Here is a 41,464-nt window from a genome sequence, read left to right as displayed (position 1 = left end):
CGCATCCACACCGTCTGTCGCGTCGGTCCCATCGGCTCCGTCCGCGGCGTCGATCCCATCGGCCGCATCCACACCGTCTGTCGCGTCGGTCCCATCGGCTCCGTCCGTGGCATCCGTGGCATCCGTGGCATCCGCGCCGTCGACCGCATCCGTGCTGTCGGTCGCGTCGGTCCCATCCGCGGCATCGATCCCATCGGCCGCATCCACACCGTCTGTCGCGTCGGTCCCATCGGCTCCGTCCGTGGCATCCGTGGCATCCGCGCCGTCGACCGCATCCGTGCTGTCGGTCGCGTCGGTCCCATCCGCGGCATCGGTCGCGTCAGTCGAATCGGCGGCATCGGTGGCGTCCGTGTTCGTGGGCTCGGCGGCGCACGGCAGACGGCCCTCGAATGCGTGGTGATGGACCTCGCCGCCACCAGCGGTCGTGACGTCGCCACCTGCGAACCACTGGCCGTTGGCCGTGACACCGGACGAGAAGCTGAGGTCTGCACTTGGCGCCCAGATCGCGCCGAGCGCCAACCCGTCGATCGTGACGGAACCGCTCACCTCTGACAAATCGAGCAGGATATGGCTCGACAGCGACTGCTGAGCACCCGCCTGAGGCGACCAGCCGTCGAAACGAAGCTGCCCCAGGTCTGTGGTGCCTGGCGCTACCCTGACGACCAGGGGGGCGTCGGCCGTCGGCTCGTAGCCGTCAGCACGGTCGAGCTTGATCGTCTTACCCGCGATGACCTCGTAGTCGATGACGTTGGGCATGTCGACTGCGAAATCCTCGACATAGACGAGACCGCCCTCATCCGTCACGGTCACGGGGTTGCTCAGGCCCTCCGCCGGTTCGTACATCTCCGCAAGGCACGTGTTGGCGTGAGCGACCTGCGCATCGACGTCGCCGAAGTATGCGCTGACGGTCGACTGCTCGGTGGCGTAGTCCGTGACATCCGATCCCTCGTAGGGCACGGTCTTCAGATCGATGATCCCGCCATCGGCGTTCATCACTCGCAGGAAATCCTCGCCCGCGGCGTTGCCGACTCCGCCTCCGCGCTGCGAACCGGTCAGTCCTGCAACGTCGACCAGCTTGACCACGGCGTTGGCTTCGGGCGAGTCGGCCGCAATCGTGCCGGTATCGTCGCGGTTGGAGACGTCGAATCCGCCCGACCCGCTGAACCGCTCGGCGAGGAGCCTCACCGGAGTTCCGTCGATCATCGGGACCGTGTAGTGCGCCTCCCCCGCCGCGGCGTGCAGCAGCGGGAAGCCGTTCTGCTTGCCGGACGAGACAGACCCGAACGCGGCGGCCGATCCTTCCAACTCCCCGTTGGCCAGGTGCACATCACCCTGCGACACGATCGTGAATCCGTCGTTGACGTCGAATGGGTTGAACGTCTCCGTGGCAGCAGTCGCTGATGATGACGCGCCCGCGATGATCACACCCGCGACGAGTGCGGTGGCACCCGCGCCGAAAAGCGCACGTCTGTGCTTCGCCCATCCGAAAGATGGGCGCGCTGAATCCTGCATGTTTCCCCTTCGCTCTTGTGAGCTATCCCCCGATAGCGGCGCAGACAGGTGACCATGAGGTCACCGAAGAATCGCCGGGCGCAACCTTATGGGAGCGCTCCCATCAATGTCAAATCCGAACCGGTGCGGCGCAATCCAGCGACGACGCACCAACGCCCTCACGCCGAGCGACTCCGCCCGGCCCCGTGCGACTCGATCACCGCACGGAACGCTCGCGCGAGTGCCGAACTCACGCGAGCGGCGTCCGAGAGATACCCGTTGACCATCGCGCCGTCGCGCAGCATCATCAGCTCGTCTGCGGCGAGATCCGGAGCATCCGCTCCCGCATGCCTCGCCATGTCCGCCAACTCATCCCCGAACCACGCGCGATGGCGATCCACCACGACGCGCACCGGATGAGCCGGATCCGGATACTCGGCGGCCGCGTTGATGAACGAACAGCCGCGGAACCCCGGCCGACAGGTCTCCGCACCGATGCCGTGTGCCAGCAGTTCGAACGCTTTGTCCCAGTCGGAGCCGACGGATTCGCGAACGGTCGTGATCGCCTCGGCCTCCCTGGTCGCCTGCCTTTCGAGGTACGCGACGATGACGTCGACCTTCGTACGGAAATGACGATAGAACGTCACTTTCGTCACATCGGCGCGTTCGATGATCCGATCGGCGCTCGTGGCGTGGATGCCGTGCGAGTAGAACAGCTCGCTCGCCGCGCCCAGAATGCGCTCGCGAGTCACCGCCCCGCGCGGGCCGGGTCGACGCTCACCGCCGCGACCAGGGTGTTCCGGTGCGGCGCCGAAGGAGCGATCCGGCTCTCTCATCATGACTCCATTCTGCACCGCTCTCGGTGTGAGCTTGCGGTTTGACGTAGGGGCACTAGTTCGTCTACATTAACAAGCACGCGGATCGATTGGTCCCTGCCTCACCTCGCTCGCCGGTCACACACCCACCGAGCGGGCGGCCTTCACCGATCCGCTCCTCCGACAGAAAGAGCACCCCATGCCAGAGAACCTCTACACCGCGATCGCCACCGCAACCGGGAACGGCCGAGCAGATGGCCGTGCGACGACCGATGATGCACTTCTCGACGTCGAGCTGTCCATCCCCCGCGAGATGGGCGGCCCTGGCGGTGCCACCAACCCCGAGCAGCTCTTCGCCGCCGGGTGGGCCGCGTGCTTCCACTCCGCACTCAAGTCAGTCGCCGCCGCACAGAAGGTTCGCTTCACGGACTCCGCCGTCGTGGCCGAGGTCGGGATCGGATCGATCGGCGACGGCCGCTTCGGGCTGTCCGCTGCACTGCACGCAGAGTTCGGCGGCATCGACCAGGCCACGGCCGACCAGCTCGTCGAGGCGGCCCACGCCGTCTGCCCCTACTCGAACGCCACCCGCGGCAACATCGAGGTCACGATCGACGCCACCGTGGCGTAAGCGGCGGGCCAGAGACCGGAGACGAAGAAGAGGCCCGGCCTGAGCGGAGCCTCTTCTTCACTGTCTCAACACAGTGTGGACATCCTGGGAAGCAATTTCTTCCCCAGACGATCAGCTGACCAGGTGTTTCATCTCATCGATCTGGCGAGCAAGGCCCAGAACGGAAGCGGGAGCACAACCCTGAAGCGGGAACCGAATCGAACCCGAGTACGGCGACCGAAGCTCAGCGACGAGCAGATCCGACTGCCCGTCGAGTGCTACCAGGTCGGTGATTCGATGCATCCATTCGCTCGGCGCTTAGGTGTCCACCGTGAGACGGTCGACAGGAAGCTGCGACAGGCGGGCGTCACGATCCGCACGGCATAGGTGGCTCATCGCATCTGAGGTCGAGTTCTCGGATGCGTCGGTGCTGAGTGTGATTCCAAGACACAGATCTCGGCATGTCCGCGGTCATACGTGCCGATCCAGTCCTGGATCGTCGGCCTGACCTGGCGGAGAAGTGATCGGTTCGCTGCCGGTGAGATAGTGCTGAATGGTCGGCCCGAGCCACGCAACGATCTGAGCTCGAGACATGCCCGCGACGGGAGGGAAGGCGAGCACAAAGCGACACAGCGCCATCCCCAGGATCTGCGTGGCCGCCAGCGCGGCCCGGGTCATCCCCTGGGTGGGGTCAGGACTCGCCATAGCAGCGACCGGCGCGAGCTGAGCGGCGAAGATCGACCTCATGCGTTCTGCCGCCGCGTCATCGGTGACTCCTGATCGCAAGAGGATCAGGAGGGAATCGTCGCGTTCCCAACGTTCGAGGAAGTGGGTGACGATCGCCGCGCCGATCTGGTCTGAGGAGACCTCGGCCAGATCCGGCAGTTCCAGATCGAACTCGGCGGCCGCGGCGAACAGGCCTGCCTTGTTGCCGAAATAGCGCATCACCATCGCGGGGTCAATGCTGGCATCCGCGGCGATCGCGCGGATGGTGGCCCGATCGTATCCGTCGGCAGCGAACCTCAACTTTGCTGCATCCAGGATCGCGGCTTTGGTTTCCGTCGACGACCTACGCATGACCCCAAGTGTAAGCCAACGCTTGTTGACATCATCGCCGGCCAGTCATAGTGTTGATGCCAACAAGTGTTGACATACAAGGAGCGGCAATGGAGACAGAAGTCACGTTCGTCAATGATCACCGGGCAGCCCCAGCGCGACTTCAACCCCCCACGGACAACGGATTCGCTCTCATCGCCATCGAGATCGGCCGCTGGGCAGGACCGTTCCCACTCCCGACGCGGGCACGGAGTGAGGCGCTCGACCAGGTCGAACCGTTGCTGCAGAGCCTCAACAACCGAGACGACGTCATAGAGGCAACAGCATTCCGTGCGGCGTTGCGGCCACCAGGAGAAGGCGGACGACTGCTGCGGGCCGCCGGAGTCGCGCCGGCGCGCTACGACGTTGTCGTGCTCGTCCGCACGCGTACCGTGTCAGATCTGGACGCGGTCCGCGCAGATCAGGCTTGGCAGAAGCTGGTGACATCGCTCGATACGCGTGCCCGGCGCATGCATCAGCTCACCGCAAGCAGCCCAGCGCGAATCGCCGACGTCGATCATGACCCTGGAAATGTGTTCCTGTTCAACTACTTTCACAGCGCAGATCCCAAGACAGTCCGCGCTGTGTGGGAATACACTGCAGGCTGGTTCCAGCGCACGACGGCACTCGCAGACTCCGTCCCCATGCAACCGTTGCCCGAAGCATCCCACGATTACACCCTTATCAACCACTGCAGCTGGCCGAACTTCAGATCGTTCCTGCCGCACCTGCTGCTGCGGCCGAGCTTCCGCAGGTTCGTCCTGGCGAACTTTGCCGCCAACACCATTGCCGCCCAGCCCATCATGTACAGGCGACACATGTGAACTGCCGACTCCCGCAGAACGCACGACGATCGTGTCTTCAGTCACGGACACAGCAGGAATAGGAGATCGGGCTGCGCGCGGGAGAGGACGTTCAAGACTGCGGACATCGCAAGTTCGAGCATCTGGTGCCCTCCTTCAACCGGTCACCGGGCGTCGATGAAGCCCTCGATCGCCTCGGCAAGTGCCGCAGTCGCCTCCAGCGGGAGGAGGTGTCCCACGCTCGGAAAGACCACCATCTCGGCGTTGGACAGGTACGGCATGAGGTTGTTGCGGAGCACTGCCACCGGCTCGACCTGATCGTGTTCGCCGGCGATCACGAGCGCGGGGACGCCGACCATCTGCGTCCTGTCGCTGATGTCCTCCGCGATGCCCCGGAGCGGCCACTCGGCGCGGGCATCGCTCGCGCTGGCACGGGAGTCCTCAAGGACCTGCATCTTGTGGTGCTCGGAAAGCGAGGTGGCCGTGAGGATGTGGTCTCGGGCACCGACAACCGTCGCTTCCGTGTCGTAGGCATGTGAAAGACCTTCCCGATACTCGGGGGTGATCTCGGCGGCAGGCTTAGCCGGCCCTGACCCCACCAGCACGATGCCGCGCAGACCAACAGGCTCTGTCGCAGCAATCAACTGGGCTACCTTCCCGCCCATCGAGTGGCCGACCAAGACGAATTCCTGCGCCTGCGCGTTCGCGAGGATGGCGACTGTGTCGTCGGCGAGTTGCTGCAGCGTGTACGGGCCGGGCAGGTCCTTCGACCTGTTCCAACCCCGGAAGTCGATGCACAGGGTGTCCCGCCCAGGAAGCAGGTCGACGACCGGCTGCCAGGTGCGCGCAGAGCCTCCCCAGTAGTGCAGGAATACCAGGGTTGGAGCCGTGCCGTCACGGTGGTCGTAGGCGGGCAGTGCCTGCTGCGATTCGATGGTCATGATGAGTCTCCTTTTCTTCACGACGTCCGTCGCCGATACTCGATTCCACCGCAGGAGCATCGCTGAGCGCATTCGCACGATCCGTCTGCATCTGGTGGAAAATGGACTCATGAACGATGTTCGACAACTGACGTACCAGCCCACCGGCACTGGTTCTCCCGCGGTTGAAGTGTTGACATTCGAGCGACTCCGGCAGCTCAACGACGGCCGGACGCAGCGGAGCGACTTCCATGTGCTGGCGATTCTCGACGCCGGGCGTGGTCGTGTCACCGTGGATTTCCACACACGTCCGCTTGCGGCACGCAGTGCGGTGTGGATTGCCGCCGGCGCCGTCCACCGCTGGGGGGATATCGCAGAACTGGCGGGGACCCTGGTGCTGTTCGTCCCCACTGCACCCGTCACGCATGCCACCCGGGAGGTCGCCGCCACCTCGCACATCACCCCCACCTGGACCGTCCCAGACGACGCGTGGCCGAGCATCGACGCCGCCCGTCAGCACCTGCTCCTTGAAGCCGGAAACCCGATAGCGGACGCATCGTCGGAGCTGCCACAGATCCTGCTGTCAGCGCTCATCGCCCTCCTGGACCCGCCCCGCACGGTGCAGCCGACGGAGAGCGGCACGTTCGAACTGTTCCGGGCCAGTGTCGAGGCGGATTTCCGCGTACACCACGACGTGGGCTACTACGCTCGGACACTCGGATACGCACCACGCACGCTCACCCGCGCCGTGCAACGCGCAACAGGCGGCACAGCCAAGGCGTACCTCGTGGAACGACTCATCCTCGAAGCGAAACGACTCCTCGTCCACGACCGACTTCCCGCCGCCCGCGTCGCCGCGGAACTTGGTTTCCCCGACGCTTCCAACTTCTCACTCTTCTTCCGCACCGCCACCGGCACGCCGCCCGCAACCTGGTCGCGAGCATCCCGGTGAGCGTCGCGGTGAGGATCGTGCGGTCGACACCGTCGCCCCCGCCTGAAGCCCGAAGAGCCGCCAAGAGTTCTTCCTGGAGTCGGTGACGGCTACACCATGACGATGATCTTCCCGTGGACGTGACCAGCCGACTGCAATGTGACAGCCTCCCGGATCTCGCTGAGGGGGAAGCGAGCGGCGATCGGAACGGTCACCTCACCTCGGCGGATTGCCTCTGTCATGCGCCCGAGAGAAGCAGGGTCGGCCGCGAAAGCACCGGTGGCATGCACACCGGGCAGGCGGCGCTCGGAAGCGACGGTGGCGATGCGCGATGCCGGAACGCCAAGAGCGAGGGCAGCCTCGGCGGTATCCGAACCGTGAAGGTCGATTGCGGCGGTGATGCCGCCAGTGTCGGTCTCACGGAGCCGCCTTGGCAAGGTGGGGCCGTATGTGATGGGAACCGCACCGATCTGTCGCAGGAAGTCAAAGGTGCCCAGCGCACCCGTACCGATCACCTTGGCTCCGGCGAGCCGAGCGAGCTGGACGGCGAGGACGCCCACGCCTCCGGCAGCCCCGCCGATCAGAGCGACGTCAGCAGGGCCCAGTCGGATCGCCTCGATGGCTGCCAGGGCAGTCAAGCCCGGGGTCGGCAAGGCTGCGGCGGTGGCATCGTCAATGCCGTCCGGGATGGACACAAGCAGGTTCGGTGGCGCCAGCGGCACGCGCAGCACCACATGATCGGCAGCGGCACCGACGAGCACGCCGCCATAGACGCGGTCGCCTTCCGCGAACCCGGCGACACCGTGCCCGACCTCGTCCACAACGCCAGCGAGGTCACAGCCGAAACCGGACGGGCCGGTGATGCCGAACATCGCCGCATGGCGAACGGAGGCCGCAATCTGCCAGTCCATCGGATTCAACCCGATCGCGCCAACCGCGATACGGATCTCCCCCGGGCCGGCGTGTGGGTCAGGGATCTCGCGCACGTCAAGCACCTCCGGACCGCCGAAGGTAGACCGGTAGACGACGCGGCTCACGCGGCACCGCCGGCGTCATCGGTGAGCGCCTGCTTGATGATCCGTCCGTACATCCGCACCGAGGTCGACCGCGGTAGGAGGTACTTCGCGGCCATGTCAGCAAGGTTGTTGCTGAAGCCAGGGATGACGTGGGCGCGCTTGCCGAGGCTGTCGAGGGCGGTGCGCGCAACCTGTGCTGGGTCCATTTTGGCTCCGCCCATCGTGCTGAAGTCGATTCCGACTGCGTTGTCCAGTCCCTCGGTCTGGGTCGGGCCCGGGGAGACGACCAGCACGTCTACGCCGTCCTTCTTCCATTCGTAGTTCAGTGCCTGACCAAGGGAAAGGACATACGCTTTGGCCGCTGCGTAATTCGCCTCGTACGGCACCGGGCTGGCCGCGATACTGGATGACACGAGGATGAGGGCGCCGCGCTGGCGCCGGACGAACTCGCGCCCAAAGCGGTGCGCGAGTTGGAGTGGCACGGCCGCGTCGAGGGCGAGGACGTCCAGCTCGTCCGCCAGGTCGTTGTCCACGAGGGGCCCGGCGTAGTAGATGCCAGCGTTCGCGACGACGATCCCGACATCAAGTCCCGCGACCTCCTGCGAGAGTTGATCGATCGCCCCGTTGGCGAGCAGATCCAACGCGACGGTCCTGCATTCGATGCCGTGCTCGTCCGAGATCTCGGTGGCGAGTTCTTCGAGACGGTCCTTGTGGCGTGCGACCAGGACGACGTTCACCCTCGCGGCAGCCAGCTGCCTGGCGAACTGTCGACCGATACCGGAAGATGCTCCGGTGACGATCGCGTAAGCACCGTAGGCGCGGAGGTCTTTCATGTTGTCGGTCCTATCTGCTTGGCGGCATCAGGCGGGGGGAGAGAGCAGCCCAATGACCGGTCGGATGACTCTGCTCCGCCGCTCATGCAGACTTACATGCGCACGTTCCAGAAGTCGATAGGAACGCTACTACTTCTTGAATGATGAGTCAAGAAGTAGTAGCGTCATTGCATGGCAAGAACTGGACGGCCCAGAGGGTTTGACCCGGCCGACGCACTCAAGAGCGCACGCGACGTCTTCTGGGCCTCCGGCTACGGCAGCACGTCGATCCAGGCGCTCGTCGACGGGGTAGGCCTGGAACGCGGGAGCCTCTACGCGGCGTTCGGTGACAAGCGCCAGCTCTACTTCGAGGCCGTGAAGCTGTACTGGTCCGAGTACGAAGCGTCGTTGCGATTGGCGCTCGCACGCATCCCACTGCTTCCCGCGCTACGCGAAGTGCTGATCATGCCCGCCCAGCTCGGAGCCGTTGCATCCGATCCCCACGCCCCACACGGCTGCATGATGGGCAATACCGTCGCTGAGCTCGTGCCGCAGGACTTCGACGCGACCGCTCTGGTCGCGGAGTCATTTTCCCAGTTCACCCGCTTGACGGCCGAGGCGCTTCGTCAGGCTCAGGATCGCGGCGAGGTCACCGCGGCATCGTCTCCCCAGGCGCAAGCACAACTACTCCTCGTCCTGGCCGAGGGTACGGCGCTCCTTGCAAGATCAGGCACCGACCCCAAGCTTGCGTCGGCGGCAGTCGATGCCGCTATCGCTGGACTTCGCCCGGCAAAATGAGCCCCGACGACGGTGGTGGTGACCCGGCGCGGAGTTCCCAGAGGATTCACTCTGGCCCTGAGCGTCGAGCCCGACGACGTGCGACGATCCACAGGCGGTGGTGATCGCAACCCGAGTGTCGTGGCTGCCGATGGCCCGTTCACGACGACCGACCCGATTCGCACCGGAGCGCGGTTTGCTCCAGGTGGCCAGCCGGAGGCAAGTCTCGTAGAGATTCTCTCGATCCCTTTCGTGGTATCCGAAGAACAGCGGCGAGTAGTGGAGCTCCGTGAGGCCACCATCTGGCCGGTTTTCAGCGTTTCTCAACAAGCAACTCGACAACCAGCCCATCGCGCTCGACAGCCAAGAAGACAACCTGCTCGCCGACGATGAGGTGGGTAGACGCCTCAATCGGGCCTTGTTCGGCGTCATCTGCATCGTCGACGAAGAGGTGGTCGGATAAGATCCTCAAACCACCACGACAAGCTGTACGCTGCCGAGTCCGCCTACGACACCGCCCGGACGGGCCCGAACCAAGGACGAGACCCTCGCCGCGTTCACTCGAGCGTTCATCGAGGCACACGGCACCCAGAAACACCAGAAGGCCACCCCGGAGGGTGGCCTTCTCGCTGACATCCACGTGCGTGAAGCGGCCATGTGGGGATCACTGTTCACCAGCAGCCTCGCGGCTGTGGGTTCTAGTAACCCTCCTATGGTGGAGCATAGGGGATTCGAACCCCTGACCTTCTCATTGCGAACGAGACGCGCTACCAACTGCGCCAATGCCCCTTGAACAACCTCATACACGTTACCAGATCACGGATGGAGTCCTCGCCGTAGGTGGCACGCGGATGGCTCGCAACGGGTCGCAGCCGGATGTCGCTGCAGGCTTCAGCCTGCCGCTCGGCGCGCGATCAGCGTGCGGACGTGCTGCTCGATCTCGGCGTCGTCGACGTACCCCATCGCTGCATACCGACTCGGCTCCGCTGCAGACAGGGCGGGCGTCGCCGCGGGCTCCACCGCCGCAGCCGGATCGGATGCCGCACGCTCCACGCGATGCGGGGAGCGGATCGGCAGCGGCTCGGGACGAATGCGTTCGGCTTTCTCCCGCAGCGCCTCTTCATCGGCCGCGCGCAGCAGCTCGACCCTGGCGGCCTGCGCAGCTGCCACCGAGGCCGCCTGCGAGCCGGCTGTCGTCGACATGGGCGCGGGAATCCTCCGCGGTGTCCAGCCACGATCGGCCGCGTTCAGCAGACCCGCCTCCGAACCCAGCCCGGCGCGCCGCACCTCGCCCGACACGACCTCGTTCATCCCAGAAGCCGACGAGCGCTGCTCGCGGACCGAGGCTCGCTGGGCGACATGCGCCATCCGGCGCAGCGTCAGTGCGGCGACTGCGAACAGGGCGATTCCGCCCGCTGCGAAGCCCGCCCATGCGCTGAACGCAACGCCTGCCAGGGCAAGCCACGCACCCCATCCAGCGAGCGCGATCCCCGACAGAGCGATCAGCATCGCCGCGAAGCGAACCCGTCGACGGACCGCGGCGCGATCATCGCGCGGCGGTCTCTCGCCCGCCGCAGTGTCCGGTTCCTCTGGCTGTGCGGGTACCGTCATCCGCACACGCTCGACCCTGCGCGCCTCCCGTGCCGCGGCGACGCTACGAGCCTGCAGGCGCTTCTGCGCGTCGGCTTCCCTCGCGTCGGCACGTCGCTGGGCGTCGAGATCGCGCTCAGCCTCACGCCGCTGGAGCTCCGCCTGCACTGCCTCGAGCCGCTGACGGCGTTCTTCGATCTCGGCGAGCTCCCGTTCGCGTTCGAGGCGCACCTGCTCCGCCTCGATCTCTTCGCGCTCGCGCTGCAGCCGCTCGACCTCGGCCTGCGCCCTGCGTGCAGCCTTCTGCTGAGACCGCGCCTGGCGTGCGGTCAGCTCGACTCGCACCTCATCCGGAGTCTCACTGGTCTCGGCGAGCACGCGCAGGGCGCGGTTCAGTCGCAGCGCATTGCGCTCCGCCGCGTCGTAGCGCGATCGACGCATGATGCTCGGCAAGAGATACAGCAGCCAGAGCAGCACAGCGACGAGTACGACGACGCCTCCGCCCAGCACCTGTCCTCCCATGCCGCAACGCTAAGCGAGAGGTCTCGTATACCGCGCTCGACGCGCGGACGCCCGGTGAGACACGCCGGGCTACCCCTGCGGGATGGCCCCAGCGTCGGGCGGCACGCGACCCTCCGTCCAGCGCTTCAGCACGCCGTCAGGGACATCCTCGCGCACGAGCGCGAACGCGTGATGGTCGCGCCAATCACCGTCGATGTGGATGTACCTGCGCCGGAAGCCCTCGTAGCGGAAGCCCAGCTTCTGCACCACGCGCAGGCTCGCCGCGTTCTCGGGCCTGATGCAGATCTCCATCCGGTGCAGGCCCATCTCGAAGAAGCACATGTCGGTCGCCAGCGCCACCGACACCGGCGTGACGCCGCGCCCCGCAAACCGTTCGCTCACCCAGTAGCCGATCGTCGCCGACTCCAACGAACCGCGCGTGATGCCCCACACGTTCAGCTGACCGGCGACCTCGCCGTTGTACTCCATCACGAACGGCACGCCGCCGCCGTCGCGGTACTGCTGAAGCAACCGTCTGATCGACAGCCGCATATCGAAGGAGACGCCGCCGCGCGGGCTCGTCGCCTCCCACGGCCTCAGCCATGTGCGGTTGGTCTGCAGCTCGTTCTGCAGCGTGCGCGCGTCGCGGGGGCGGACGAGCCGGATGGACACGAGCCCATGGCTGTGCGCCGACGTCGATTCCATCCGACTTCCTGCGCCGCGGGCTACAGACCCGCCGCGAACTCCTTTATCCACGGACGCAGCTCCGGACCGAGGTCCTCGCGGTCGGCGGCGAGCCTCATGATCGCCTTGATGTAGTCGAGCTTGTCGCCCGTGTCGTAGCGGCGACCGCGGAAGATCACGCCGTACACGTCGGTCTGCTCAGGATCGCCTGCGACTTCCTTGAGCGCGTCCGTGAGCTGGATCTCGCCGCCCTTGCCCGGCTCGGTGTGCTCGAGCACCTCGAAGATCTCGGGGGTGAGCAGGTAGCGGCCGATGATCGCGAGGTTGCTCGGGGCGTCCTCCTTGGCCGGCTTCTCGACCAGGTCGGTCACCTTCACGACGTCCGGGTCGTCGGTCTTCTCCACCGAGGCGCAGCCGTACATCGAGATCGTCTCGGGGTCGACCTCCATCAGCGCCACGACCATGACGCCGCGCTTCTCGTTGACCTCGATCATCTTCGTCAGCAGCGGGTCGCGCTCGTCGATCAGATCGTCGCCGAGCATGACGGCGAACGGTGCGTCGCCCACGTGCTGCTTTGCACGGTGCACGGCGTGGCCGAGGCCCTTCGGCTCCCCCTGGCGCAGCAGGTGCACGTCGGCGAGGTCGCTGGAACGCGTGACGTGGCCGAGCTTCGAGTCGTCGCCCTTCTCGGTGAGCCTGCCCTCGAGCTCCGGCACCGAATCGAAGTGGTTCGCGATCGCGTTCTTGTTGCGGCCGATGATCATCAGCACGTCGCGGATGCCGGCGGCCACTGCCTCTTCTACGACGTACTGGATGGCCGGCTTGTCGACGACCGGCAGCATCTCCTTCGGCGTCGCCTTCGTCGCGGGCAGGAATCGCGTGCCGAGGCCCGCGACCGGCATCACGGCCTTGATCTTTGCTCGTTCCATGGCCCCACCCTAAGCGATGCCGCGGACAATCCCCCGGAATGACCTCCCGAGCCCGATGCGCCATGCCCCGCCTACACTCGAGTCATGGCGGACGAGGCGCGGCACGCGAAGCGGGCGCTGCGCGCGCAGGTGCGCGAGCGCAGACGGGCACTCGCACCGACCCGGCGCCAGCAGGCGGACGCCGGCTTCACCGAACAGCTCGAGGCTCTCGTCGCAGCGCACAGCGCAGCGAGCGTCTCGTGCTACCTCTCCTCCCCCACCGAACCAGGCACACGCGGCTTCCTCGCCGCGAGCATGGGACGAGGTCTGCGCATTCTGCTGCCGATCTCGCGCGGCGACGGCGTGCTCGACTGGACCGTCGCCGATCCGGACGGCGACGAGGTCGAGACGGCTCTCGGCGTGCCGGAGGCGGTCGGCGAAGCGCTCGGCCCGCTCGCCGTGCATGACGTCGATCTGATGTTCGTCCCCGCCGCCGCCGTCGACCGCGAAGGGTGGCGGATGGGATGGGGCCGCGGCTACTACGACACGACGCTCGCGTCATTGGCGAACAGGCCTCCCATATACGCGGTGATCTATGATTCAGAGTTGGTGGACGCGGTGCCCCGCGAGATGCACGATCAGCCAGTGACGGGCGTCGTCACGCCCACCCGCACGATCACCTTCGCGCGATGAGTCCCGACGAGTGAGGTCCCGTTGCCCACATACGCCTACGCCTGCAAGAGCTGCGGCCACGCCTTCGACGCCGTTCAGGCGTTCTCCGACCCTTCGCTGACGAACTGCCCCGCATGTGGGGGCTCCCTGCGCAAGGTCTACGGTTCGATCGGCGTCACCTTCAACGGCTCGGGGTTCTACCGCACGGACTCCCGCGGCTCGTCTGGAGCATCTGCGACCGGTTCCGGCGCGGCATCCGGAGATTCCACCGCATCTGCGCCATCATCTGATTCCGGAGCGAAAGCTCCCGCTCCGGCGTCTTCCTGACCCGGCGCGAGTACTCGCGCATCTTCGCTGAGTGCCGTTCGGCCGATCAGTCGGCGAGGGAAAGGAATCCGGATGCTCCAGGGCTTCAAAGAGTTCATCATGCGCGGCAGCGTGGTCGAGTTGGCCGTCGCCGTCGTCATCGGCGGTGCATTCACCGCGATCGTCAACGCATTCGTCGAGGCCATCATCAATCCGCTGATCGGTGCGTTCGTTCCCGCAGGAGACCTCGCCGCGTGGACGGTCACGATTCCCGGCATCGTGACCGACGCTGAGCTGGGCGTCGGCGCGATCATCTCCGCTGCGATCAACTTCCTCGCCATCGCCTTGGTCGTGTACTTCGCGCTGGTCATGCCGATGAACAGGCTCGCCGAGCGCCGCGCCGCGAAGCGCCCCGTCGAGGAGGAGCCGGCAGGTGCGACGCAGGAGGAGCTGCTCACCGAGATCCGCGACCTGCTCGCCAAGGATCGCGCCTGATCCGACTCGATTCGCACGCAGCGGGCGCCGCATCCGGACGAGCCGGGCGGCGCCCGCTTCCTCCTCGGTGCGTTTGTCGGTGACGACGCGTCAGTAGTGGGGCGGGACGTCGGCGCGGAGTCGCTGATCGTTCGCGCCGCGCTCCCCCTTCGCCATCACACCAGGCTCGTGCCCGCGCACGGTCGCCTCAGCGTCCGCGTCGCCCAACGTTCCTGCAACCCTGGTCAGCCGCGCGCGCCGCGCCCCGGAAACACGCTCGACGCGCTGTCGCTGCGGGGGATCATCCGAGGCTGTCACGCCTCCAGAATACGCCCCTGGTTCAGGCGCCAGATGCGTGCCATCGGTCAGCGCAGCCGGGTCAGAGGTCCATCGGCTGGGTGTCGCCCTCGGCCTTGTGCGTGTCGCCGGGCACGCCGAGGACTGCGGCGATCCGCCCTGCGACAGCGACCGGATCGCTGTACAGGTCGAACGCGTGCACGCGCACGTAGTGCCAGCCGAGGCGACGCAGCACGTGGGGGCGCAGTCTGAGGGACTCGCGCAGCGATTCGCCGCGCGATTCCGGGTCGGACTCCACGACGACGGCTCTGCCGCCGTGCTGGGCGACGAGCGGGAGCAGTCCGCGGTAGTCGACATCGACGGCGACGCCGATTCGGCGCAGCTCCCGCGCCAGAGCGAGAGTGAGAGGGTCGGCGAGATCCTCGAGCCTGGCCTCGCGATCGTGCGAGGACAACCCGGACAGGATGCTCATCAGCGTCGCTGCACCGTACTCGAGGCGCCCCTCGTCGAACGCCGAGGGCCTGATGCACGACACGATCACCATGGAGCGGCGCGCTCGGGTCATGCCGACGGTGAGAAGCCTCTCCCCGTCGGGCGTCGACAGCTCGCCGAAGTCACTGAGCACGCGCCCGTGCTTGGTGAGTCCGTAGCCGAGCGTGAAGATCACGCGGTCACGGCTCTCCGCCACCGCCTCTTCGAGTGTGAGCACGGCGAGCGGCTCGCTGGTGTCGCGGGAGACGAAGTCGGCGACATCGCTGCGGCCGGAGAACGCGATGTTGATCGCATGGCGCACCCGGTCGGCGTGACGCTGGTTCGCGCTGACGACCATCAGCGACTCCCTCGGCCTGTTGATGGCATGCTCGACGACGAGCGAGACGACGCGCGCCACCTCGGCGTCGGGGCTGGAGACCGTGCCGGTCTCCGGATCCGGCGCACCGAGGCCGCCTTCGACGTAGTCGACCGTGAGGCTGCCGCGCCCGAGGTATGAGCCCGCCCACGGCAGGGAGACGATCTCACCGCCGTAGAACGCGTCGTTCACGAGGGCGGAGAGGTCCTCGCCTCCCGCGCGATAGCTCCGCGTGAGCGTCTCGACCGGGAGTATCTCGGCCAACGACTCGAACAGGCTGGCCCCGTCGAACGGCGCCTCTTCATCCGGTCTCACACCCGGCTGCACCAGGAACGGCGTCGGCTTCTGCGTCACCGGGTCACCGATCGCGACGACATGACGGGCGCGCCTGATCGCCGGTGCCGACTCTGCGACGCTGATCGCGGCGGCATCGGCGACGATGACGGCGTCGAAGCTCTCCTCCTGCGGCAGCTGCGGCGCTTCATAGGGCGAGGCGATCCATACCGGGGCGAGCGTGCGCATCAGCGCAGGAGCGCGCGCGGTGAGTGCCGCGGCATCGGCATCGCCCCTGGTGAGCACCCGCTTGAGCGCCTCCGCCTCATCCGGCTCGTCGATGATGCCGATCTTCCACTGCGCGGCGAGCTGCCAGGCCAGCAGCGAGCCTGACGCGGATGCGTGGGCTTCGTCGACCAGGCGGAAGTCGCGCTCGAGCTTGTCGACCACCGAGGTGTTCGCACCGAGCAGAGCACGATCGGACTGCAGCAGGTGCTCCAGCGCCGACTGCCACCACGCGAACTCGAGTTCCTCCGCCACGCGTCCCTCGTCGACGTGGCGAACGGCGAGCTCGTTCAGCAGCGGCTCGAGGCCGAGCGCGCCGAGCTTGGCGCGCAGCTCCGCGCGCTCGACGATGTTGTCGAACACCTTGCTCTTGGCGGCGAGACCGCCGAGGGTGCGCACCAGGCGCGTGACCGGCATAGCCGCGAGGCGGGTGCCCCTCGACAGCGCACCGTCGAGGCGCTCCAGGTCTGCGGTGACGCGCTCCCACTGCGACTGCACATCGGCGAGACCGATCGGGATCTCCGGTACGGTGCCGACGTCGACGAGATGCTGCCACTGCGTGCGCTGATGCTGAATGCGCACCAGTGCCCTGTGCATGTCACCGACGTGCACGCCGGGGCGCACGTACTCCTTGGCGAGCCTCTTGAGTCGGCGACGAGCCGCTCCGGAGAGCGTGGCGGATTCCCGCCGAGGCATGTGCGCCTTGATCAGATCGGCGAGGGGGCGCTCGAAGACCGTGGGGCTGAAGCGGTCGAGCGAATCCCGGATGCCGCTGAGCAGTCGCAGATACTCGCCGAGTTCGTCGAAGGTCGAGAACGGCCGCATCTGCGTCTGCGAGATGAGCTCGTAGCCGCGCTCCAGCACCTCAGGCACGTCATCGGCTTGCAGTCGGCCCGCCAGCTCGTGGGCGGAGCGGGCCTCCTCGGTCGTTGTGAAGGACACGCCGTACCACGGCGACTCGTCAGGCCCGACTCTGAACTCGCCGAGTCTGGCGGCGAGTGTGAGGGTTCGGGCGGCGTCCGTCCGGTCGCCTGCGAGCCTCTCCAGGGCGTCCAGGCCGAGCCGCGCACTGGTCGAGGGCGGGTTCGCGAGGGAGGCGAGCCTGGTCAGTCGCCGTGCCGCGTCGAGCGGCGAGACCCGGATGGTGCGGTGCTCGCGCACGAGCGCCCTCCGATAGTCGCGCAGCACGGTGCGCAGGCGCACGAGGGCGTCATCGATGTCAGAGACATCGGGCTGGACCGCCTTCTCGTTGCGGCCGATCGCCCTGATCAGGTCGCGGCGCAGCGACGTCGGCGAAACCGCCAGCGCGTCGAGGCCCACGGCGGCGAGCCGGTGCCTGATGCCGTCCAGCGTCGAACGGCGCGGGCTCACCACGAGCACGCGCTTGCCTGCTCGCACGAGTGAGCCGACGGCGTTGATGATCGTCTGCGTGCCGCCGGTGCCGGGCAGCGTGTGCACGACGATGGACTGCCCATCCGTGATGCGCGAGAGCACGCGCTCCTGCTCCGCGTCGGCATCGAGCAGGAGGGTGTCGGATGCCGGCGAGCGCTCGTCGGGGTGCGGGGTCTCCGGCACATCGCGGTCTCCGCGCAGCGACTGCAGTGCGCCGTCGTGCCCAGAGAGGGCGTCGATGACGGGATGGTCGAGCTCCGACAGGTCGCTGGCCATCGCACGGCCCACGTCGGCGAAGGTCGATACGATCAGCCGAGGACGCACGCTGAACGTGGCGATGTCTCGCGTCACCATCCTGAGGTGGTCGATGACGGGCTGCGGCTTGAAGACTCCATCGGAGTGCGCGAGCGCGGCGAGCTGCGCCCCATCGACCTCGATCCCGTACTGCTCGCGCAGCGCTCGGACGAGCTCGGGGTTGACGGAGAACCCTCCGTGCAGCTTCAGTTCGAATGTGGTGTGGTGCCTGCGGATGCCGAGTGGGCGCAGCAGCACCGGCGCGGTGAAGCGCTCCCCTGCAGTCGTCCAGGTGGCGACGCCGACCGCCAGTCGCACCGCGTCGATGGCCCTGACGTTGCGCAGTTCGACATGCTTCGCCGTGATCTTCTCCGCGGCGATCCTGGCCGTGCGCATCGCGACCTCGTCGCGGAACAGGTTCGACAGAAGCGTCGAACGCCCCGTGATGAACTGCGGCAGGCTGGCCGGGTGCGCCGTCGTGACGTCGATCGCTGCATCGGCTTCGTCCGCGAAGTGCAGCAGCGGTGACGGCCCCCCGAGGGCTGCGGCCGCGGCACGCAGCCGGTCGCGTTCGGAGTCGGCGGCGTGCACGACCTCGACACCCGGTTCCGCGACACCCAGGTCGGTAGGGTTCGCGGTCGCCGCGGAGTCGGTATCCGCAGCGTCGTCATCTGCACGCCACACGCTGTCAGAGTATGCACCCGCCGCCACCGCAGGGCGTGCATCCTCGGAGTTTCGCGGGATTGCCGCTGAGTTCGCACCGATCAGTGTCGGAAGCAGCAGTCATGATGGATCCATGCCTCCCCTGTCGTCCTACCGCTCGTGCGTCGTCGAGACGCCGATCGGCTCCGCTGTGCTCGCGTTCTCCGATGTCGGCCTCGTCGCGCTCGCCATCGGGGCGCCCGAAACGGCCGTCGAACGTCTCGCTCACGATCATGGAGTCATCTGCGAGGTCGACCCGTCGTGCACCGATGAGGCGTCCAGGCAGTTCGACGAGTACTTCGCCGGACAGCGGCGTGTGTTCGACTTCGACCTCGACTGGCGGCTGACGCATGGTTTCGCCCGCGACGCTCTGCGCGCCGTGTGCGACATCCCCTACGGCGAAACCGCGTCCTACGGGGAGATCGCTGCCCTTGCCGGGCGCCCTCGTGCTGCACGCGCCGTCGGAACGGCGTGCCGCACGACGCCGTTCTCCCTCGTCGTGCCGGTGCACCGGGTCGTCCGCGCGGACGGTTCGCTCGGAGAGTACGGCGGCAATGAGGATGCGAAGCGCTATCTGGTCGAGCTGGAACTCGAGAACGCGCCGTGAATGCCGCGCTGAACGCCCGAGAAGGAAGGAACGGCGAATGACCGATCTCGTCACAGGAGAAGACGGGCTGGCCCGCCCGCTCTGGGCATCGAAAGATGAGCTGCTCCGCGAATACTACGACACGGAATGGGGAGTTCCCGTGCGAGATGAGCGCGGAGTGTTCGAGCGCCTCAGCCTCGAGGCATTCCAATCCGGCTTGTCATGGGCGACCATTCTGCGCAAGCGACCGGCATTTCGAACGGCGTTCTCGGGATTCGATCCGGACGCCGTGTCCGAGTTCGATGAATCTGATGTCGCACGGCTCCTCGCAGACAGCGGGATCATTCGGAACAGGGCGAAGATCCTGGCCACGATCGACAATGCCTCGGCGACCGTCGCGCTGCGCGCGGACGGCGGCCTGGCCGAGCTGGTGTGGAGCCATCAGCCCGACCAGACGCCCACCCCGGCAACAGCCGCAGAAGTGCCGTCGTCATCGCCGGAGTCGATTGCTCTCGCAAGAGATCTGCGCGGGCGCGGGTTCCGCTTTGTGGGGCCGACGACGATGTTCGCGCTGATGGAGGCGATCGGAATCGTCGACACCCATTTGATGGGAAGCCATCGTCGCGGATCGAGTGGCGTATGGGAGAGCCCGGAGTAAACCGCCGGCGTCGACGCCTTGCGAGACGCGTTTATCAAAGTACTGAGAACGCGGATATTGAATGGCACAGTGCATGCGGAAATGCTATTGTTCCCGCATGGCTCGAAAAATTGTGCATCAGCTTGTTGACGACCTCGACGGCACCGTTCTCGAACCCGGAGAGGGCGAAAGCGTGATCTTCGCCGTCGACGGAAGAAGCTACGAGATCGATCTGACCGAGAAGCACGCGAACGACCTTCGCGACGCACTCGCACCGTACATTTCGGCCGGCCGTCGCGCGACCGGTGCCGCGCCGAAGGGGCCTCGCCGACGCGGCGCCAACTCACGCGACCTGGGCGCCGTTCGCGCCTGGGCGAAGGAGAACGGCTACACCGTCTCCGACCGCGGCCGCGTTCCGGCGACGATCCTCGAGGCGTACGACGCCGCGAACTGACCGACGCAGAAGCGCGGGCCCGGCCAGAACTCACGTTCTGGCCGGGCCCGCGCTTCTTTGCGTCCACATCCGGAAGACGTGCATCAGACGCTGCAGTTTGAGCTGACAGCCAAGTAAGGGTAGCCTCACCATAGGCAGAGGGGCACGCTGAGAGTCACATCAGGTGCGGAACCGCCATGCCGTCGAATCGCCACGCGAGATCGAATCGCTGAAGTCCGCCGCTCTGAAAGAGGATGAATGTTCCGAATGCACCGTCGGGCGACATCGGCCATCGTGCTCTCATCGGTCGCGTGCGCACTGCTGGTGGCGTGCGCCACCCAGCAAGGGGACGGCGGCTCGTCCTCCGTTCCTTCCTACGAAGGAGGCGGAGAGGACGACGTCTTCCCTGTCACCCTGGAGCACGCTTTCGGGGAGGTGACGATCGAGGAGTCGCCGGAACGGGTCGTCGCTCTGGGCGCCACAGATGCTGACGTGATCCTCGCTCTCGGTGTGGTCCCGGTAGCCAACAGCGGCTACACGTTCTACGAGGACGGTCTGGGTCCATGGGCGCGCGATCTGGTGGGCGACGAGGAACGTGTCCGGATCGAATCGGAAGCAGGACCGAGCTTCGAGCAGCTCGCCGCTCTGGAGCCGGATCTCATCGTCGCCGTCTCTGCCGGGCTCGGGGACGACGACTACGAACGGCTGGCCCAGATCGCGCCCACTCTGGCACGTCCCGCAGGGACCGCTGACTACCAGGTCTCGAGGGCTGAGGCCACCGACTTCATCGCCGCCGCCATGGGACGCCCTGAACAGGGCCGCCAGCTCAGCGAAGAAGTCGATGCGCTCCTCGCGCGGACCATCGAGGAGCACCCCGAGTTCACCGGCAGAACGGGCACAGTCGTACTGCCGTCCGATGACGGGTACTACGCGTTCCTGCCTGGCGATGCGCGTGGGCAGTTCCTGGAGTCGCTCGGCTTCGAGCTGCCGGAGGCTGTGGCCGAGCTCGACGACGGAGAGTCCTTCTTCGTCGATATCTCCGCCGAGCAGGTGGACCGACTCGACGGCGACCTGCTGATCTCGCTGAGCGACGATCCCGAGCACGACATCACCGAGGATGGCGAGCTGATCACGCGCCTCGACGTGGCGCGCAACAACGCGATCATCAACGCGACCATGGATCAGCGCGGCGCGATCAGCTACAACACGGTGCTGTCCATCCCGTACGCCATCGAGGAGCTCGTCCCGCAGATGGCTGCGGCGCTGGAGTGATCGTTGGAGACGCACTGCGAAAGACACGGCCGCCGCTGCGGAGAGGCAGACAGAGCTCGATGCCGCGCCATCTGCTCGCTCGCGTCGGGCGGAGACGAGAGTCGGGGGCGATGAAGATCTGATGAATGTGGGACCGATCATGCTTAGGAGGATCTCTGTGTCTGTTTCTGGTGTTCGGTGGAGACGCTCCGCTGCCGCTGCAGGTGCCGTCGTCGGTGCGCTTGCCTTATCCGCCTGCGGCGAGAGCGGGGCAGATGCCTCACCCGAGGGCGGCGGCCAGGAGGGGACGCGCACGGTCGAGCATGCGCTGGGCACTGCTGAGATTCCCGCAGATCCGCAGCGGGTGGTGCTGATGAACTCGGCCGGGCTGGGCATGATGCTCTCTCTGGGGATCACACCCGTGGGTGCTGCCCTGTGGGGCGGGATCAGTGAGGTCCCGGACTACGTGAGCACGCATCTTCCCGATGACTTCACCGTCGCCGGTACTTCCACGGAACCGAATCTCGAGGCGATCGCGGCACTCGAACCAGATCTGATCGTCGGTGTCGACAATATCGTCAGCGAGAATCTGGGCGTCCTTGAGGACATCGCGCCCACGGTCGCCTACCACCGGGTGGACGATCAGGGTCGGGGGCTCGGGTGGACCGAGCACATCACCGAGCTCGGCGAACTCCTCGATCTCCAAGACGAAGCGGAGCAGAGCGTCGCAGCGTTCGAAGACCGCGTGGCCGGCATCGATGCGCGGCTTCCCGAAAGCGGGCAGACTGTCGCGATGCTGCGAGCACGTCCCGATGAGCTGCGCTTCTACGACACGTCCAGCACGCTGAGCTCGTCGGTGATCCAGCGCCTGCAACAAGCACCTCTGATCGACCCGACGTTCGGCGAGGGTGCCGAAGACGACGAGGTTCCGTGGTCGGTCATCTCCGCAGAGAGCCTGACTGAGATATCCAGTGACTGGATATACATCGTCCCGGACAGCGAGGCCGATCTGGAGGCGTTGCGTTCCCAACCTCTGTGGGAGCAGGTCCCAGCCGTCCAGGAGGGCCAGGTCTGTGTGGCCGAGGAGTTCGCGGCATGGTTCCAGGGCGGTCCGCTGGCTGCCGAGATCGTCGCCGACGAAGTCGAGGCCTGCCTGACCGCGGGCTGATCCGGCCCAGGTCAGCACAGACGCCCTGCCGGGCGCCGTACCAGTACGTGAAAGGAAACTCCTATGGCTCGCACGCTCCTGAGAGACAGCGATGTCTATCCGGTCGCGCTCCGTGAACTGAGCGTCCTGCGGGTCAGTGACGTGAACTCCCGGATGCGCCGGGTGACGCTGACCGGAGAGCAGCTGCGTCCCTTCGATGCAGGCGAGGTTCAGATGCCGGAGTTCCGCAGCACCGGCTTCGACGACCACATCAAGCTGTACTTTCCCTATCCCGGGTCCAGTGAGGTGCTGCTGCCGGTGCAGAAGGCAGCACGGCTCGAGTTCGGCTCCGGCCAGCGGCCGCTGATGAAGAGCTACACTGTGCGGCGCTGGGATCGGGAGGCTGCGGAGCTGGACGTCGATTTCGTCCGCCATGGCACCGGAGTGGCCACCACCTGGGCGTACCGGTGCGCCGTCGGAGACCGGATCCACATCGCTGGTCCGGGGCGCAGCCTCGGGCTTCCGCACAGCACGGACTGGCTCCTCATCATCGGCGACGAGACCGCTTTGCCTGCGATCGGCCGCTGCCTGGAGGAGCTGCCCGAGGGATACCGGGTCAGGGCGCTCATCGAAGTGCCGGACCACCTCCACGAGCAGGAGCTGCCTACTGCCGCAGACGCTGCGATCACCTGGATCCATCGGCACGAGGCCGAACCAGGGCAGCTGCTGCACGAGGCCGTGACCGGGCTCGATTGGTGGCCGGGAGCCGCCTTCGCCTGGGTGGCCGCCGAGACGCAGGCGGTCCGCCGGATCCGCTGGCATCTCCTGGAGGATCGCGGTGTGCCGAAAGAGGCGCTCCAGCACGTCGGGTACTGGCGGCGGCGCGAGGTGCGCACGCGTCGGGACGATCCCTCGCTCCCCGACATCGACGCAGCGGAGAAGCTCCCGGGCATCCGGTTCCAGGCCATGGCGAACCTGGCCACGCCGTTCGCGATCCGGGTCGCCGCCACGCTGGGCATCGGAGAGCTGATCGCCCGCGGCGTGGACGATCTGGACGGGCTGGCCCACCGCACCGGCTCGACCCCCGCCGCGCTCGAAAGGCTGCTGCGGTACCTGACCACGGTCGAGCTGCTCTCCTGCACATCCCGAGGGCGCTACCGTCTCACCGAGCTCGGAGAGTTCCTCGCCAACGAGATGGTGACGGACCGGCTCGATCTGAACGGGGCCGAGGCCCGTCAGGATCTGGCGTTCGCCGATCTGCTGGAAGCCGCACGCGGCGAGGGCAGCAGCCACCGAGCCGACGCGCTCCGGGGGGCACGGCTGCGTGAGGACCCGAGCTTCCAGCGCACGCTCCTCGACCAGGCGGGCAGGCAGGCGCAGCTGTTCGCCCCGGCTCTCGCGGCGAGTGCCGCGATCTCCGGGGTCGCCCATATGCTGGTGCATGCCGACGCGGGGAACGTGATCGCCCAGGAGGTGCTCCGCCGCCACGAAGAGATGCGGCTCACCCTGGTCGCCCACCCGGCGCAGACCGAGCCGCTGCGTGCCGAGCTGGACGAGTCGCTGGGCGACGCGGTCCGCCGCAACCGGGTGCAGGTGGTCGAGCAGCCGAACGGAGCTGTCGAGACCGAGCCCGATGCGGTGCTGTTCGTGCAGCAGCTCAGCAGACTGACCGATGCCGAGGCTGTGCACACGCTGCACCGAGCCGGACAGGGTCTTCGTGGCGACGGTCAGGTGCTGCTCCTCGAAGCACCGATCGACGCCGCCGCGCCGGAGGAGGAGAGCGCCGCGGCCGATCTGCGCGACCTCGCGCTCTACGGTGCAGGGCAGCGCACCGACGACGAGTATCGGGCGCTCGCCGCTGCCGCCGGACTGCAGGTGGCGGACACCGACCTCGTCGGGCAGGCGAACACCGTCTACATCCTTCAGCCACGGAGGTGAGGCGGGCCCATGACCTCATCCATCACAGCCTCCCGTTCCTCGGACGCATCGCCGTCCCAGGGAGTGGCTCGCACAAACCGGATGCGGCTGATCGGTCTGATCACCCTCCTCCTGGTGCTGCTCGCCGTAGCACTGCTGTCCGTCGCGGTCGGTTCCAAGCAGATCCCCCTGCCGGCGATTCTCGACGCGATCTTCAGCTACTCGGAGGCGGTCGAAGAACACGTCATCGTCGTGCAGATGCGCGCGCCCCGCACGGTGGTGGGACTCGCCGTCGGTGCCGCGCTCGGCGTAGCAGGTGCGCTCATCCAGGCGCTGACCCGTAATCCGCTCGCCGATCCGGGGATCCTCGGGGTCAACGCCGGGGCGGCCTTCTTCGTGGCGATCGGCGTCGCCGTGTTCGGTGCGGGGACGATCCTCGGATACGTCTGGTTCGCCTTCGCGGGAGCGCTGGCGGTCACGGTCGCCGTCTATCTCATCGGCTCGGCGGGCCGCGGGCCGGCCGATCCTGTGCGCCTCACTCTGGCGGGCGTCGCGCTCGGGGCCGTGCTCTCCGGGATCACCACGGCGATGACGCTGATGGACCCGACCGCCTTCGATCAGATGCGGCATTGGAATGCCGGAGCGATCGCAGGGCGCGGCTACGACATCCTGCTCCCTGTGCTGCCGTTCCTCTGCGCCGGGGTGCTGATCGCGCTGCTGGTCGCGCGCCCGCTGAACTCCATCGCACTCGGGGAGGACCTCGCCGCTTCACTGGGCACCAACATCCTCTGGACGCGGATCGCCGTCGTCGTCTCGGTCACTCTGCTGGCGGGCGGCGCGACGGCGATCGCCGGGCCGATCGCCTTCATCGGGTTGATGATCCCGCACATCGCCCGCTGGATCACGGGCCCTTCGCAGCCATGGATCTTCGGCTACACGCTCGTGCTCGCTCCCGCGCTGCTGCTGATCTCGGATGTGCTCGGGCGCGTGGTGCTGCGGCCCGGCGAGGTGCCGGTGGGGATCGTGACCGCGTTCGTCGGCGCCCCGGTGCTGATCGTCCTGATCCGCCGCCGGAAGGCGAGCGGTCTATGAGTACGCAGCTCAGCGGCTCGCGGCACGCGCCAGGTCGCGTCGACTTCGGGCATGCCGTGGTCCGGGTCAGGGCGGGGCGGCTGCGCGGCCGCTTCGCCGTGCGCAGTGCGGTGACGGCGGCGGTGCTGGCGGGGATCTCGGTCGTGCTCGCCCTGGTGGCGCTCACCCTCGGCGACTATCCGGTCCCGCTCACCGACGTGGTGCTCGCGCTGACCGGGCAGGAGGCCGGTACGGCGAACCTCATCGTGGTCGAGTGGCGAGCGCCCAGAGCCTTGGCCGCGCTCGTGTTCGGTGCAGCGCTGGGCGTCTCCGGTGCCATCTTCCAGAGCCTCACCCGCAACCCGCTCGCGAGCCCGGACATCATCGGCTTCTCCACCGGCTCCTTCACCGGCGCATTGGTGGTGATCATCGTGATCGGCGGCTCCTATCTGCAGGTCGCCGCCGGTGCGCTCGTCGGGGGAATCCTGACCGCCGCACTCGTCTACATGCTCGCCTACCGGCGGGGGGTCCAAGGCTTCCGGTTCATCATCGTCGGCATCGGCATCTCAGCGATGCTGGCGAGCCTGAACACCTGGATGATGCTGCGCGCCGACCTGGAGGTCGCGATGAGCGCCGCCGTTTGGAACGCGGGCAGCCTCAACGGCATCACCTGGGCGCAGGCGGGTGCTGGATCGGTAGCGATCGCGGCGCTCATGCTGGTCGCCGCAGCTCAGTCATCCGGACTGCGCCAGATCGAGCTCGGCGATGATGCGGCGAAGGCGCTGGGCGTGAGGATCGAACCGCTCCGTCTCGGCCTGATCGTCACCGGCGTGGCACTCACCGCGGCCGTGACCGCCGCGGCCGGGCCGATCTCGTTCATCGCGCTGGCTGCACCGCAGATCGCCCGTCGGCTGGCTCGCACACCCGGGGTGACCCTGATTCCGGCGGCCACGATGGGAGCACTTCTCCTGCTGGTCGCGGACATCCTCGCCCAGCATGCCCTTCCCGCATCCCTGCCGGTCGGTGTGGTGACCGTCGTCATCGGCGGCAGCTACCTCGTCTGGCTCCTCATCCACGAAGCAAGGCGGCGCACATGACCACCACAGACACCCGTGCCGGCGTCGTCACCGACGCCTCCGGCCAGCGATCGGCACGTCTCTACACCGACCGGGCCACGCTCGGCTACGACAGTCGGATCATCTCCGAGACGCTCTCCGTCACCGTGCCCGACGAGTCCTTCACCGTGATCGTCGGAGCGAACGCCTGCGGCAAGTCGACGCTGCTGCGGGGGCTGTCCCGGCTGCTGAAGCCGGCATCGGGAGACGTCGTGCTCGACGGTCGGACGATTGCGGGCTACCGGGCGAAAGAGGTGGCCCGCCGGCTCGGGCTGCTCCCGCAGTCCTCCCTGGCCCCCGACGGCATCACCGTCGCCGATCTGGTGGCGCGCGGCCGTTACCCGCACCAGGGCCTGCTGCGGCAGTGGAGCGAGGACGACGAGCACGCGGTGGCACAGGCCATGGAGGCCACCGGGGTGAGCCCGCTGTCCGGGCGTCTGGTCGACGAGCTCTCCGGTGGGCAGCGCCAGCGCGTCTGGGTGGCCATGGTGCTGGCGCAGCAGACGAACATCCTGCTCCTGGACGAGCCGACCACCTTCCTGGACATCGCCTACCAGATCGATCTCCTCGAGCTCTTCACCGACCTCCACAGAGAAGGCAGAACGCTCGTCGCGGTGCTCCACGATCTCAACCACGCCGCCCGCTACGCCAGTCACCTGATCGCCATGAAGGATGGTGCGGTCGTCGCAGAAGGGCCCCCGTCCGAGATCGTCACGGCAGACCTGGTCGAGGAGGTCTTCGGCCTGCGCTGCGTCGTGGTACCCGACCCGGTGGTCGGCAAGCCCACCGTGGTTCCGCTGGGCAGGGACCGCGCCTGACCGCCGGCGGCGCACACCGCGCCCCCGGTCGAGCAGTCATCGAGAGAGGAACAACAAATGACCGCAATCCTGTCGCGGCCGCGCTCGGGCAGTGCCCTGCGCTCTGTCCGCCGTGCACGCACCCTGCGCTCCCGCCGCTCGTCGAACCGGGCCGACATCACCCGCCGACACCTGTTCGGGCTGGGCGCAGTGACGATGGCGGGAGTGCTCGTCGGATGCAGCCCCGACAGCGGAACGGGGGCAGGGGCCGGAGACGATCTGATCGACTACGACTATCTGGAGTTCTCCGGGAGGATCCCTGCCGATCCGCAACGGGTTCTCGTGGTCGAGGGCCGCGCCGACCTGGAGTTCGCCCTGACCTGCGGGTATCCCGTCATCGCCTCCGGCTTCTTCTTCGGCCGCGACGGAGCCCTCTTCGACGAGTTCGGCGATCTGATGCCCGCTGATCTGGAGACCTTCGACTTCGCCGAGACGAACGAACCCGACTACGAGAGGATCGCCGCTCTCGAACCGGATCTGATCGTGATGCGACAGGCTGCATGGGTCGGCGACTTCTACGGGAACTCACGGCTGTCGGAGATCGCGCCCGTCCTGGCGGTGGCGTCCGGAAGCACCGGATGGCGACAGACGATGCGGGACCAGGCGTCCAGGCTCAGGCGTGATCAGGTCGTCGATGAGGAGATCGAGCGGTACAACGACCTCGTCGCCGAGATCCGCGCCCGATCCGGCACCCAGCTCGACGCGACGACGCTGATCTTCGGCACGGCCCTCGACGACGGGGGCCTGTGGGTCATCACAGAGTCACAGGCCAATGAGGTCGCTGCCGATCTGGGAATCGCCGTTCCGCAGTATGAGCCGGGAGCCCACGAGAACGGCTACTACGAGCTGTCGCCGGAGAACCTCGACCGGGTCTCCGAAGCCAACACGCTGGCGATCTATGCCTTCGATGAGCGCCCGGCACTCGGCCAGACCCCGACGTTCCGGCGGCTGCCTGCGGCCCAGAGCGGGAACGTCCACAGCCTCGACCTCACGCTGAACAACGGGCTCGCCCGTGCTGCGTGCGCGCTGGCGCGCCGGCTCGAGGAGATGGTCGCGGCATGAGGGCGAACATGTCCGCGGCACGCGGAGCCAGGAACACGGCACAGATCCGGATGCTGGGCGCCGTCGCCGCCGGGGCGGTCCTCGCTCTGGTGGCCGGCTGCGCCGCCGGTGCGGCGCCGGCGGACGATGCCGGGCCTGCGGACACGCGGGTGATCGAGACGCACTACGGCGAGGTGACGGTTCCGTCCGATCCTCAGCGCATCGCCGCAGTCTCGTACAACACCGTGTGGCAGCTGCAATCGCTCGATGTCACGCCGGTGGCTGCCCAGGACTACAGCCGGTGGGCGCAGGAGTACACCGATGAGCAGAATGCGTTCATCGACGGTTTGGAGACGGTCGGATCGTTCGGAGAGCTGAACTATGAGGCCATCGCCGCTGCCGAGCCGGACCTGATCGTGGGCGATGCCTACGAGATCGAGGAGGAGGTCTACGAGCAGCTGTCTGCTATCGCGCCGACGGCCATCTACTTCGGTGACAGTCGCGGGGACTGGCAGACGGTCGTCGACGGCCTCGCGGATGCGACCGGTGCGCAGGACGCACTGGCCAATACGCGCGACGCATATGAGACCACGATCGCCGATCTGCAGCAGTCCTATGCCGAGGTGATATTCGACCGCCAGTGGGCCGCGATCACCGCCGGTGACGGCGATGCCGAGTTCGCCGTTCTGTTCCAGACCGGTGAGATCGGAGCGACGCTGAGGGACCTCGGTATCGCGATCGCTCCGGAGGTTCCGGAGCCGGGCGAGGAACGTGCCGCCTTCGGCTACGGGAACTACTCACTCGAATACGTGGACGAGTATCTCGGCGGGGCCGACTTCATCCTGACCCCGGCCAACGCGGACGGAAGCACGTGGCCGCCGCTGGAGGAGGTCTTCGGCAACAGCCTGTTCCAAGCGCTGCCAGCAGCCCAGGCAGGAGACGTCTACGAGGTCCACGCCAATATCCGAAGCTATTCGGATGCCGCAGAGTATCTCGACCGGCTCGAGGACGAGGTGCTTGTGCATGTCGATCCATAGGCGACGCGGCGACGATCCCGCCGGTCTGGGCAGAGGACGGCTGACACGTTGGCTGCCGGTGCTCGGCCGGCCGCCGCGACAGGCGCCCGTCGCCGCACCGCTGACGTCGGGCGAGGGGACGACGGCACGGCGGTTCACGCTCAGGACGATCTTCGCGGCTCGGCAGCTGACGCTCCCCGCCGCCTTCCTGTCCACCGTCCACCAGGTCGGCGAGGCGCTGGTCCCCGTGGTGATGGGGCTGGCGATCGACCGGGGACTGGCGAGTGGAGACATGAGGCAGACCGGGTTCTGGCTGCTCGTGCTCGGCCTGGACTTCCTGATGCTGTCACTGGGGTTCCGCTTCGCCGCCCTGCTCTCCACCCGGGCCGTGCAGCTGACGCAGCACCGGCTGCGCTCGATGCTGTCGGCAGCTGCACTGCATCCGCGGCATCGGACGATCGGACAGGCCGACGGAGCCGTCCTGTCGACGGCGACCAACGACGTCTCGGGGCTGTCCCTGGCCGTGACGATCGGAGTGTTCCCCATCGGCAGCCTGGTGGGGATCGGTTTCATCGCCGTGACGCTGTTCGTGATCTACTGGCCGCTCGGCGTGGCCGTCGCGATCGGCGCGCCCGTGGCCGTGGCGGCGATGGGAGCGATGAGCGGTCCGTTCGCCCGCAGCAGGCACCGCTCGCAGACGCTGCTCGCGGCGGCGGTGGGGCAGGCCACCGATCTGGTGGCCGGCTACCGGGTGATCAAGGGCGTCGGTGCCGAACACGAGGCGACCAGGCGGTATCGGAGCTCCAGCCGTGCGGCTCTCTCCGGCGCGCACCGCAGCGTCGGCGCGCTGGGCAGATATCTCGCCGGGAGCAACGCGGTCAGCGGTGCCTTCGTCGCCGCCGTCGCGGGCCTGGCCGGGTGGTTCGCCGTCGACGGGCGGATCAGCGTCGGCGAGCTGATCGCCGTCGTCGGCCTCGCCCAGGTGCTGCTGCCGCCGCTGAACATGCTGACCTCGGACACGGTCACCTGGTGGGCCACCGCCGTCGCCTCTGGCGGACGGATCCTCGACCTCCTGGCGGATTCGGTCCGCCCCGCGCCTCCGAACGAGCTGGGCGCCGACGCGGCCGCCCCGTCCGCGCTGCCGCCGGTCGAGCTCCGCCTCGACGACGATGAGCAGATCCGGGTGGAGCCGGGTGAACTCGTGGGCGTCCACGCTGACGATCGAGTGGCGGCGCGCATCGTCGCGGCCCTGCTCGACCCGGAGGCCCGGGAGACGCGCGTGCTCATCGACGGCATCGCCGCAGGGCAGCTCGACCGGGCCGTCTACCGATCGCGGGTGACGGTGGCACCGCACGAGGCCGTGCTGTTCAGCGGCACGATCGCGGAGAACCTCGACGTGCCCGGCGCCCCGCCGGGACTCAGACGGGCCGCGTTGACGGCCGCGGCGTGCGACGACTTCTCCACAGCCGCACACGGCGGCCGGGAACGCCAGGTCGGCCAGAACGGCGGCCGTCTCTCCGGCGGGCAGCGCCAGCGTGTGGCCCTGGCGCGAGCGCTCGCCGTCGACGCGCCGGTACTGGTGCTGCACGACCCAACGACATCGGTGGACGCGGTGACCGAGACGGCCATCGCCGACCGCCTGCGCGAGATCCGGAACGGACGGTCGACGCTCCTCATCGCGTCGTCCCCGGCCCTGCTCAGCAGATGCGATCGCGTCGTCGACCTGCGCCGCGCGACGGCGGGTGTGCCGTGAGCGCGTCGATCCTGCCGATCGCCGGGGCTCGGGAGATCTGGACAGAGCTGCGGCGGGCGAGCCATGGGCACCGGCTCGTGCTCGCCGCTGCCATCGGCCTCGGCCTGCTCTCGGCCGCACTGGGGCTGCTCTTCCCCGCGATGCTCGGCGCCCTCGTCGACCTCATCGAGGCAGGTGCCGCAGGTCTCGGCACAGTCGCCATGATCACCGTCGCGGCGGTCGGCGCCGCCATCGCCGGCGCCGTGGGAACCGCGCTGACGATCGTGCTGGCCGCCCGTGCCTACCAGGCCATCCTGGCCGACCTGCGCGAACGGCTCGTCGCCCGGGCGATGACGCTGCCGCAGGGCGTCGTGGAGCGGGCCGGCACCGGCGACCTCCTCGCCCGCGCCAGCGACGACGTCGCCCAGGTGGCCGACGCCGCACCTCGGGTGGTCCCGGCGCTGACGAGCGCGGGGTTCACGATCATCGTCACCCTCGGCGGGATGACCGCCCTCGACTGGCGCTACGGAGCGGCGCTTGCTGTCACGCTGCCCGTCTACGTCCTTACCCTGCGCTGGTATCTCTCCACCGCACCGCCCGTCTACCAGGCCGAGCGCGCCGCGATGGGCGAGCGTGCCCAGCACATTCTGGAATCGCTGCGCGGGCGCGACACCGTGCTCGGTTTCGGGCTGAGCGAACGCCGTCACGACACGGTGCTCGGGGCCTCCTGGGCCGTCGTCGGTCACAGCCTGCGGGCCCGCACGGTGCAGAACATGTTCTTCGGGCGCCTCAACCTCGCCGAGTACCTCGGCATGGCGGGCATCCTCGCCGCCGGCTACCTGCTGATCAGCGCCGGACACTCGACCATCGGCGCGGCCACCACCGCCATGCTGTTCTTCCTGCGGCTGTTCGGTCCCATCAACCAGCTGCTGATGGTCGTCGACGTGCTTCAGTCGGCGCTCGCGTCACTGGGTCGTATCGTCGGGGTGATCACCATGACCGGCCCCGGACACGGTGATCACCCCGACGAGCGGACCGAGCAGACCGAGCAGACTCCGGCGGTGACGGAGGCGAAGGTCCGGCTGCGCGAGGTGACCTTCGCCTACGCCGACGAGCGGGTGCTCCACGGCGTCGACCTCTCGATCGGGACAAGGGAGCGAGTAGCGGTCGTCGGCGCATCCGGCGCGGGGAAGACGACTCTCGCCAGGGTGCTGGCGGGCATCCACGCTCCGACGAGCGGATCCGTCTTGCGTTCCGGGAGCACCGCCATGATCACCCAGGAGTCTCACGTGTTCGCGGGCACGCTGCGGGAGAACCTCACTCTCGCGGCTCCGCAGGCCGGCGACGAAGACATCCGGGCAGCGTTGGAGGCCACCGGCGCAGCCGGCCTGCTCGATCTGCTGCCCGATGGCCTCGACAGCGCTCTGGGCGCTGCCGGAGACGAGCTGACCTCGGCACAGGCCCAGCAGCTCGCCCTGGCCCGGATCATTCTGACCGACCCGGAGATGGTCATCATGGACGAGGCGACCGCCGAGGCGGGGTCGGCCGACGCCGGCGTCCTCGACCGTGCCGCCGAACGAGTGCTGGAGGGGCGGACCGGGCTGGTGATCGCGCACCGGCTGTCCCAGGCCGCCGCCTGCGACAGGATCATCGTGATGGAGCAGGGCCGGATCGCCGAGGTCGGCACCCATGCCGACCTCCTCGCCGCGGACGGCGTCTACGCGCGACTGTGGCGAGCGTCGGAGCCCGGACAGCAGGCCGTCACGGGCAGGTGAGTTCGTGCCGACCGTGCAGCGCAAGGCACCGAACGCCCGTCTTGAGGAGACCTCCCGGTCGCCATCGGCCATGTGGTCGGAGAAGAGTAACTAAGGGTAGGCTTGGCTAAATACTGGGACAACGGTGGCACGCACCGGGTGTTCGACCACGAGATACGAGGAATCGGGAGCGACAGCGTGAGCAGATTCGGCATTCGAAGGGCACAGACGAGCTGGGGCCGCGTGGATCCCCGCCGAGCTCCGCACCTGAGTGCGGTCGGTCGTGCGCTCCTGGCCGCATCGGCGTCAGGGCTGCTCCTCGTCGCAGGGTGCGGCGTCGGCGACGGCGGAGGAGCAGCGGAGGAGCAGAGCAGCGGAGCATCTGCGGACACGTCCTTCCCTGTGACCGTCGAGCACACCTATGGCAGTACGACGATCTCCGAACAGCCGGAGCGGGTGGCCACGGTGGGGCTGATGGACCAGGACGCACTGCTCGCCCTCGGGATCGTGCCGGTCGCCACCACGGAATGGTTCAGCGCGCAGCCCGGCGCCATCAATCCATGGGCGACAGACGAACTCGAGGCGGCCGGCGGGGAGCTGCCGGAGGTGATCGACAGCTCGGAGGACCTCGATTTCGAGGGCATCCTCGAACAGGATCCGGACCTGATCCTCGCGCTGTACTCCGGCATATCCGAGGAGGACTATCAGAGGCTCTCCGATATCGCCCCCACCGTCGCCCAGCCGGAGGGGCTGGTGGACTACGGCATCGGATGGGAGGAGCTCACCCGCACCGTCGGCCAGGCCGTCGGCATGCCGGACGAGGCCGAAGATCTCGTCACCGATGTCGAGACTCAGTTCGAAGCGGTGCGCACCGAGCACCCGGAGTTCGCCGACGCGACGGCGGTGATGGCCATGCCGTACGAAGGCGTCTTCGTCTATGGCCCAGAAGACCCGCGCGGCCGGTTCCTGACCGAGCTGGGGTTCGAGCTGCCGGAGGGAATCGCGGACATCGCAGGCGACTCATTCGGGGCGAGCCTCAGCGAGGAGCAGGTCGACCTGCTCGATGTCGATGTGATCGTGTGGATCGACTCGGGCGAAGCGGATGAGGTCGGTGGCCCGCTGTACCAGTCGCTGCCCGTGCACACCGAGGGGCGGGAGATCTTCGCCGATTCCGATGACCCGGTGGGCGCCGCGACCTCGTTCGTGACGGTGCTGAGCCTGCCGTTCCTGCTCGACGAGCTCGTGCCCGTGCTGGCGGACCGCATCGGCGGCGAGGCATCCGGCTGACCACTCCTCACGAGACCAAGCGACGGGCCGGTCCGAACCGATTATCGGCGCTTCTCGATCATCTCGTCGAAGCGGATGGCCGTCTCGACCAGCGATGACCACCGGTCAGCCCAGATGACGGAGTGGGGGTTCGAAGCCGCGACACGATTCGACGCGTCGCGGCTTCGAACACCATACATCCGTGCCCCCGAATGGATTCGAACCATCGACACCCGCTTTAGGAGAGCGGTGCTCTATCCCCTGAGCTACGGAGGCCCGGCTCAAGCCTACCGTGTGAATGCGCAGGGCTCACATCAGGCGGCCAGGGCGAGGTAGGGCTCCCAGCGCGGATCGCCCCGCTCAGTGCCCCGCACCGTCCATGACCCTCCTCGCGGTGCCTGCGGACTGAACCTCAGATGCCAGCCCATCTCCTTCGGCGTGCGGTCGCTCTTGAGGTTGTTGCAGCGCAGGCAGCAGGCGACGAGGTTGGCCCAGGTGTCGCCTCCCCCGCGCGAGCGCGGCATCACGTGGTCTATGGTCGACGCCGACTTGCCGCAGTACGCGCATCGGCTTCCGTCGCGGCGCAGCACTCCGCGTCTGGTCACCGGAACTCTGCGGGCCTGCGGAACCCGCACGTATCGGGACAGGATGATCACGGCAGGGCGGTCGAAGACCGTGTTCGCCCCCCAGACCGGGTCGCCGTCGATCCGTTCGATGACGCTCGCCTTGTCGTTCATCACGAGAACCAGCGCCCGCTTGAACGACACGACGGCGAGCGGCTCATATCCGGCGTTGAGTACCAGAGTGCGCATGCGTTTTCCCTTCGATGGGTCCCGGACGGCTTCCGGGCTCTCGAACCATCGCCACCGCTTGTGACGGCAGGGAGTGCGGGCACGAAAAAGGGCACTGCCTCACAGACAGCGCCCTGTGCGCGCGGGTGCCCCGCGCATCGTGTGCACACGATGCCGTAAGACGTAACGACCGAGAGCATCCGTGGTGCGGATGCGAGGTATTCGGCTCACGGCATCTCCCTTTGCGTTCTTCGCGGCAACGGCTACAGCGTAACGCACGCGACACGCCCGGGCGGCAACACTCGGGTGAACTCACGGAGACGAACACAGAAAAACGGCGCCCGCCTCTCTGAGGAGACGGGCGCCGTTCTCGTGCCGTTCACAGCCCGAAATATGGAACCGGATCGACGACTGCGCCGTTGATGCGGTACTCGAAGTGCAGGTGAGCACCGTACGAACGGCCCGTGTTGCCCACGGCACCGATCGCCTGGCCTGCCGACACCTGCTGGCCTGCGGTGACCTGGCGACTGCCGTAGGTCATGTGAGCGTAGAGAGTCTCCGTGCCGTCGCCATGCTGGATCTTCACGGCGACGCCGTAGCCGAAATAGCCCTCGGACGAGATCGTGACAGTGCCGGACTTCGCCGCGTAGATGGGCGTGCCGCCGGGGGCGACCATGTCGGCACCCGCGTGGCCGCTGCCGACGGTGCGGCTGATGTAGTAGGAACCGGAGGGCAGCGGATTCACCGCGCCGCCGACCGGCTCGACCGAGGAATCGCCGATATCGGCCGGCGTGCTGGTGCCTGACGAAGCGGTAGCTGCAGCGGCCTCGGCCTCGGCAGCGGCCTCCTCTGCGCGCTTCGCGGCCTCTGCTGCCTTCTTCTCCTCGATCTCCTCCGGAGTGGTCGCGGCGTAGTTCGACACCTCGAGGTCGTCCGCCTTCACACCTTCGCCGACGGACAGCGTCTGTGCGTTCTGCTCGGCGAGCTCGTGCGCCGAGGGGTTGTCCGACTGCTCCGCGCTGCCGCTGGTCGCAGCGTAAGCCGGAATCGCCACGCCTGCGAGAAGCGCGAGCACCGCGCCCACCGTCGCGAGGGAGCGCACGGGTCGCACGGTCGACTTGGGCTTGGCGCCCGCGCGGAACTCACGCTCCGCACGGCGCATATCGCGTCGCGAGATCACGGAAGCACCGTTCGTGGGGGTCTCTGACTCAGCGGCGTCGGGTGCGCCTGCTGACGAATCGGTGTGGGTCAAAAGCTCTTCCTCCGTCGCCTCGCGCCCTGGGGCGCCGACTCGTCAACACTGGTTCGGGGTCAGTGCGGCCTGCGAGAAGGACGAGCCGGAGAGGCGCTTGCCCGCAGGTGTCAGCGGGTGCAACACTCACCGACACATCTACGCTACGCGAGGATAACGAAAAAGTCACGGCAGAGTCACGATTCGATCCGCATCGGATCATTCCGCCCCGCGTGTGACACCTAGCGCGGAGCGACGAGGAAGACGTGCGAGGCGATCTCGGCGGGCAGTTCGAGCGCCTCGTCGCGGTCGTTCATCTCGACGAGGACGTATCCCTCGCTGTAGCGGAACTGCCCGGTCGCGCCGGGCACGACGCCCGCGCCGCGCAGCTGCTCGAGAAGCTCCGGATCGACCTGAGCAGGCTCAGCGAGTCGACGCACGGTCCCCGTGATCGGCTCGCCCGCTGCATCGAGTGCCTTGACGAGCCCCACGACGCCCTCATCGAACTCACCGCCTGCGTCGCCGCCGATCGCGTCGAGCCCAGGGATCGGGTTGCCGTACGGCGACTCGGAGGGGTGGCCGAGCAGCTCGACGAGCCGACGCTCGACCTGCTCGCTCATCACGTGCTCCCAGCGGCACGCCTCTTCGTGCACGAACGCCCAGTCGAGCCCGATCACATCGGAGAGGAGCCGTTCGGCGAGGCGGTGCTTGCGCATCACATCGACGGCCTTCTGCCGACCGGCGGCGCTCAGCTCGAGACGCCGATCCTCGCCGACGTGCACCAGCCCGTCGCGCTCCATCCGGCCGATCGTCTGCGACACGGTGGGGCCGGAATGCCCGAGGCGCTCCGAGATACGCGCACGCAGGGGAAGGATGTTCTCCTCCTCGAGCTCGAGGATGGTGCGCAGGTACATCTCCGTCGTATCGATCAGATCGGTCATCAAGGCCTCCGTATCGGTGTTAGGCAAGCCTACCTCGATCGGATGCGCGTGCGGGTCCGGAAGCGGTCATACGATTGAGTCATGACGCTCACGATTCCTGCCGAACTCCTGCCAGCTGACGGCCGTTTCGGGTGCGGCCCGTCGAAGGTTCGCGGAGAGCAGGTCGCCGCACTCGCCGCCGTCGGCGGTTCCCTGCTGGGGACGTCGCACCGCCAGGCGCCGGTGAAGAGCCTCGTCGGCAGCGTCCGCGAGCGTCTCGCCGACCTGTTCCGCCTGCCAGACGGCTACGAGGTCGTACTCGGCAACGGCGGCTCGACCGCGTTCTGGGATGCCGCAGCCTTCGGTCTGATCTCGTCGCGCAGCCAGAACCTGACCTTCGGCGAGTTCGGCGGCAAGTTCGCCACGGCAGCAGGTGCGCCGTGGCTCGAGGCTCCGGATATCCGCACGGCCGAGGCCGGTTCGATCGCGCTGCCGGAGCCGACGCCGGGCGTCGACGTGTACGCATGGCCGCACAACGAAACGTCCACGGGCGCATACGCCCCGGTGGCCCGCGTCTCTGGCGACGACGGCGCCCTCACCGTGATCGATGCGACCAGCGCTGCCGGCGGCATCGACGTCGACATCGCGCAGACCGACGTGTACTACTTCGCACCGCAGAAGAACCTCGGCTCCGATGGCGGCCTGTGGGCGGCGATCATGTCGCCGGCCGCGATCGAGCGGGCGGAGCGCATCGCCGCGAGCGGCCGCTACGTGCCGGAGTCGCTGAGCCTCGTCACCGCGATCGACAACTCGCGCAAGAACCAGACGTACAACACACCGGCGATCACGACGCTGCATCTGCTGGACAGTCAGCTGGGCTGGATCATCGACAACGGCGGCCTCGCGTGGGCCGACGCCCGCACCCGCGAATCGTCCGGCCTGCTCTACGACTGGGCGACGGCATCCTCGGTCGCCGCCCCGTACGTCGCAGACCCCGCGCACCGCTCCCCCGTGGTCGCGACGATCGACTTCGCCGAAGATGTCGACGCGGCGGCCATCGCGAAGACGCTGCGTGCCAACGGCATCGTCGACACCGAGCCGTACCGCAAGCTGGGCCGCAACCAGCTGCGCATCGCTACGTTCGTCTCGATCGAGCCCGACGATGTGCGCCGCCTCGTGCGCTGCATCGAGTACGTCCTCGAGAACCAGTCGCGCTAGCTGTAGCGCACTGCGCGGCTATCGCCGAGATGTGCCGCGGTCAGCGACTCGTCTCGGCGTCGTCGCCGTCTTCCGAGTCGACGTCGTCTTCCGGATCATCGTCGTCCGCCTCTTCATCATCCGGTTCGTCCTCCTCGCCGCCCGCGTCGAGCTCGTCAATGTCGACGCCGTCGACGTCTCCGGCGTGCAGAATCGGCGAACCGTCCTCCGAGAAGTCGTCGTCATCATCATCGGGGTCGAACTCGTCGAAGGTCGTCTCGTCGTCGCCCTGTGCTTCCGCGCGCGCAGCTTCCTCTTCGGCTGCGGCGCGCTGCTGCGCCTGGTACTCCTTCAGGCGCACGGACCACGGGACCCATTCCGGTGCGATCAGCGCGTCGTCGCCCGGCAGCAGCTCGGCCTCGAGCACAGTCGGCTCCGCGCCCTGCACCACCGCGAGCGACACCGTCCAGTACCAACCGGGGTACCCCAGCAACCGATTCTCGAACAGCAGGGAGACGATGCCGTCCTGCTCCGTCCGGTGACCGGCCGCGACGCCGATCGACTCGGCAGGCGTGATCTCATGCAGAGCTGTCAGCGCAAGGTCGTGTGCGGCGATGAGCCGCGCATCCGGCCCCGACAGCTCGTCCTGCTGCGCGTCTGGGACCTCGGCCGCCTCGTCCTGCGACTCAGGCATCGATCTCATCCGCGACCTTGCGCAGCACCTGGGCGGTCTTGCGAGCGTGGGCATTCGACGGATAGTGGCCGTGGCGCAGGTCCTCGCCCACTCCATCGAGCAGTTTCACCAGATCCTCGATGATCACGGCCATCTCCTCCGGGTTCTTGCGCGTCGGCTTCGTTCTGCTCGGAGCCTTCTCGAGATAGCGCACCGACAGCGCCTGCGGCCCCTTGCGCCCATCGGCCATGCCGAAATCGACGCGCATCCCCGCCTTGGGCGCGTCGCCGCCCGCCGGCAGCGCTGAGACGTGCAGGAAGACATCCTGGCCATCATCTGAAGAGATGAAGCCGAAGCCCTTCTCCTCGTCGTAGAACCTGACCTTGCCGGTGGGCATTGGCACCTCTTGACGTACGAAACCAACGTGCGGACAGGGCAGACAGCCCGTTCCCCCAGCCTACCCATCCGAGCCGCCGCCCGCGCCCGGATCGCACGGTCTGCCGTATCCTGGGAAGCGTGACCCCTCAGCCCTCAGCGCAGGAGCCGCCCGTCCGCGGGATCGACCGGTTCCTGACCTTCGCGTCGCTCGGAATCATCGTCGTGTCCGTGGTGTGCTTCTTCGTCATCCTGATCGCCAGTGCCTCCGGAATGAACGCAGCACAGCTGGGCGAGGGCGCATGGCCGATCGTTTCATGGTTTCCGATGATCGGCCTGCCCGTCGGCTTCCTGATGATGCTCGCGCTCGTCATCATGACGATGATCAGGAAGGGCCGCGCCGCGAAGCGCCCGTAGCATCTTGACTGCCGTCAGCGCCGAAGCCCGGGTCCGCTCGCTCGCGGAACGGCTCAGTGTCGCGGGCGACGAAGAGATCGCCTCCCTGTTCTCGGCACGCGGGGTGTCCGCGCACGCATCGTGGCGCGACTGGTTCGACGCAGCTGATGCGCTGCTCTCACCCGATTCGGTCACGGCCGCTGTTAGCGCCCTTCCCCGCGATGTGCTGTGCGATCTCAGGGAGGGCGCGGGCGGCGAGCGCCTCGGGCTCACCGACGCCGACGGACGGCCGTATGCACCCGTGCTGATGGCGATCCCGGATGGCCTCTCGCGCACGCCGACGACGGCACCGGTCGCTGCGTCGCAGAATGCCGCGGCGCACGCCGCTGAGCGGGCGTTCACCGGCATGTCGGCGATGGCGGAGGTGATGCTCGACGGCATGCGCACTCCGATGCCCCGCGTCGGCGAGCGGCTCGGAGCGAACGAACGCCGCAGGCTCACCCATGAGGGCATCGTGCACGACCCCGACGAGGCGGACGTCCTCGTTCAGGCCGCAGAGACGGCCGGCCTGGTCCGCGCCGACGACCGACGGTGGCTCGTCACCTCCGCCGGCGCGGAATGGACGAGGGCGGACACGCCCCACCGGTGGGAACGACTCGTGCTCGGTCTGCGCAGTGCGATTCCCGACGGCCTCCGGCCCGCCGCCGGCGCATCCGGATGGGTCGACCCCGCCCTCTGGCCGGACGCCTACCCGCTCGCGGCCACCTGGCCGGAGGCGGCCGATCGCTGGCGCCGGATGTTCGAGCTCGCCGGCCTCATCGCCGCAGACGGCGAGCCGACGTGGGCGCGACCGCTGCGCGAGGGCCGCGACGCCGACCCGTCCGCATTGCTCGCACTCCTGCCTGCCGAGGTCGACCGGGTCTTCCTGCAGAACGATCTCACCGCCATCTCCCCAGGGACGCTCTCGCCGCCGCTCGACGTGCGGCTGCGCGCGATGGCCGTGCGCGAATCTCACGCGCAGGCGTCGACCTACCGATTCACCGAGGGGTCCGTGTCGTCGGCCCTGGGCGCAGGCGAGACCTCGGAGTCGATCAGCGCGTTCCTCAGGGGGCTGTCGATCACGGGGGTGCCCCAGCCGTTGGCGTACCTGATCGATCGCACCGCTGAGCGGCACGGACTGGTACGCGTGTCGCTCGAGCCCGAAACGGGCCGCACGATCGTCTCCAGCCCCGACCATCATCTCGTCGCGACCATCGCCGTCGACCAGTCGCTTCGCGCCCTCGGTCTCACCGCGGACGGCGCGCTGCTGCGCACTCGAGCCGATCGGCGGGCGGTGTTCTGGGCGCTCTCCGATGCCCGTTACCCCGTCGTCGCCATCGACGAGGCGGGCGAGACGATCGTGCTCGATCGCAGCAAAGTGGCTCCTGATGCAGCTCCGGCCGAGCAGCGCCACCGACCTCTCATCGAACGGCTGCGGGAGTCGGAGGCGGACGACACCGACACCGCGTGGCTCGAACGCGAGCTGAACGCCGCGGTGAAGGGCAAGTCGACGCTGGTCGTCTCGGT

The 41,464-nt window shown here is 67.8% G+C and carries 41 protein-coding genes and 2 tRNA genes (1 of these 43 cut by a window edge); 25 read left to right on the top strand and 18 right to left on the bottom strand.

All coding sequences use genetic code 11. The features are described from left to right. Positions 1–1,512, bottom strand: a 1,512-nt coding sequence (locus DZG09_RS16800; RefSeq protein WP_205529212.1) for a collagen-binding domain-containing protein, incomplete at its 3' end; no start/stop codon positions are given. 158 nt (positions 1,513–1,670) lie between these two features. After that, a complete protein-coding gene (locus DZG09_RS16240; protein WP_240424115.1) occupies positions 1,671–2,330 on the bottom strand; it encodes a TetR/AcrR family transcriptional regulator in 660 nt (219 codons plus the stop codon). Between the two features lie 175 nt (positions 2,331–2,505). On the opposite strand from DZG09_RS16240, the gene DZG09_RS16235 reads away from it, so the two are divergent. Then, positions 2,506–2,934: an organic hydroperoxide resistance protein gene (locus tag DZG09_RS16235; RefSeq protein WP_119698790.1), complete on the top strand. Its 429-nt coding sequence runs from the start codon at positions 2,506–2,508 to the stop codon at positions 2,932–2,934. 450 nt (positions 2,935–3,384) lie between these two features. On the opposite strand, the gene DZG09_RS16225 is transcribed toward DZG09_RS16235, so the two are convergent. Continuing rightward, positions 3,385–3,990: a TetR/AcrR family transcriptional regulator gene (locus tag DZG09_RS16225; protein WP_119698788.1), complete on the bottom strand. Its 606-nt coding sequence runs from the start codon at positions 3,988–3,990 to the stop codon at positions 3,385–3,387. An 89-nt stretch (positions 3,991–4,079) separates the two neighbouring features. Between DZG09_RS16225 and DZG09_RS16220 the strand changes: the two genes are divergently transcribed. After that, complete coding sequence (locus DZG09_RS16220) at positions 4,080–4,832, top strand: hypothetical protein (protein ID WP_119698787.1); 753 nt, start codon at positions 4,080–4,082, stop codon at positions 4,830–4,832. 143 nt (positions 4,833–4,975) lie between these two features. On the opposite strand, the gene DZG09_RS16215 is transcribed toward DZG09_RS16220, so the two are convergent. Continuing rightward, complete coding sequence (locus tag DZG09_RS16215; protein WP_119698786.1) at positions 4,976–5,752, bottom strand: alpha/beta fold hydrolase; 777 nt, start codon at positions 5,750–5,752, stop codon at positions 4,976–4,978. On the opposite strand from DZG09_RS16215, the gene DZG09_RS16210 reads away from it, so the two are divergent. Continuing rightward, positions 5,751–6,683: a helix-turn-helix domain-containing protein gene (locus DZG09_RS16210; protein ID WP_205529211.1), complete on the top strand. Its 933-nt coding sequence runs from the start codon at positions 5,751–5,753 to the stop codon at positions 6,681–6,683. The two genes, DZG09_RS16215 and DZG09_RS16210, sit on opposite strands and share 2 nt — an antisense overlap. Positions 6,684–6,772: 89 nt before the next feature. Here DZG09_RS16210 and DZG09_RS16205 read toward each other — a convergent pair whose 3' ends face one another. Together DZG09_RS16205 and DZG09_RS16200 are read right to left on the bottom strand one after the other, a co-directional pair. Next, positions 6,773–7,699, bottom strand: coding sequence for an NADP-dependent oxidoreductase (locus DZG09_RS16205; protein ID WP_119698785.1), 927 nt, complete (start codon positions 7,697–7,699; stop codon positions 6,773–6,775). Beyond that, complete coding sequence (locus DZG09_RS16200) at positions 7,696–8,511, bottom strand: SDR family NAD(P)-dependent oxidoreductase (protein ID WP_119698784.1); 816 nt, start codon at positions 8,509–8,511, stop codon at positions 7,696–7,698. Before DZG09_RS16200 ends, DZG09_RS16205 begins: the two co-directional genes overlap by 4 nt. 171 nt (positions 8,512–8,682) lie before the next feature. On the opposite strand from DZG09_RS16200, the gene DZG09_RS16195 reads away from it, so the two are divergent. Together DZG09_RS16195 and DZG09_RS16695 are read left to right on the top strand one after the other, a co-directional pair. Beyond that, positions 8,683–9,288, top strand: a complete 606-nt coding sequence (locus DZG09_RS16195) for a TetR/AcrR family transcriptional regulator (protein ID WP_119698783.1) — start codon at positions 8,683–8,685, stop codon at positions 9,286–9,288. Between the two features lie 268 nt (positions 9,289–9,556). Beyond that, positions 9,557–9,730, top strand: a complete 174-nt coding sequence (locus DZG09_RS16695; protein WP_162893369.1) for a hypothetical protein — start codon at positions 9,557–9,559, stop codon at positions 9,728–9,730. 250 nt (positions 9,731–9,980) lie between these two features. Here the strand turns inward: DZG09_RS16695 and DZG09_RS16190 are convergent. The 4 genes from DZG09_RS16190 to galU all read right to left on the bottom strand — a co-directional run bounded on the left by DZG09_RS16190 (position 9,981) and on the right by galU (position 12,971). Then, positions 9,981–10,056, bottom strand: a tRNA-Ala gene (locus tag DZG09_RS16190). Between the two features lie 102 nt (positions 10,057–10,158). Next, positions 10,159–11,379: a large exoprotein gene (locus tag DZG09_RS16185; RefSeq protein ID WP_119698782.1), complete on the bottom strand. Its 1,221-nt coding sequence runs from the start codon at positions 11,377–11,379 to the stop codon at positions 10,159–10,161. 69 nt (positions 11,380–11,448) lie between these two features. Beyond that, on the bottom strand, positions 11,449–12,063 hold the full coding sequence (locus DZG09_RS16180) for a GNAT family N-acetyltransferase (RefSeq protein WP_119698781.1): 615 nt from the start codon (positions 12,061–12,063) through the stop codon (positions 11,449–11,451). A 20-nt stretch (positions 12,064–12,083) separates the two neighbouring features. Further along, positions 12,084–12,971: a UTP--glucose-1-phosphate uridylyltransferase GalU gene (galU, locus tag DZG09_RS16175; RefSeq protein ID WP_119698780.1), complete on the bottom strand. Its 888-nt coding sequence runs from the start codon at positions 12,969–12,971 to the stop codon at positions 12,084–12,086. An 84-nt stretch (positions 12,972–13,055) separates the two neighbouring features. On the opposite strand from galU, the gene DZG09_RS16170 reads away from it, so the two are divergent. From DZG09_RS16170 to mscL, 3 genes are all read left to right on the top strand, one after another. Next, the gene (locus DZG09_RS16170) at positions 13,056–13,643 is read left to right on the top strand and encodes a 5-formyltetrahydrofolate cyclo-ligase (protein WP_119698779.1); all 588 of its coding nucleotides are present in this window, start codon (positions 13,056–13,058) and stop codon (positions 13,641–13,643) included. Between the two features lie 21 nt (positions 13,644–13,664). Then, positions 13,665–13,949, top strand: a complete 285-nt coding sequence (locus DZG09_RS16165) for an FmdB family zinc ribbon protein (protein ID WP_119698778.1) — start codon at positions 13,665–13,667, stop codon at positions 13,947–13,949. Positions 13,950–14,021: 72 nt separating this feature from the next. Next, complete coding sequence (gene mscL, locus DZG09_RS16160; RefSeq protein ID WP_119698777.1) at positions 14,022–14,423, top strand: large conductance mechanosensitive channel protein MscL; 402 nt, start codon at positions 14,022–14,024, stop codon at positions 14,421–14,423. Positions 14,424–14,513: 90 nt separating this feature from the next. Here mscL and DZG09_RS16155 read toward each other — a convergent pair whose 3' ends face one another. Both DZG09_RS16155 and DZG09_RS16150 read right to left on the bottom strand, forming a co-directional pair. Next, positions 14,514–14,720: a hypothetical protein gene (locus DZG09_RS16155; RefSeq protein ID WP_119698776.1), complete on the bottom strand. Its 207-nt coding sequence runs from the start codon at positions 14,718–14,720 to the stop codon at positions 14,514–14,516. A 61-nt stretch (positions 14,721–14,781) separates the two neighbouring features. Next, the gene (locus tag DZG09_RS16150; protein WP_119698810.1) at positions 14,782–18,474 is read right to left on the bottom strand and encodes an AAA family ATPase; all 3,693 of its coding nucleotides are present in this window, start codon (positions 18,472–18,474) and stop codon (positions 14,782–14,784) included. Positions 18,475–18,586: 112 nt separating this feature from the next. Between DZG09_RS16150 and DZG09_RS16145 the strand changes: the two genes are divergently transcribed. From DZG09_RS16145 to DZG09_RS16080, 14 genes are all read left to right on the top strand, one after another. Then, complete coding sequence (locus DZG09_RS16145) at positions 18,587–19,099, top strand: methylated-DNA--[protein]-cysteine S-methyltransferase (RefSeq protein WP_119698775.1); 513 nt, start codon at positions 18,587–18,589, stop codon at positions 19,097–19,099. A gap of 37 nt (positions 19,100–19,136) precedes the next feature. Then, complete coding sequence (locus DZG09_RS16140; protein WP_119698774.1) at positions 19,137–19,736, top strand: DNA-3-methyladenine glycosylase I; 600 nt, start codon at positions 19,137–19,139, stop codon at positions 19,734–19,736. Positions 19,737–19,833: 97 nt separating this feature from the next. After that, entirely contained in the window at positions 19,834–20,169 is a 336-nt protein-coding gene (locus tag DZG09_RS16135; protein WP_119698773.1) for a histone-like nucleoid-structuring protein Lsr2, read from the top strand. Between the two features lie 237 nt (positions 20,170–20,406). Continuing rightward, a complete protein-coding gene (locus DZG09_RS16130) occupies positions 20,407–21,420 on the top strand; it encodes an iron-siderophore ABC transporter substrate-binding protein (RefSeq protein WP_205529210.1) in 1,014 nt (337 codons plus the stop codon). 157 nt (positions 21,421–21,577) lie between these two features. Further along, complete coding sequence (locus DZG09_RS16125) at positions 21,578–22,567, top strand: ABC transporter substrate-binding protein (RefSeq protein WP_162893368.1); 990 nt, start codon at positions 21,578–21,580, stop codon at positions 22,565–22,567. 63 nt (positions 22,568–22,630) lie between these two features. Further along, a complete protein-coding gene (locus DZG09_RS16120; protein WP_119698770.1) occupies positions 22,631–24,484 on the top strand; it encodes a siderophore-interacting protein in 1,854 nt (617 codons plus the stop codon). A gap of 9 nt (positions 24,485–24,493) precedes the next feature. Then, positions 24,494–25,555 carry a FecCD family ABC transporter permease gene (locus DZG09_RS16115; protein WP_119698769.1) on the top strand — a complete coding sequence of 354 codons (1,062 nt, stop codon included), beginning with the start codon at positions 24,494–24,496 and terminating at the stop codon, positions 25,553–25,555. Continuing rightward, entirely contained in the window at positions 25,552–26,631 is a 1,080-nt protein-coding gene (locus tag DZG09_RS16110; RefSeq protein ID WP_119698768.1) for a FecCD family ABC transporter permease, read from the top strand. Before DZG09_RS16115 ends, DZG09_RS16110 begins: the two co-directional genes overlap by 4 nt. Then, complete coding sequence (locus DZG09_RS16105) at positions 26,628–27,467, top strand: ABC transporter ATP-binding protein (protein ID WP_119698767.1); 840 nt, start codon at positions 26,628–26,630, stop codon at positions 27,465–27,467. The genes DZG09_RS16110 and DZG09_RS16105 overlap by 4 nt, the downstream gene beginning before the upstream one ends. Before the next feature lie 57 nt (positions 27,468–27,524). After that, on the top strand, positions 27,525–28,568 hold the full coding sequence (locus tag DZG09_RS16100) for an ABC transporter substrate-binding protein (RefSeq protein WP_029153890.1): 1,044 nt from the start codon (positions 27,525–27,527) through the stop codon (positions 28,566–28,568). 8 nt (positions 28,569–28,576) lie between these two features. Beyond that, on the top strand, positions 28,577–29,584 hold the full coding sequence (locus DZG09_RS16095; RefSeq protein ID WP_162893367.1) for an ABC transporter substrate-binding protein: 1,008 nt from the start codon (positions 28,577–28,579) through the stop codon (positions 29,582–29,584). After that, on the top strand, positions 29,571–31,316 hold the full coding sequence (locus tag DZG09_RS16090; protein ID WP_119698765.1) for an ABC transporter ATP-binding protein: 1,746 nt from the start codon (positions 29,571–29,573) through the stop codon (positions 31,314–31,316). Before DZG09_RS16095 ends, DZG09_RS16090 begins: the two co-directional genes overlap by 14 nt. Next, a complete protein-coding gene (locus tag DZG09_RS16085; protein ID WP_240424114.1) occupies positions 31,313–33,070 on the top strand; it encodes an ABC transporter ATP-binding protein in 1,758 nt (585 codons plus the stop codon). The genes DZG09_RS16090 and DZG09_RS16085 overlap by 4 nt, the downstream gene beginning before the upstream one ends. A gap of 222 nt (positions 33,071–33,292) precedes the next feature. Continuing rightward, a complete protein-coding gene (locus DZG09_RS16080) occupies positions 33,293–34,336 on the top strand; it encodes an iron-siderophore ABC transporter substrate-binding protein (protein ID WP_205529209.1) in 1,044 nt (347 codons plus the stop codon). A gap of 182 nt (positions 34,337–34,518) precedes the next feature. Here DZG09_RS16080 and DZG09_RS16075 read toward each other — a convergent pair. From DZG09_RS16075 to DZG09_RS16060, 4 genes are all read right to left on the bottom strand, one after another. Beyond that, positions 34,519–34,591, bottom strand: a tRNA-Arg gene (locus DZG09_RS16075). Positions 34,592–34,629: 38 nt separating this feature from the next. Further along, entirely contained in the window at positions 34,630–35,127 is a 498-nt protein-coding gene (locus tag DZG09_RS16070) for an HNH endonuclease (RefSeq protein ID WP_119698763.1), read from the bottom strand. 358 nt (positions 35,128–35,485) lie between these two features. After that, positions 35,486–36,358 carry a M23 family metallopeptidase gene (locus DZG09_RS16065; RefSeq protein WP_240424113.1) on the bottom strand — a complete coding sequence of 291 codons (873 nt, stop codon included), beginning with the start codon at positions 36,356–36,358 and terminating at the stop codon, positions 35,486–35,488. A 221-nt stretch (positions 36,359–36,579) separates the two neighbouring features. Next, positions 36,580–37,278: an iron-dependent transcriptional repressor DtxR gene (locus DZG09_RS16060; RefSeq protein ID WP_119698762.1), complete on the bottom strand. Its 699-nt coding sequence runs from the start codon at positions 37,276–37,278 to the stop codon at positions 36,580–36,582. An 81-nt stretch (positions 37,279–37,359) separates the two neighbouring features. On the opposite strand from DZG09_RS16060, the gene serC reads away from it, so the two are divergent. Continuing rightward, positions 37,360–38,475, top strand: a complete 1,116-nt coding sequence (serC, locus tag DZG09_RS16055; RefSeq protein WP_119698761.1) for a phosphoserine transaminase — start codon at positions 37,360–37,362, stop codon at positions 38,473–38,475. A 40-nt stretch (positions 38,476–38,515) separates the two neighbouring features. Here serC and DZG09_RS16050 read toward each other — a convergent pair whose 3' ends face one another. Continuing rightward, positions 38,516–39,148: a DUF3027 domain-containing protein gene (locus DZG09_RS16050; RefSeq protein ID WP_338040011.1), complete on the bottom strand. Its 633-nt coding sequence runs from the start codon at positions 39,146–39,148 to the stop codon at positions 38,516–38,518. After that, the gene (locus tag DZG09_RS16045; RefSeq protein ID WP_119698759.1) at positions 39,141–39,524 is read right to left on the bottom strand and encodes a cold-shock protein; all 384 of its coding nucleotides are present in this window, start codon (positions 39,522–39,524) and stop codon (positions 39,141–39,143) included. The genes DZG09_RS16050 and DZG09_RS16045 overlap by 8 nt, the downstream gene beginning before the upstream one ends. 119 nt (positions 39,525–39,643) lie before the next feature. Here DZG09_RS16045 and DZG09_RS16040 point away from each other — a divergent pair, with 119 nt between their 5' ends. After that, the gene (locus DZG09_RS16040) at positions 39,644–39,919 is read left to right on the top strand and encodes a multidrug ABC transporter ATPase (RefSeq protein ID WP_119698758.1); all 276 of its coding nucleotides are present in this window, start codon (positions 39,644–39,646) and stop codon (positions 39,917–39,919) included. Positions 39,920–39,923: 4 nt separating this feature from the next. Beyond that, a protein-coding gene (locus DZG09_RS16035; protein ID WP_119698757.1) for a helicase-associated domain-containing protein crosses the window boundary here: on the top strand, positions 39,924–41,464 show its 5' portion. It continues 142 nt past the right edge of the window; only the first 1,541 of its 1,683 coding nucleotides appear in the window; it begins with the start codon at positions 39,924–39,926; the stop codon falls past the right edge of the window.

This window comes from Microbacterium halotolerans (assembly GCF_003569805.1).
GTDB classification, from domain to species: domain Bacteria; phylum Actinomycetota; class Actinomycetes; order Actinomycetales; family Microbacteriaceae; genus Microbacterium; species Microbacterium halotolerans.
Note: the sequence above shows the minus strand (reverse complement) of the source record. Positions and strands in the feature narration are given on the sequence as shown.

Bases quoted from the DNA above. Each gene is read 5' to 3' on its own strand.
- DZG09_RS16180 (WP_119698781.1), bottom strand. From the start codon at position 12,063: ATGGAATCGACGTCGGCGCACAGCCATGGGCTCGTGTCCATCCGGCTC.
- DZG09_RS16135 (WP_119698773.1), top strand. From the start codon at position 19,834: ATGGCTCGAAAAATTGTGCATCAGCTTGTTGACGACCTCGACGGCACC.
- DZG09_RS16070 (WP_119698763.1), bottom strand. From the start codon at position 35,127: ATGCGCACTCTGGTACTCAACGCCGGATATGAGCCGCTCGCCGTCGTG.
- DZG09_RS16110 (WP_119698768.1), top strand. From the start codon at position 25,552: ATGAGTACGCAGCTCAGCGGCTCGCGGCACGCGCCAGGTCGCGTCGAC.
- DZG09_RS16140 (WP_119698774.1), top strand. From the start codon at position 19,137: ATGACCGATCTCGTCACAGGAGAAGACGGGCTGGCCCGCCCGCTCTGG.
- DZG09_RS16200 (WP_119698784.1), bottom strand. From the start codon at position 8,511: ATGAAAGACCTCCGCGCCTACGGTGCTTACGCGATCGTCACCGGAGCA.
- DZG09_RS16100 (WP_029153890.1), top strand. From the start codon at position 27,525: ATGACCGCAATCCTGTCGCGGCCGCGCTCGGGCAGTGCCCTGCGCTCT.
- DZG09_RS16195 (WP_119698783.1), top strand. From the start codon at position 8,683: ATGGCAAGAACTGGACGGCCCAGAGGGTTTGACCCGGCCGACGCACTC.
- DZG09_RS16170 (WP_119698779.1), top strand. From the start codon at position 13,056: ATGGCGGACGAGGCGCGGCACGCGAAGCGGGCGCTGCGCGCGCAGGTG.
- DZG09_RS16090 (WP_119698765.1), top strand. From the start codon at position 29,571: ATGTCGATCCATAGGCGACGCGGCGACGATCCCGCCGGTCTGGGCAGA.
- serC (WP_119698761.1), top strand. From the start codon at position 37,360: ATGACGCTCACGATTCCTGCCGAACTCCTGCCAGCTGACGGCCGTTTC.
- mscL (WP_119698777.1), top strand. From the start codon at position 14,022: ATGCTCCAGGGCTTCAAAGAGTTCATCATGCGCGGCAGCGTGGTCGAG.
- DZG09_RS16145 (WP_119698775.1), top strand. From the start codon at position 18,587: ATGCCTCCCCTGTCGTCCTACCGCTCGTGCGTCGTCGAGACGCCGATC.
- DZG09_RS16185 (WP_119698782.1), bottom strand. From the start codon at position 11,379: ATGGGAGGACAGGTGCTGGGCGGAGGCGTCGTCGTACTCGTCGCTGTG.
- DZG09_RS16120 (WP_119698770.1), top strand. From the start codon at position 22,631: ATGGCTCGCACGCTCCTGAGAGACAGCGATGTCTATCCGGTCGCGCTC.
- DZG09_RS16060 (WP_119698762.1), bottom strand. From the start codon at position 37,278: ATGACCGATCTGATCGATACGACGGAGATGTACCTGCGCACCATCCTC.
- DZG09_RS16105 (WP_119698767.1), top strand. From the start codon at position 26,628: ATGACCACCACAGACACCCGTGCCGGCGTCGTCACCGACGCCTCCGGC.
- DZG09_RS16225 (WP_119698788.1), bottom strand. From the start codon at position 3,990: ATGCGTAGGTCGTCGACGGAAACCAAAGCCGCGATCCTGGATGCAGCA.
- DZG09_RS16235 (WP_119698790.1), top strand. From the start codon at position 2,506: ATGCCAGAGAACCTCTACACCGCGATCGCCACCGCAACCGGGAACGGC.
- DZG09_RS16215 (WP_119698786.1), bottom strand. From the start codon at position 5,752: ATGACCATCGAATCGCAGCAGGCACTGCCCGCCTACGACCACCGTGAC.
- DZG09_RS16115 (WP_119698769.1), top strand. From the start codon at position 24,494: ATGACCTCATCCATCACAGCCTCCCGTTCCTCGGACGCATCGCCGTCC.
- DZG09_RS16210 (WP_205529211.1), top strand. From the start codon at position 5,751: ATGATGAGTCTCCTTTTCTTCACGACGTCCGTCGCCGATACTCGATTC.
- DZG09_RS16220 (WP_119698787.1), top strand. From the start codon at position 4,080: ATGGAGACAGAAGTCACGTTCGTCAATGATCACCGGGCAGCCCCAGCG.
- DZG09_RS16095 (WP_162893367.1), top strand. From the start codon at position 28,577: ATGTCCGCGGCACGCGGAGCCAGGAACACGGCACAGATCCGGATGCTG.
- DZG09_RS16240 (WP_240424115.1), bottom strand. From the start codon at position 2,330: ATGATGAGAGAGCCGGATCGCTCCTTCGGCGCCGCACCGGAACACCCT.
- DZG09_RS16045 (WP_119698759.1), bottom strand. From the start codon at position 39,524: ATGCCCACCGGCAAGGTCAGGTTCTACGACGAGGAGAAGGGCTTCGGC.
- DZG09_RS16130 (WP_205529210.1), top strand. From the start codon at position 20,407: ATGTTCCGAATGCACCGTCGGGCGACATCGGCCATCGTGCTCTCATCG.
- galU (WP_119698780.1), bottom strand. From the start codon at position 12,971: ATGGAACGAGCAAAGATCAAGGCCGTGATGCCGGTCGCGGGCCTCGGC.
- DZG09_RS16050 (WP_338040011.1), bottom strand. From the start codon at position 39,148: ATGCCTGAGTCGCAGGACGAGGCGGCCGAGGTCCCAGACGCGCAGCAG.